Here is a 57,247-nt window from a genome sequence, read left to right as displayed (position 1 = left end):
GCGCCGAGCTGTCCCCGCAGGAGTACGCCGTGCTGCGGCAGGCCGGGACCGAGCGCGCGTGGACGGGCGAGCTGCTCGACGAGAAGCGCGTCGGCGTCTACGCCTGTCGCGCGTGCGGCAACGAGCTGTTCCGCTCCGACACGAAGTTCGACTCGCACTGCGGGTGGCCGAGCTTCTTCAGCCCGCTCGCGGGTGACCGCGTCGAGCTGCTCACCGACCGCAGCCACGGCATGGTGCGCACCGAGGTGCGCTGCGCGCGCTGCGGCTCGCACCTGGGCCACGTGTTCGACGACGCGCCCCAGACCCCGACGGGCGACCGGTTCTGCATGAACTCGGTCAGCCTGACGTTCGAGGCCGGCGCGGAGTAGCCGACCGGGCGCCGACGCCCGCGTCGACCACGCACGCGAGCGCCACGCCCACCAGATAGCAGACCAGGTCCCGCACCGCGAACGTGCTGCCCAGCAGCCACGCCGCGGGCGGGACCGCGTCGTTCACGGCGGCGGCGACGCCCGTCGCCTGGAGCGCCTCGACCGCCCAGCACCACCCCAGCGCGACGGAGCCCGCGACGAGCGGGCGCACGCGCGGCGCCGCGAGGACCACGAGGGCGTAGGTCGCGACGGCGTAGAGCACGTCGCCGCCGACGTCGCCCCACGGGTCGGGGACGCGCGTCGCGACGACGAGGCCCGCCACCACGATCAGCGCGAGGACGAGCGCGACGACGGGCCGTCGTCGGACCCGGGCCGCCCCGCGACCGCGCGGGGCGAGGTGGGGCGGGCGGGCGCCGTCGGGCACGGTCATGCTGCGCCGGGGGCCAGGGTCACCGGTTGGCGGCCCAGCGCACGACGTCCTCGGAGTACCGGTGCAGGAGCGTCGCGAGCGTCGCGACGTCGCGTTGGTCCCAGCCCTCCAGCGCCTCGGTGATCGACGTGACCCGCCCGCTGTGCGCGGCGTGGAGCCGCGCCTCGCCGTCGGGCGTCAGGGTGATGAGCTGGCCGCGCGAGTCGTCGGGGTCGACCTCGCGCGCGACGAGGCCGAGGTCGTGCAGGCGGCTGAGCTGGCGCGAGATCGTCGCGCGCCCCACGCCGAACTGCGCCGCGAGCTCCGAGCCGCGGACCCCGGGGTGGTCGGCGATGTGGGCGAGCAGCGGGTACGCGCTCGCCTCGAGGTCGGGATGGATCCGGCGGGCCATGCCCGTGGCGACCGCGCCGGCGCGGCGCAGCAGGATCCGCAGCTCGCGTTCGAGGTCGACGTACGCGTCGTCGTCGACGTGCGCGGTGTCGGGAGCGGGGCGGGCCGGAGCGGTCTCGGGGGGCACAGGGCCATCATGGCGCGAAGGGCACGGCCCGGTCACCTTCCTCCCCGGAACCTCACCCGCACAGGGCGACGGGAGCTCCCCGCGCACGACCGAGGGGGTGGTCCCGGACGGTCCGGGACCACCCCCTCGGGGTGTGTCGGCGGTGCCCCGTGCGGCGGGGACGCCGACCTCAGCGCGACCGGCGCGCGGTCGCCTCGTCGTCGACCACGCCCGCGGGCTCGTAGGCGCCGAGCAGCGTGGACTCCGTCTCCTCCGCGAGGGTCACGCGACCGGGGGTGGCGTCGACCGGGGCGTCCGTGCCGAGCAGGGCCGCCTCCTTCTCGAGGCGCTCCTGGAGGCCGGTCTTGGTGCCGAGCGGCACCTCCTTGAGGAACGACACGGCGATGAGCGCGACGAGCGCGAGCGGCACCGCGACGAGGAAGATCTCGGCGATCCCGTCGCCGTAGGACTTCTCCACGAGGTCCTTGATCGGCGCGGGCAGGGTCGAGACGTCGGGCACGGCGTTGCCGCCGCCCATCGAGCCGGCCGGGACGCCGAGCTGCGTGAGGCCGTCCTGGATCGACGTCGTGACCTTGTTCGCGAGCACCGCGCCGAGCACGGACACGCCGATCGCGCCGCCGAGGCTGCGGAAGAACGCGACGGTCGAGGTCCCGGCGCCCATCTCCTCCACGGCGAGCGTGTTCTGCACGGCGAGCACGAGGTTCTGCATGAGCATGCCCATGCTCACGCCGAGGAAGAACAGGTAGACGCTGATCAGCGTGAAGCTCGTGTGGTAGTCGATCGTCGACAGCGCGAAGAGCGACGCGACGAGGACCGCGCCACCGGTGACCATGAAGGCCTTGTAGCGGCCGTAGCGCGTGATGAGCTGGCCGAACAGGGTCGACGCGACGAACGTGCCGACGATCATCGGGATCGTGAGGAGGCCGGACTCGGTCGGCGTCTTGCCGCGCGCGACCTGCATGTACTGGCTGAGGAACACGGCGGTCCCGAACATCGCGACGCCGACCGCGACGGACGCGACGACCGCGAGGACGAACGTGCGGTTCTTGAACAGGTGCAGCGGGATGAGCGGCTCGGGCGTGACGCGCTCGACGAGCACGGCACCGACGAGCGCGACGACCGCGCCGCCGACCATCGCGAAGGTCTGCCACGAGAGCCACTCGAAGTTCTGCCCGGCGAACGTGACCCACAGCAGGAGCGAGGACACGCCGGCGCTGATGAGGATCGCGCCCCAGTAGTCGATCCGGACGACGCGGCGCGCGACCTTCGGCAGGTGCAGCGTGCGCTGGAGGACGACGATCGCGGCGATGGCGAACGGCAGGCCGACGAAGAAGTTGAGGCGCCAGCTCACGGCGTCGGTGAGGACGCCGCCGAGGAGCGGCCCGCCGATCTGGCTGACGGCCATGATGCCGCCCATGAGGCCCATGAACTTGCCGCGCTCGCGCGGCGAGATGATGTCGGTGATGAGCACCGTGGCGAGCGCCATGAGGCCACCGGCGCCGATGCCCTGGAACGCGCGCAGCGCGATGAGGGTGCCGACGTTCTGCGAGAGCCCCGCGAGCGCGGAGGACACGACCGCGACGACGAGCGCGATCTGGATGAGGACCTTGCGGTTGGTGAGGTCGGCGAGCTTGCCCCAGATGGGGGTCGAGATCGTCATGGCGAGGAGGGTCGAGGTGACGACCCACGTGTACGACGACTGCGAGCCGTCGAGGTCGCTGACGATCTTCGGGAGCGAGCTCGAGACGATCGAGCTCGCGAGGATCGCCACGAACATGCCGAGGAGGATCCCGGAGAGGGACTCCATGACCTCGCGGCGGGTCATCGGTGCGGGGGCGCTTGCGCTGCCGGGCGGTGCGGTGCGTTCTGCGGGGGTGGTGGTCATCAGGCGCTGGGTTCCTTGCTCACGAGGCCGGGGCGGGGCGCACGCGTCGGGGGGCGGTGTCAGGTGGTCGGAGGCCGGTCCGCGGTGCGGCCGGTGGTCGGGGCGCGTGCCCGACGGCGCAGGGCCGCCGGGCGCCGTCGGTCACCCGGTGGTGCGGGGGGAGTCGTGGACCGCGACGACCGCCGCGGCGACGCGCTCGATGTGGCGCGTGGCCTCGACGATCTCCTCGTCGCCCCAGTCCGCGAACGTCGTCGCGGCGAGGACGTCGATGTGCTCGTACGCCCGCACCAGGAGTGCGCGGCCCGCCTCGGTGAGCTCGACGGTCCGGGCCCGCCGGTCGTCGTCGTCCACCGTGCGGCGCACGAGGCCCGCGTCGACCAGGTGGCTCACCTGGCGGCTCGCGACGGAGAGGTCGACCCGGAGCTTCGCCGCGACGTCCCCGAGCTGGACGGGGCCGCAGTGCTGGAGCATCCGGAGCAGGCCGAACGACGCCCGCGGCATGTCGAGGTCGCGGGCGATCCGGACGGCGGACTCCCGCTGGGCGCGCGCGAGGTCGTCGAGCGCGCGGACGAGACCCGCCGCGGGTGACGGGTCGGGGGTGAGTCCGGGGTCCGCGACGTCGGTCGCGGGAAGGGCGGTCACAGGCACAGGCACTCCTTGGTTGCTGCAGGCAAGCATACTCCGCGAAGTTGCTTTCAGCAACCATTGTGTGGGGCAAGGAATTCCCGGCCCGGCAGAGCCGGTGGCGGGAACGACGGAGCCCGGGCCCGTCCCCGCCGTCGCAGCGGCGTGGGAGGACCCGGGCTCGGCGCGGACCCGGAGGGGGGATCAGCGCCCGGAGCGGCTCTTGGCCTGGTCGCCCATGTCCTCCAGCTCGACACCCTTCGTCTCCGGCACCTTGCTCAGGACGAAGACGAACGAGAGCGCCGCGAAGATCGCGTACATCAGGTAGGGGATCGAGGCGCCGAAGGCGGCGAGCATCGGCGGGAACGTCAGGGTGATGGCGAAGTTCGCCAGCCACTGCGCCATGGCCGCCACGCCCAGGGCGGCGGCCCGGATCCGGTTCGGGAACATCTCGCCCAGGAGGACCCAGACGAGCGGGCCCCACGACGCCCCGAAGAACACGACGAACGCGTTCGCGGCCACGAGGGCGATCGGGCCCCACGGGTCCGGCAGGCTGATGTTGTCCCCGCTCCCGCTGGCCTGTGTGAAGGCGAGCGCCATGATCCCGAGCGAGAGCGTCATCCCGGCGGAGCCGATGAGCAGGATCGGGCGTCGCCCCACCTTGTCGACGAGCGCGATCGCGATGAACGTCACCGCGACGTTCGTCACGGACGTGATCGTCGAGACGAGGAACGACTGGCTCTCGTCGAAGCCGACGGCCTGCCACAGCGTCGTCGAGTAGTAGAAGATCACGTTGATCCCGACGAACTGCTGGAACACCGAGAGCAGGATGCCGACCCACACGATCGGCTTGAGGCCCAGCGCCGAGCCCTTGAGCGTGCCCTCCTGCGCGTTCTTCTCGTCGACGGCGATCGAGCGGTGGATCTGCGCGATGCGGTCGTCGACGTCCTCGTCCGGGCCGAGCACGGACTCGAGCACGGCGCGCGCGTCGTCGTCCCGGCCCTTCGCCACCAGGTACCGGGGCGACTCGGGGATGCGCAGGGCGAGGATGCCGTAGACCGCCGCGGGGACGACGCAGACGAGGAACATCCAGCGCCACGCCTCCCACCCGAGCCACAGCTCGTTGGACGCCCCGCCCGCCGTCTCCGCGAGGAGCTGGTCGGAGAGCAGCGCGGCGAAGATGCCGATCGTGATGGCGAGCTGCTGGAGCGAGCCCATGCGGCCGCGCAGCCGGGCCGGCGCGATCTCCGCGATGTACGCGGGCGCGATGACCGACGCGATACCGATGCCGACACCCGCCATGAACCGCCAGATCGCCAGGTCGAAGGCCGACCACGCGATCGCCGAGAGGATCGAGGAGACGAAGAACAGGACGGCGCCGAACACCATGACGCGCGTGCGGCCCCACCGGTCGGCGAGGCGGCCGCCCGACCACGCGCCGAGCGCGCACCCGAGGAGAGCGATCGCGACGACGAGGCCCGTCACCGCGGAGTCGAGGTCGAACTGGCCCTCGATCGCCGCGACGGCGCCGTTGATGACCGAGCTGTCGAACCCGAAGAGGAAGCCGCCGACCGCGGCCGCGACGGCGAGGCCGATCGCCTTCCGGTGGGCGCTCCGCTCGCTCACGGTCCTCTGACCTGCTGCGCCGCTGCTCGACATCTCGCCCTCCGCTCCGTCCCGGAGCCGGTGGCAGCTCCTGTCGTCCCTCTGTCGTCACTGTAGGGCGGGGTGCTGACCGTGGCGCGGCGAACGAGGTCCGGCCCCGAGCACCCCCCGGAGGCTGCGCGCGTCGCGGGCCCGGGTGGAGACTGGGCGGGTGCCAGACGACGTCCCCACCCCCGGAGCCCGGCCCGACCCTGGTCGGTCCGACCGCACGCAGCGACCCCGCCGCCCCGCCATGCTCGACCCGCGCGACGCCGACGAGCTGCCCGGCGAGCTCGACCCCGCGCTCCGCGACCGGGTCGCGCACACCACCGCGCACGCGATCGTGCACCGCGCCCGCGACACCGAGGACCCGGAGGTCGTCGAGCGGCTCGTCCACCTCGTCGAGACCGAGGGCCTCGACGTCGTGGCCGGCCTGTGGTCCGACGCCGCCCCCAACTCCCTGCCGGGGGCACTCTGGCGGCTCTACGTGCTGCGCGAGTGGGTGCGTCGCGACCCGCAGACCGTCACCCTCCGCTACCGGCTCGGCGTCGACGCGGCGCCCGTCCACGAGGCCATCGCGGGCGTGCCCCGGCCGCCGGGGCCGCAGGACGTGCGCGACCTCGCCGACGCGGTGCTGTCCGGCGTCTTCACGGGCGACCTCGCGGTCGCGCTCGAGCGCGCGGGGTCGTTCTGCCGCATCCTCGCCACCGGCGCCGCGTTCGACGCCGACGCGCGCGAGGTCGCCGACCCCGACGGCGCCCTGCGCACGACCCGGGGCGCGGGCTCGCTGCTGCGGACCGCCCAGGAGCTCGAGCACGCCGCCGAGCTCTGGCGCGCCGACCGCCTCGACTGAGCGCGCGTCCCTCCCCGCCGCGGAGGCCCCGGTCGTCGCCGAGCAGGCGAACCTGGCGCGTCCGTGCCACCTGACGCGCCCGGACCGCCTGCTCGACCGACCGGGACCACCTGGTCGGGCCCGTCGGGAGCCCGCGGGCGCGGAGGGTGCGGGATCGGTGGCGCGCCCGCACGGCGGGCGAAGGCGGTCTCGCGGAGCGCGAACACGGGTACCCCGAGCGGGGTGCGGCACGTACGATGGATCTCGACGCCGGGCCGCGGTAGCCCCGGGCTCCACACTCAGCCGCTACGAGCGGCCACGCGCCGAGAGGCGCTCCCGGTCCGGCGTCACTAACTTCCCCCTCGCGCCCACCGCGCACCGCCTCTCGTGCGGTGCGCGGGCGCGGTGGTCGCACCGGCGACGAGGCCGGGCGCAGGCTGTGGGCGTCCTGAGCATCCGGGACCTTGGGCCCGACGATTCCAGCATCGCTCCGCGCGTCGGCTACATTTGACGAGAGTTCGACGTGCGTTCACCGAGAGATCATCCGACCAGAGATCGTGACCACCCCGGCCGTCCGGTCCTCCCGGCGGTCGAGCGGCCCCCGCGGCCGACGCCAGCTCAGACCCCTACCCCGCGTCCCTTCCGGAGCCCCCCGTGCGCCTGCGCCTGACACCGCGCGACACCTCGTTCTTCGACCTCCTCGCCGCCTCGGCGCAGCACCTGGTCACAGGGTCCACGCTCCTCGCGGAGCTGCTGGGGGCGGACCGCCCCACGCGCAAGCAGCTCGCGAAGCAGCTGAGCGAGACCGAGCACCTCGCGGACGACGCGACGCACTCGATCATGCGACGCCTCAACCAGACGTTCGTCACGCCGTTCGACCGGGACGACATCTACGCCCTCGCGTCGGCGCTCGACGACTGCATGGACTACATGGAGGAGGCGGCCGACCTCATCGTCCTCTACAAGGTCGACGAGCTCCCGGCCCGCGTGTCCGAGCAGGTCCAGGTGCTCCAGCGGGCGTCGGAGCTCACGGCCGAGGCGATGCCGCGCCTGCGCTCGATGGACGACCTCCCCGAGTACTGGGTCGAGGTCAACCGCCTGGAGAACCAGGCGGACAAGGTCCACCGCAAGCTGCTCGCCGAGCTCTTCGACGACGTGTCCGACCCGGTCCTCCTCATGAAGCTCAAGGAGATCGTGGAGGTCCTCGAGCAGGCGGCCGACGCCTTCGAGAAGGTCGCCAACACGGTCGAGACCATCGCCCTCAAGGAGTCCTGAGCCCCGTGGAGGCAGTGCTCGTCGTCGTCGTCGTGGCCTTCGCCCTGGCGTTCGACTACACGAACGGGTTCCACGACGCCGCGAACGCCATCGCGACCTCGGTGTCGACCCGGGCCCTCACACCGCGCGCGGCGCTCCTCATGGCGGCGGTGTTCAACCTCATCGGCGCGCTGCTCGGCACGGCCGTGGCGCAGACCATCGCGGAGGACATCGTCGCCGTCGGCGACGTGCCACCCCACCAGGGTCTCGTCATCGTCCTGTGCGGGCTGGTCGGCGCGATCACGTGGAACCTCATCACGTGGTGGCTGGGCCTGCCGTCGTCGTCGACGCACGCGATCATCGGCGGCCTCGCGGGCGTCGGCCTCGCGTCCGGGATCACGGTGCACTGGGACGCGATCCTCGACAAGGTCGTGCTCCCCATGATCTTCTCGCCGCTGATCGGCTTCGGCCTCGCGTTCGCGCTCATGGTCCTGCTGCTGTGGGTGTTCCGGAACGCGGCGCCCGCCCGGGCGTTCCGCCGGTTCCGGATCGCGCAGACGGCCTCCGCCGCCGCGATGGCGCTGGGCCACGGTCTGCAGGACGCGCAGAAGACGATGGGCGTCATCGTGCTCGCCCTCGTGGCGGGCGGGTTCCAGGACGACAACACGATCCCGCTGTGGGTCAAGCTGTCGGCCGCGACGGCGATCTCGCTCGGCACCTACGCGGGCGGCTGGCGCATCATGCGCACGCTCGGCCGCAAGATCATCGAGCTCGACCCGGCGCGCGGCTTCGTCGCCGAGTCGGTGTCCGCCGTCGTGCTCTACGCCAACGCGTTCATCTTCCACGCGCCCGTCTCGACGACCCACACCATCACCTCGGCGATCATGGGTGTCGGCGCGACCAAGCGCCTGTCCGCGGTGCGCTGGGGCGTCGCCAAGAACATCGGCGCCGCGTGGGTGCTGACGATCCCCGCCGCCGCGCTCGTCGCGGCCGTCGTCTACTGGATCCTCAGCCCCATCCTGCTCTGACCCCAGGCACCGGCGCCGCCGGTCCCCCCCGCACGACGACGGCGCCCCGTCGGAGGCCTCGCGGCCGCCGGCGGGGCGTCGTCGTGCGACCGGACGTCGCCCGCTGGGGGACGCCGGCGCGCGGGTCTCAGTGCAGCGGCGGGGCGACCTTCTCCGCCGCGACGACGCGCGGGCCCTTGGGCGTGCGTGCCACGTGGGCCACGATCATCTCGCCGGGCTCGAGGAACGGGTCGTGCGCGGGCAGGGCGTTCGCGACCGGCCGCCGCGAGTGCTGGCCGAGGACGTCGAGCACCGTGGGCAGCACGGGCCGGTGCGTGCACAGCACCGACGACCGCTCGGCCTCGAGCAGCTCCCGGACCGTCCGCGCGACGCGCGCGGGCGAGCGCTCGTGCTGCGCCTCGGTGAGGTGGTCGATGCTGACCGTGGCGAGCCCGGAGGCGGTCGCGTACGGCGCGATCGTCTGGGCGCAGCGGTCCCACCGGCTCGTGACGATCGTCTCGACGCCGTAGGCCGCGAGCACCGGCACGAGCGCGACCCCTTGGGCGTGGCCCGCGGGCGTGAGCGGGCGGTCCTGCTCGTCGCCGTGCCACGCCGACCGCGCCACGGCCTTGCCGTGGCGCGCGATGACGACGACGTGCGTCGCGAGCCGGCCCTCGTCGCGCTCGCGCACGAGCGCCTCGAGCGGCGCCCGGTCGGCCTGCCGCGTGAGGCGCCGCGCGGCGTCGTCCGTGGAGAGCCACGCGGCGCGATCGATCTCCTGGGGCGACACCGGTGGGACGGGGGCGCGCGCGGCGAGCGCGCCGGCGTCGGACCGGCTCGACGCCCGGCGGGCGGCCCAGTAGTGCACGCGCTTCACGCGGCCCTCGGGCGTGAGGTACTGCAGCCCAGGGAGCGGGACGCCCAGCACGACCGGCTTGCCCGTCTCCTCGGCGACCTCGCGCGCCGCGGCCGCCTGGAACGTCTCGCCCGGGTCGAGCTTGCCCTTGGGCCACGACCAGTCGTCGTAGCGCGGCCGGTGGACGAGGCGCACCTGCAGCTCGTCGTCGCGCACGCGCCACACGAGGGCACCGGCCGACTCGATGACGGGCGCGTGCGACACGTGCGTCGGGCCGAGCGTGTCCACGAGCGGCACGCCGCCGCGGAGCGCGGAGGACGGCACTCCCATCCGCTACCGCCTCCCGACGAGTCGGCGGCGCTGTCGCTGGACGAGGCTGGCCTGGAGGTCGACGAGCGGGGAGCCGTCGGGCGCGGTGTCGGGGCGGTGCCACGTGCCGTCGGCGTCGAGGTGCCACGACGCGGTGCGCTCGGACATCGACGCGTCGAGCAGGTCGAGCAGCTCCATGACCTGGTCGGGGTCGGTGATGCGCACGAGGGCCTCGACGCGGCGGTCGAGGTTGCGGTGCATGAGGTCGGCCGACCCGATGAACACCTCCGGGCCGCTCTCCGGCCCCTCGCCGATGGCGGGGCCGGCGGAGTTGGCGAACGCGTAGATGCGCGAGTGCTCGAGGAAGCGCCCGAGGATCGACCGCACGCGGATGTTCTCGCTCAGCCCGGGCACGCCCGGGCGGACGGCGCAGATGCCGCGCACCACGAGGTCGACCTTCACGCCGGCCTGCGACGCCCGGTAGAGCGCGTCGAGCGTCGTCTCGTCGACGACGGAGTTGACCTTGATCTTGACCCACGCCTCGTGGCCCTCGCGCGCGGCGACCGCCTCGCGGTCGATCCGCTCGACGAGGCCCGAGCGGACGGTGCGGGGCGCGACGAGCAGCCGGTGGAACCGCGACTGCGGCGCGTACCCGGAGAGCTGGTTGAACAGGCGCGTGAGGTCCTGCCCGACGTCGGGGTCGCACGTGAGCAGGCCGTGGTCGGTGTAGAGGCGCGCCGTCTTCGGGTGGTAGTTCCCGGTGCCGACGTGGCAGTAGCGGCGCAGGCCGTCCGACTCCTGGCGCACGACGAGCGAGAGCTTGCAGTGCGTCTTGAGCCCGACGATCCCGTACACGACGTGCACCCCCGCCTGCTCGAGCTTGCGTGCCCACGAGATGTTGGCCTGCTCGTCGAACCGGGCCTTGATCTCGACGAGCGCGAGCACCTGCTTGCCCGCCTCGGCCGCGTCGATGAGCGCGTCGACGATCGGCGAGTCGCCCGACGTCCGGTACAGCGTCTGCTTGATCGCGAGCACCGCCGGGTCGGCCGCCGCCTGCTCGAGGAAGGTCTGCACCGACGTCGAGAACGAGTCGTACGGGTGGTGCAGCAGGACGTCGCGCTCGCGGATCGCGGCGAACACGTCCGTCGGTGACGAGCTCTCCACCTCGGCGAGGAGGCGGTGCGTCGTCGGGACGAACGGCGGGAAGTGCAGGTCGGCGCGGTCGAGGTCGGCGATGACGTTGAGCCCGGTGAGGTCGAGCGGCTCCGGGATCTCGTACACCTCCTCCTCGACGACGCCGAGCTCGCGCACGAGCAGCGCGCGGATGCGCGGGCTGATGCCCGGCGTGAGCTCGAGGCGCACGGGCGGGCCGAACCGGCGGCGCAACAGCTCCTTCTCCATCGCCTGGAGCAGGTTCTCCGCGTCGTCCTCCTCGACCTCGACGTCCTCGTTGCGCGTGACGCGGAACAGGTGGTGCTCGCGCACCTCCATGCCGGGGAAGAGGTGGTCGAGGTGCTGGGCGATGACCTCCTCGATCGGCACGAACGACGTCGGCCCGCGGTCGGGCGACGCCGTCTGCGACGTCGGCGCGCTCGGGCGTCCTCGCGCGTCCACGGCGATGAACCGCGGCAGCAGCGGCGGCACCTTGACGCGCGCGAAGTGCTCCTTGCCGGTCGTCGGGTTCGCCACCACGACCGCGAGGTTGAGCGAGAGCCCCGAGATGTACGGGAACGGGTGCGCCGGGTCGACGGCGAGCGGCGTGAGCACGGGGAAGATCTGCTTGCGGAAGAACTTGTGCAGGCGCTCCTGCTCGCGCGTCTCCAGCTCGTCCCAGTGGACGAGCGTGATGCCCTCGGCGGCGAGCGCCGGCTGGACGTCGTCGGCGAAGACCCGCGCGTGCCGCGCCATGAGCTCGTGCGCGCGCTCGCTGATCGCGTCGAGCACCTGGCGCGGCGACAGTCCGGAGGCGGCCGTGACCGCGATGCCCGTCGCCATGCGGCGCTTGAGGCCGGCGACGCGGACCATGAAGAACTCGTCCAGGTTCGACGCGAAGATCGCGAGGAACCGCACGCGCTCCAGGAGCGGCTGGCTCGGGTCCTCCGCGAGCTCGAGCACGCGCTGGTTGAACGCGAGCCAGCTGAGCTCGCGGTCGGCGAACCGGTCGTCGGGCAGCGGACCGAGGTCGAGCTCCGCACCGACCGGTTCGATCTCGGGTTCCTCGGCGATGTGCTCCGCGATGTGCGCGGCGAGGTCCGGGTCGAGGGTGCGCTGCGTGGACGTGTCGGTCATGGGTTCATGGTGGCACCAGTTGATGAACGGTGCGTGACGCGGGTCACCGTTCGGCCGGTGCGGGGGTCAGCGGGCAGGTCGGGCGTACTGCACGTGCACGGCGCGCCGCACGAACCCCGCCCGCTCGTAGGTCCGCACCGCCGGCACGTTGTCGCCGTCCACGTACAGCACCGCCGTGCGTGCCCCGCGCGCTGCGAGGTGCGCGAGCCCGACGGCGGTCAGCAGCCGCCCGAGCCCCTCGCCCTGGGCGGACGGGACCACCCCGACGACGTAGATCTCGCCCTCGCGCGCGGCGTCCGGCTGGCCCGTCGGGATCTTGGTCCAGACGAACCCGACGAGCTCGGGCACACCGTCGCCGGGCGCCGGGTCGCGCTCGAGGAGCAGGAGACCGGCGGCGTCGAACCAGTCCTCGCGCATCCGCGCGCGCAGGTCGTCGACCGTGAGCCGCCCCTGCTCCGGGTGGTGCGCGAACGCGAGCGCGTTCGCCCGGACCCACGCCGCGTCGTCGTCCCCGGGCACGAACGCGCGCAGCCGCAGACCCGCCGGGACGGCGGGGCGCGGGTGCTCCGCCGGGCCGCCCAGCGGGCGCTCGAGCACGAGCAGCTCGCGCACGACGCCGTACCCCGCCCGCGCGGCGAGGGCCTGCGCCGCGGGCAGGTCGCCGTGGGCCCACACGCGCAGCGGCGGGACGTCCCTGCCGGGGGAGGGCGCGCCGTCCGTCGCGGCCCCGTCCGGGCCGTGCTGGTCCGTGGTGCGCTCGGACGGGCGCGGCTCGACGGCACGGTCCGCGGCGCTGCCCAGGAGGTGGAACCCGAGGCCGTGGCCGCGGTGCGCCGGGCGCACGACGAGCTCCGCGCTCGGCGCGTCGCCGCGCTTGTCCACCTGGGCGTAGCCCGCGAGCTCGCCCCCGCGCCACGTGAGGAGGTGCACGACGTCGTCGGTCGCCTCGCGCAGGTTGAGCAGCGGCTGCTCCGAGAGGGGAGCCACGCCGTCCTCCCGCTCCGCCGCCGCGGCGAGGTCGTGGACCTGCGCGATCTCGACGTCGTCGATGAGCGGCCCGGTGTGCCAGAGGATCGCGGTCTCCACCGGTCCATCTTGCCCCCGGCGCCCGCGCACGACCGAACGCGCGCCGCCGGCGCCCGCGGGACGCCGTCCTCGTGGCGGGAAGGTTCGGAACCGAGTGACGGTTGTCACGTCCGTGAGCGAGCGGCCGTGAGGCGCGGGACCCGGGGGGCCGCGTCGGCCTGCCCGCCCCGCCGACCTCCGGCCGGTCGGACGGCAGCGAGGGGCGGAGAGGCAGGGCGGCATGGGCGCGTGCGCGGTCGAGGAGGCGGCGGAGGCCGCAGCAGGGCGGGTCCCCGTCCCGGTGACGGTCCCGGCCCGGCCGGTCGGGGAACCGACGGAGCCGGCCGTCTGGTCGCGGGACTTCCGGTACTACTTCACCGCGCGCAGCGCGGGGCTGCTCAGCTGGGCGATGCTCCCGGTCGCGGTCTCGGCCGGGCTGCTCGCGTCGGGCTACGGGCTCGCGGTCGCGGGGTACGCGATGGCGTTCCTCGTCGCGCCGTTCGCGGGGCTCGTGCTCTTCGGCGGCGTGCTCGCCGACCGGTTCACCGCCCGCCGGATGATGATCGTCGCCGACCTCGCGAACCTCGCCGCGCACGTGCTCCTCGCGGTGCTGTTCGTGCGGGGGATCGACCACCTCTGGCACCTCTACGCCCTCCTCGCGGTCGCCGGCACGGCCAACGCGCTGTTCCAGCCCGGCGCCGCGTCGACCGTGCCGCTCGTCGCGCGCGACGTCCAGGGGGCCAACGGCGTCCTGCGGACCTCCGAGGCGATCACCGGGCTCGGCGGCCCGGCGCTCGCGGGCGTCCTCGTCGGGTTCGGGTCGACCGGCGGGGTGATGATCCTCTCCGCCGTCGCCTACGCGACGAGCGCGCTGTGCCTGCTCGCGCTCCGGCTCGGCGTCGTGCCGGCGCCCCCGGCGGGCGCGGGCCTGTGGCGCAGCCTGGCCGTCGGGTGGCACGAGTTCCGCTCCCGCACGTGGCTGTGGGGCGTCGTCGTCATCTGGATGGTCTACGCGGTGCTCGCCTGGGGGCCGCAGCTCCCCCTGGCGGCGAGCGTCGTCGTGCCGACGCACGGGGCGACCGCGTTCGGCGTGCTCAACAGCGCGCTCGGGGTCGGGACCGTGGTCGGCGGGCTGCTCGCGATCCGCTACCGGCCGCGGCGGCCGCTCGCCGCGGGCGCCGTGGCGCTCGTGGCCTACCCGCTCTACCCGCTCGGCCTCGTGCTGGGCTGGCCCGTCTGGGCGCTCGCCGTCGCGCAGGTGCTCGTGGGCGTCGGGGTCGGGGTGTGGGGCGTCATGTGGGCGACGAGCGTCCAGACGCAGGTGCCGGGCGACGTGCTCAACCGGGTCCACGCCTACGAGGTCGCGGGGTCGGTCGGGATGTACCCGATCGGGGCCGCGCTGGCCGGTCCCGCCGTCGCCGCGTTCGGGACGGACCGGGTGCTCCTGGTGGGCGCGGTCGTGGGGACGCTCACGGTCGTGGCGCTCCTCGCCGTCCGACCGATCCGCACGCTCCGGCGGGTCCCGGACCTCCTCTGAGCGCGGCCGCACGCGCGGCGGCGCGAAGCCGAGCACGGGGTTGCCCGCCGTCGACCACGGGGTTGTCGTCGTGAAGAGTGCGATGACGACGGCAACCCCGTGTTCGGCACCTCACCTCGGGCCGGGGAAGGTTCTGTCGGGGCGGGTCGTTGTGGTCGGCGTGAGCGAGCGGAACCAGGGGCGAGAGACGGCGGCACCGGGCACGGCGGGCGCGGACCTGCTCGGCCCGGGCGGGGCTGTGCACGACGTCGTGGTCGTCGGTGCGGGCCAGGCCGGGCTGTCGGCGGCGTACCACCTGCGGCGCGCCGGGCTCGACCCGCTCGTGCTCGACGGCGGTCGCGGCCCGGGCGGCGCGTGGCAGGACCGCTGGGACTCGCTGACCATGGCCGAGACGCACGCGGTGCACGACCTCCCGGGCGTCCCGCTCCCGGCCGGCGACCCCGGCGAGCGCGCCAACGTCGCCGTCCCGCGCTACTACGCCGCGTACGAGCGGGAGAACGACCTGCGCGTGGTGCGGCCCGTCACGGTGCACGACGTGCGCGACGACCCCGACGACCCCGCGCTCCTGCTGGTCCGCGCCACGGTCGGCGCCGGGCCGGACGCGCGCGACGTCGTCGTCCGCACGCGCACGCTCGTCAACGCGACCGGCACGTGGACCCGCCCGTTCTGGCCGCGCTACCCCGGGATGGAGACGTTCCGCGGGCGCCAGCTCCACACGCACGACTTCCGCGCCGCCGAGGACTTCGCGGGGCAGCACGTGGTGGTCGTCGGCGGCGGGGCGTCCGCGACGCAGCTCCTGCTCCAGATCGCGCCGCACGCGTCGGGCACGACGTGGGTGACGCGCCGCGAGCCGGTGTGGGTCGAGGAGGAGTTCTCGCCCGAGCTGGGCCGGGCCGCCGTCGCGCGCGTCGCGGAGCGCACGGCCGCGGGGCTGCCGCCCGGGAGCGTCGTCTCGGTCACGGGCCTGCCGCTCACGCCCCGCTACCGCGCGGGGATCGCGAGCGGGGTGCTGCGGCGTCGGCCGATGTTCGAACGCGTCACGGCGACCGGCGTCGAGTGGGCACCCGGCGCGAACGACGACGGGCTCCTGCACCAGCCCGCCGACGTCCTCCTCTGGGCCACCGGGTTCCGGGCCGCGCTCGACCACCTCGCACCCCTCGGCCTGCGCGCGCCCGGCGGCGGGATCGTGCTCGACGGCACGACCGCGGCGAGCGACCCGCGCGTCCAGCTCGTCGGCTACGGGCCGAGCGCCTCGACGATCGGGGCCAACCGGGCGGGACGCGAGGCGGCGCGCGGCGTGCTGCGGGCGCTCGGCCGACAGCCCGGTCGCAGCCCTGCGGCAGGATCTCGGCGGCCGGTGGCGGTGTGAGGGCTCGTCAGCGCCCGCCGCGGAGCCCTAGCGTGCACCCGTGAGCACCGAGTCCTCCCCGGCCCCCGACCCGCACCCCGCCCGCGGGCCCGCCCCGACCGCCGTCGACGCGCCCGCCCTCCCGACGCAGCGCCGCACCCTGACGACCCTCGCCGCGACCCAGGTGCTGTCCGGCGTCGGGGTCGCGAGCGGCATCGCCGTCGCACCGCTCGTGGCGTCGGCGCTGTCCGGGTCCGACGCCATCGCGGGGCTCACCTCGACCTCGGGCGTCGTCGGCGCGGCGCTCGTCGCGCTGCCGCTCGCCCAGGTCGCGGGCCGGCGCGGCCGGCGGCCGTCGCTCCTGCTCGGCTTCGGCCTCGCGACGGGCGGCGCGGTGCTCGCGACGGTCGCCGTCCTGCTGGGCTCGTGGCCGCTGCTCGTCGTGGCGATGCTGCTGTTCGGCTCCGGCACGGCTGCCGGTCTCGCCTCCCGCTTCGCCGCGACGGACCTCGCGACGCCGCAGCGCCGGGCCCGCGACCTGTCCGTCGTGGTCTGGGCGACGACCGTCGGGTCCGTCGTCGGGCCGACGCTCGCGGGCGTCGCCGACCGGGTCGCCGGGCCCGCCCTGCGCCTCGGGGACGCGCACGCCGAGCACGGGAGCGCTGCGGGGAGCACCGCCCCGAGCGCGGCCCCGTTCGTGCTCGCGACGCTCGCGTTCGCCCTCGCGGCGACCGTCGTCGCGGTGTGGCTGCGCCCGGACCCGCTGCTCGCGTCGCGCGCACCGTCGGGGGCGGGTGCGGCGGGGTCCGTCGCGGAGGGGTCCGGCGCGGCGGTATCTGGTGCGGCTGGCTCCGGTGCGGCCGGTGGCGACGGGGGTGCGCCGGGTGCGGGCGGTGCGCCGGGCCCGGCGTCGTGGCGCGACGGCCTGCGCGCCGGCTGGGCCGTCGTCGCGGCCAGCCCGACGGCGCGCCTCGCGCTCGGCGCGATCGTGCTGAGCCACCTCGTCATGGTCGGTCTCATGTCCATGACCCCGGTCCACATGAACCACGGTGGCGCGACGCTCCAGGTCGTGGGGCTCGTGATCAGCGCCCACATCGCGGGCATGTACGCGCTGAGCCCCGTCGTCGGGTGGCTCGCGGACCGGCTCGGGCACGCGCGCGTGCTGTACGCCGGGGGCGCGCTGCTCCTCGCGGCGGCGGTCGTCGTGGCGGGCGCGCCGGGCGAGGACTCCGCGCGCCTCACGGTCGGCCTGGTGCTGCTGGGGCTCGGGTGGTCGTGCGGGCTCGTCGCCGGGTCGGCGCTGCTCGTCGACGCGACGCCCGGGCCGTCGCGCACCGCCGTGCAGGGCCTGTCGGACCTCGCGATGAACACGGGCGGCGCCGTCGGCGGCATCCTCGCCGGGGCGATCATCGGGTTCTCGTCCTACGGCGCGCTCGCGTGGGGAGCGGCGGCGCTCGTCGTCGTGTGCGCGGTCGTGGCGGCCCCGCTCGCGCGGCGGGCCGCGCTCCGCTGACGACCGCCGCCGAGATCGGCACCCTGAGGTGGGATCGGCGGTCGCGACTGCCGATCCGGTCTCCCGGTGCCGATCTCGCGGGTGCGCGGCCGCGGGATGTGTCAGGCGAGCACGGCCGGGAGCGCCGTGCGCTCGTCCCGGCGGACGGCGCCGACCTGCGCCGGGGTGAGGAACAGCGCCCGGGAGAGGTCGGTGCCGCGGGCGTCGGCGCCCCGCAGGTCGGCGCCGAGCAGGTCGACGGCGTCGAGCCGGGCCCCGCGCAGGTCGGCACCGAGGAGCAGCGCGCCCCGCAGGTCCGACGCCGTGAGGTCCAGCCCGCGGAGGTCCGCGCCGACGAGGTCCGCCCCCGGCCGCAGCCGACGACGCACACCCGCGCTCGGAGCCCGGAGTGCCGTCGGGGCGTCGGACCGGGCGGTGCCGTGCGGCGACGCGGCGCCGCGGCGGCCGTCCCGGTGCCGCCCGTCGCGTGCCTGTCGACCGTCGCGCGCCGCGTCGCGCACGAGCGCGCTCGCCCGGTCGACCAGCGGGCCGACGGCGCGACGGACGGCGCCGACGTCGAGCGCGAGCAGGTCCGCCGCGGCGAGGTCGGCCAGGGGTGCGGTGCGGTCGAGCGCCTGCCGGGCGTCGTCGTGCGCGGCGGCGGCCGCGGGGAGCGCGAGCACCTCCGCGAGGTACCAGAGCAGCTCCTGGAGCTGCGTGACGACGGGCAGGGCGGCGAACGCGTCGCGCGCGGCGGCGGGGTCGTCGCGCCAGGTCGCGCCGTCGTGCGCCGCCCGGACGGCGGCCGTCACGCGCTGGCCCGCGCCCAGGCAGTCGTAGGCGACGCAGCCGGGGAAGCCGGACTCGGGCAGCCGGGCGTGGATGCCGCAGCCGAAGTCCGTGCGCAGGTTCGGGCAGGGCGTGCCGGCGGGCTTGTCGATCGCGAAGTCGGCGGACCGCACGAGGTGCAGGCCCACGCAGCACAGGCCCGTGCAGCGGGAGCAGTCGCTGCGCAGGTCGAGCTGCTCGACGAGGAGGGCGCGGCCGTCGGCCGCGGGGACGCGGGGCACGCCTCGACGCTACGCCGTCGCGGGGATGCCGGGCACGGGCATATCGCCGTGCGCAGCGGCCGGGCGGTCGGCGCACGAGAACGGGGCCGGTGCCGTCATCGCGCGGACGACGGCACCGACCCCGTGGTCGGCGAGCGGCGCGTCAGTCGTCCGACGACGACGGCTTCTGCAGGCCCGCCGAGATGAGCTCCATCACGGACGAGTCCGCGAGGGTCGTGGCGTCGCCCACCGTCCGGTTCTCCGCGACGTCCCGCAGGAGGCGGCGCATGATCTTGCCGGACCGCGTCTTCGGGAGCTCGGGCACCACGAGGATGCGCTTCGGCTTGGCGATCGGGCCGATCTCCTTCGCGACGTGGTTGCGCAGCTCGGTCTGCACGGCCGCCGCGCCGTCGGCGTCGGACGCCCGGCCGGCGTGCTCGCCGCGCAGGATGACGAACGCGACGACGGCCTGGCCCGTGAGGTCGTCGCTCGCGCCGACGACCGCGGCCTCCGCGACGATCTCGTGCGAGACGAGCGCCGACTCGATCTCCGTGGTGGACAGGCGGTGGCCCGAGACGTTCATGACGTCGTCGACCCGGCCGAGCAGCCAGATGTCGCCGTCCTCGTCCTTCTTGGCGCCGTCGCCCGCGAAGTAGATGCCCGGGAAGCGCGACCAGTACGTGTCCTTGAAGCGCTCGAGGTCGCCCCAGATGCCGCGCAGCATCGACGGCCACGGCTCGGACAGCACGAGGTACCCGCCGCCCCCGTTCGGCACGGAGCGCGCCTCGTCGTCGACGACGTCCGCCACGATGCCCGGCAGCGGCACCTGGGCGGAGCCCGGCTTGGCCGCCGTGACGCCCGGCAGCGGCGAGATCATGATCGCGCCCGTCTCCGTCTGCCACCACGTGTCGACGATGGGCGTGCGGTCGCCGCCGATGACGCGGCGGTACCACATCCAGGCCTCGGGGTTGATGGGCTCGCCCACCGACCCGAGCACGCGCAGCGACGACAGGTCGAACTTCGCCGGGATCTCCTCGCCCCACTTCATGCACGCGCGGATCGCCGTCGGCGCGGTGTAGAGGATCGAGACCTTGTACTTCTCGACGATCTCCCACCAGCGGCCCTGGTGCGGCGAGTCCGGGGTGCCCTCGTAGATCACCTGCGTCGCGCCGTTGAGCAGCGGGCCGTAGACGACGTACGAGTGGCCCGTGACCCAGCCGATGTCGGCGGTGCACCAGTAGACGTCGGTGTCGGCCTTGAGGTCGAACACGTTGCGGTGCGTGTACGCGGCCTGCGTGAGGTAGCCGCCCGTGGTGTGGAGGATGCCCTTGGGCTTCCCCGTGGTGCCGGACGTGTAGAGGATGAACAGCGGGTGCTCCGCCTCGACCCACACCGGCGTGTGCGTCGTGTCGGCGGCCTCGAGCGCGTCGTGCCACCACACGTCGCGGCCCTCGGTCCACGCGGTGTCCTGGCCGGTGCGGCGCACGACGAGGACGTGCTCGACCGTCGTCGGCTCGGCGCCCTCCTTCGGCGCGAGCGCCTCGTCGACCGCGGGCTTGAGCGCGGAGGCCGCGCCGCGGCGGTAGCCGCCGTCGGCCGTGATGACGAGCTTCGCCTCGGCGTCGGCGATGCGGCTGCGCAGCGCGTCGGCGGAGAACCCGCCGAACACGACCGAGTGCGGGGCGCCGATGCGCGCGCACGCGAGCATCGCCACGACGGCCTCGACGACCATCGGCAGGTAGATGACGACGCGGTCGCCGGTCTCGACGCCGAGGGCCGCAAGCGCGTTGGCCGCGCGCGAGACGTCGCGCTGCAGCTCGGCGTACGTGACGGTGCGCGTGTCGCCCGGCTCGCCCTCGAAGTGGATCGCGACCCGGTCGCCCAGACCCGCCTCGACGTGGCGGTCCACCGCGTTGTACGCGGCGTTGAGCGTGCCGTCGGCGAACCAGCGCGCGACGGGCGCCTGCGACCAGTCGAGGGTCTCGGTGAACGGGGTCTGCCACGTGACGAGGTCGTTCGCCTGCCGCGCCCAGAACGCGAGCCGGTCGGCCCGCGCCTCCTCGTACAGCTCGGGCTGCGCGTTCGCCTGCGCGGCGAACTCGGGGCTCGGGGGGAAGCTCCGGGTCTCGTGGAGGAGGTTCTCCAGGCTGGACGTGGTAGCCGCTGCTGCGGCCTCGGGCTCGTTCTCTGGCACGCTGACCTCCGGTGCGCATCGACTCTGGTGCGGTCCCGCCGACCGCGGCGGCCGCCCGGGGGCGGCGTGACGGTACGACGGTACGACGGGGCGGACGGCCGCACGACCGGGGCCCCGACCTGGCGAGTGTAGACCTCCTGCGGTGAGCGCGGTCACATCCGTCCGGGATTCGGCGAGAGTGCTCGCAAAGGAGCGGGCGAGCGCCCCGGACGGCGGGGGAGCGCGCCGTCGGGCGACCCGCCGGGCACCCCGGCGCGCTGTTGCCGCGCACGGGGTGGTGACCCACCATGGGCTCACGTTCCTCGCGGAGCGTGCGGCCTCACGGCGAGGCACAGGGGGCGGGTTGGCGTACGCGGCGGTGCGGGGCGCGCGGTCGCGCCCTGCCGCGCCCGCACGCCGGGACGACGGTGTCGACGTCGCGTCCCGGGACCGCGTGCTCGCCGTCGCCGTGGCCGCCGGGCTGCGCGCCGTCGGCCGCTGCGGGGCGCGCACGGTCCCCGAGGACGCCCTCCGGCCGGGGTCCGGCGGCCGCCGCGGGCTCGTGCTCGTGGCCGACGACGCCGGGTCCCTCCCCGGCCCGCCGCTGCTCGCGGTCCTGCGGCGCCCGGGCCCGGTCGTGGTCGTGGGCGGCGCGGTGGCGGCGGACCGGCTGCTCGTCGCCGCGCGCGCCGGCGCGCTGGTCGTCGCCGCGGAGCGGCCGTTCGGCGACCAGGTGCGGACTGTCGCCCGCATGCTCGCGGGGGACGTGCGCGCGGGCGACGCGCTGCTGGTGGACCAGCTCGTGGGGGTCGTGCGCGACCGCCGGGCGGTGGCGTCGCTCACGGGACGGGAGACCGAGGTGCTGGAGCACCTCGCGGGCGGACGGTCGGTGGCCGAGATCGCGGCTGCCCTCGTGCTGTCGGTCGCGACCGTGCGCGCCCACGTCCGCTCGATCCTCGGCAAGCTCGGCGTCTCGTCGCAGCTCGCGGCCTCCGCCGCCCTGGCGCGGGCACGGGGCGGCCGTCCCGTCCGCGGATAGTCAGAACTGACGATGTGGGGCGGTCGGCGCCCGGCGGATCCTGGCGACGGACCCGGACGAAGGCACCGGGCCGACGGCGGGGCGACGCAGCCCCGCCGACGCACGAGAGGGGGCACGACATGCTGGTGGTCTGCACACAGGACGACGACATCCGCGAGGCCGTCGAGGAGCACGGTTCCGGGGCGGACGCGTGGGGCGAGGTGGTCCTGCTTCCGAAGGGCTCACGGGCCGCGGCGGAACGGGCGCTCGTCGCGGCGCTCGCGACGGCGCGGGGCCCGGTCTGCCTGTCCGCGCACGGCAACGACGAGGAGATCGGCGACGAGGGGAACGGCGCCGACGACTGGGGGTGGAACCGGCGGCAGGTCGCACGGCTCCTCGCCCGGGCGTCCGGGCCGGTCGGCCCGGTGCTCGTGCACGCGTGCGCCGAGAACGTCTCCAACTTCTCGGCGGGGCTCGCCCTCGCGCTCGAGGAGGAGCGGGCGCTCGAGGGCGTCTGGGTCTACGGCTACAACCGGCCCGTCCCGGCGGACGCCCGCTACCCGCGGCCGGACGCGCTGAGCAGGCAGGTCGACCTGCAGGGCACGCAGGTCGTCTTCTGACCTCGCGCCACGGGGGCGGGGCGGTCGCCGCGCTCCGACACCGCACCACACGTCATCGGAGGAAGTCATGTCGCTCGTGAGAGACATCGTCAAGCAGTTCGACAACAGCGACGAGCTCGCGCAGACGCAGCGCGAGGTCGTGGAGTCGCTCGCCCGGCTCGGCGAGACGAAGGCCGAGCTGTTCGAGGCGAAGATCCAGGAGTCGCTCCGCGGGGCCGGGGGCACGAACTCGACCGTGCCCATCACGTCCATCCTCGCGTCCAAGAAGGAGGTGCACGCCTTCACGTCCACGTCGACTGAGCACCTCGCCGACACCGTGAAGTCGTCGCTCAAGTCGTTCGTCTCGGGGACGGCGGACAGCATCATCGACGGGGTGGGCGGCCTCATCTCCGAGGCCCTCACCGTGTTCCTCGGCGGCGCGTCGGCGTCGACCGGCACGATGGAGGAGTACTACGTCGTGACCGAGGGCCTGTCCATCGTCCGGGTCGACCTCAAGGCGTGGTACCTCAACGTCTCGGCCCGCGGCATCTACGAGAAGATGGAGCGCATCAGCGCGTTCGTCGCGGTCAAGTCCACGGTGGACCTGACGAAGATCGACTTCAACACGTTCCTGTACCTCTACCAGAACCAGCTGACCGCGGCTCACCTCGACAAGAACCAGGTCAAGCAGGCGCTGCAGGAGGCGAAGGAGATCTACCAGGAGTTCAACGGGGCCGGCCTGCGCACGCAGGCGGTGCACCACATCACCCGGGCCCCGGGCAGCACGGCGCCGCGCTCGTCCTGACGCGGGGACGACGGCGGGTGCGGCGCCCCCCGGGACGCCGCACCCGCCGTCGGGCGTGCGCCGACCGCCGCCGTGCGTGCCGTCAGCGCGCCCGGCGCTGGCGCACGGCCTCGTACAGCACGACCGTCGTCGCGCTCGCGGCGTTGAGCGAGCTCGCCGAGCCGAGCATGGGGATGCTCACCATGACGTCGCACGCCTCGCGCCAGCCCGCGCTGAGCCCGGTGGTCTCGTTGCCCGTGACGACGAGCGTCGGTCCGGTGAGGTCGTGGTCGGCGAGCTCGACGTCGCCGTGCTCGTCGGTCCCGAGCAGGGTCAGCGGGACCCCGGAGGAGCGCTGCGCGGCGACCCAGTCGAGGACGTCGCGCCCCGCGGGGACGCGGACGGTCGGGACGGAGAAGATCGAGCCGGTGCTCGCGCGCACGGCGCGCGGGTCGTACGGGTCGGCCGCGTGCCCGGCGACGACGAGCCCGCTCCCGCCGAACGCGTCGAGCGACCGCGCGACGGTCCCCACGTTGCCCGGGCTCGTGGGTCGGTCGAGCACGACGCCGAGGAAGTCGGCGTCCACGGTGCCGCCGCCGATCCGGCCCAGGTCGTCGGGCGGCGTCGCGACGACGGCGAGGAGCTCGGGCGTCTCGTCCTCCTTGCCGCCGAGCTCGCGCAGGAGCGCGGACGACACGGCGAACCGCTGCGCGCGGATCCGGTCGAGCATCGCGTGGGCCCACGACGACAGCGACCGGTCGGCGTCGACGAGCCACGTCCGCACGGTCCACCCGGACTCGACGGCGAGCGTGATGGGCCGGACCCCCTGGACGACCATCTCGCCCGCCCGGTGCCGCTTCGTGCGGTTGGTGAGCAGGGCCTCCCACTGCTGGAACGCCGCGTTGCGGGTCGTGACGCGCTGCACGCTCAGGCCTCCGGGGCAGTGGTCGGGGCGGACGTCGTGGTCGCGACGCGCGGGAGGCCGCCGGTCAGCGCGGGAGGCTCGGCGACGCCGTCCTCGCGCGCGGCGCGCTCGACCGCCGCGGCGACGAGCGTCGTCACCTCCGGGTTGAACACGCTCGGGATGATGTAGGTCGGGTTGAGCTGGTCCTCGTGGATCGCGGACGCGAGCGCGCGGGCGGCGGCGAGCAGCATCGCGTCGGTGATCCGGTGCGACCGCGCGTCGAGCAGGCCGCGGAACACGCCCGGGAACGCGAGCACGTTGTTGATCTGGTTCGCGAAGTCGGAGCGCCCGGTGCCGACGATGGCCGCGTGCTCCGCCGCCTCGACCGGGTCGACCTCGGGCCGCGGGTTCGCCATCGCGAAGACGATGGCGTCGGGGGCCATGCGCGCGACGTCGTCGCCCGTCAGGACGTCGGGGGCGGAGACGCCGATGAACACGTCCGCGTCGACGACGGCCTCGCGCAGCGTGCCGGTGACGCGCCGCGGGTTCGTGTTGACCGCGGTCCACGCGAGGGACGGGGACAGGCCCGGGCGGCCCGGGTGCACCACGCCCTCGATGTCCGCGACGACGACGTCGTGCGCGCCCGCCGCGAGGAGCAGCTTGAGCACCGCGGTCCCGGCCGCACCCGCGCCCGAGAGGACGATGCGCACGTCGGGCAGCTGCTTGCCCACGACCTTGAGCGCGTTGGTCAGCGCGGCGAGCGCCACGATGGCCGTGCCGTGCTGGTCGTCGTGGAACACGGGGATGTCGAGCTCGGCCCGCAGCCGCGCCTCGATCTCGAAGCACCGGGGGGCCGAGATGTCCTCGAGGTTGATGCCCGCGAACACGGGCGCGATCGCCTTGACCGTCCGCACGATCTCGTCGACGTCGGTCGTGTCGAGCGCGATGGGGAACGCGTCGATGTCCGCGAACCGCTTGAACAGGGCCGCCTTGCCCTCCATGACGGGCAGTGACGCGAGCGGGCCGATGTCGCCCAGCCCGAGCACGGCCGACCCGTCGGTGACCACCGCGATGGTGTTGCGCTTGATCGTCAGGCGGCGGGCGTCGTCGGGCTTGGCGGCGATGGCCTCGCACACGCGCGCGACGCCGGGCGTGTAGATCATCGACAGGTCGTCGCGGTTGCGGATCGGCACCTTCGACTCGATCTTCAGCTTGCCGCCCAGGTGCAGCAGGAACGTGCGGTCGGAGACGCGGTCCACGACGACGCCCGGGAGCGCGCGCAGCGCCTCGACGATCTGCCCGGCATGCTCCTCGCCGCGCGTCGCGACGGTGACGTCGACGGTGATGCGCTCGTGGCCCGACGCCGTCACGTCCAGGGCGGTGACGATGCCCCCGGTGTGCTCGATCGCCGTCGTCAGCTCGCTCACGGCGGTGGGGCGGGCCTCGACCTGGAGGCGGGCGGTGATGGAGGAGGAGACACTCGGCGCTGACGTCATGGGCCCCAGTATCGCCCGGCCGGCGGGCCGCGACGCGGGAACGGGGCGCGTGAGGCCGGACACGACGACGGCGCCCTCGCGGACGCCGTGGTCGCCAGCGGCGACGGTGAACAGGCGCGCTCGCTCCAAGTCGCTGCAACGGGTCGGGGGCCGTCGTGGCCTGGTCCGCCCCGGTCAGCGCGTCCTTCGGTGGACTGCCCTGCGCGTGGGTACCGCCGCGGTGCTGTTGTCCTTCCATCACAGCCCGCCGGGGCGGCGGGCGCAAGCGCTCCGGGGGTTCTTCCACACCGTGTTCTACCAGGGTTCGAACACGCCGGTGCGGTTGGTCCGGGAGGTCCGGATCGGGCCCTTCGGCGGTCGTCCGCGGGGGCCGGACGGGCGGGTCAGCCGCGCGGGCAGCGACGCTGAAGAGGGTCAGCCGCGCGAGCGGCGGCGCCACGCGCGCCAGACGAGCCACCCGACGACGCCGAGCCCGACGAGGCCCGCGGCGGCGAGCACCGGCGTCGGCGCGGCGAGCTGGGAGCGCAGGGCGACGGGCCGCGAGAACGTCAGCGCGCCCCACCCGTGCTCGGCGGCGAGACGACGCAGCGTCCGGTCGGGGTTGACGACGAACGCGTGGCCGACGGCGCCCAGCATCGGCGCGTCGGTCACGGAGTCCGAGTACGCGTAGCTCGCCGCCAGGTCGTAGCCCTCGCGCTCCGCGAGCTCGCGCAGGGCGACGGCCTTGTTCTCGCCGTACGCGTAGAAGTCGATCGCGCCGGTGTAGCGCCCGCCCTCGACGGCCATCCGGGACGAGATGGCGTGGTCGGCCCCGAGCACCGCGGCGATGGGCTCCACCACCTCGCTCCCCGAGGCGGAGACGATGACGACGTCGTGCCCGTGCTCGTGGTGCGACTCGATGAGCTCGACCGCCTCCGCGTACACGACCGGGTCGATGTGCTCGTGGAGCGTCTCCTCGACGATGCGAGAGACGGTCGCGACGTCCCAGCCGGTCACGAGGTTCGACAGGTGCGCGCGCATGCGCTCCGTCTGGTCCGCGTCGGCCCCGCCCACCATGAACAGGAAGTGCGCGTACGCGCTGCGCAGCACGTCCCCGCGGTTGATGAGCCCACCCGCGAAGAACGGCCGCGAGAACGCCGCGGCCGACGACGTCGCGATGATCGTCTTGTCCAGGTCGAAGAACGCGGCGACCCGGCCGGCGCGCGGCGGGTCCGTCGGGTCCGGGAGCGGGGTCACGGTCGCGAGCCTAGCGGCGGAACGTGGCCGTCCCCAGGAGCGCTCGCCGACCGGCCCGTCCCCAGGGCGGGTCGGGGGCCGACGGCGGCCCTCGCCCAGAGGGCACGGTGGTCCCCGGTCGACGGAGGGCGGGGGAGCGCGATGGACGGAGCGGTCGTGGCGGTGGTCGGTGCGCGCGGCGGGGCGGGGGCGAGCGTCGTCGCCGCGTCGTTGGCCCGGGCGGTCGCGCGGCGGCGCGCGCCGACGTGCCTGGTCGACCTCTCCCTCGTGGGCGGGGGCCTCGACGTCCTGCTCGGTGTCGAGCAGGACCCGGGCGTGCGCTGGCCGGACCTCGCCGACGCGCGGGGCCGGCTCGACGGCGACGACCTCCTTGCGCGCCTGCCCCGCTGGGGCACCGTGCCGGTCGTCAGCACCGAGCGCGGCGGAGGCCCGGAGCAGGCGGCGCTCGCCGACGTCGTCGCCGCGCTCGCCGAGGCCACGGCGGCGAGGTCCGGGGTGCTCGTGCTCGACGCCGACCGCGCGGCCCTCGGGGTGGGTGCGGCCGGGGCGTCGCTGCTCGAGGCGTGCGACGAGGTGCTCCTCGTGACCCCGCTCGACGTCGCCGGGGTCGCGGGCGCCGCTGCGGTGCGCGACCGTCTGCCGGGCCGGGCCGCCCTCGTCGCGCGCGGCCCCGCACCCGGTCGGCTCTCGCCGCCCGAGGTGGCCGCCGCCGTCGGGCTCGACGTCGCCGCCACCGCCGGGTGGGACCGTGCGCTCGCCGGCGCGGTCGAGCGGGGGCACGGACCGTGCGTCGGGCGCGGGCCGGTCGTCCGGGCCGGTCGCGAGCTCGCCGCGCGCTACCTCGGGCCCGCCCGGTGAGCGCGCGGGAGGCGCGTGCACCGCGCGGCGGGCGTGGTCGTGACGGGGGTGCCACGGACGCGGCGCAGCGCCGTGGGGAGGTGCCGCCGCGTGCCGAGCGCGGCCGGGTCGCCCTGCTCGACGGGGTCCGGGACCGCCTCGTGCGGTCGGGCGACGAGCCGGGCGGCGCCACCGAGGCGCTCGGCGACGCGGCCGTCGCGGACGCGCTGCGGGCGTCGGGCCGGGTGCTCGGCACGACCGCGCTGCGCGAGCTGACCCGGACCGCCCACGCGGAGATCTTCGGGGCCGGGCCGCTCCAGCGGTACCTCGACGAGCCCGGCGTGACGGACGTGCTCGTCAACGGGCCCGACGACGTGTGGGTCGACCGCGGCGCCGGGCTCGAACGGGTCGAGGTCGCGCTCGGCGGCCCCGAGGCCGTGCGGGCGCTCGCGGTGCGCCTCGCCGCGGCGGGCGGGCAGCGGCTCGACGACGCGTCGCCCGTCGTCGACGCCCGCCTTCCGGACGGGACCCGGTTGCACGCCGTCGTCGCGCCCGTGTGCGCGACGGGGGCCGTCGTCTCGCTGCGCGTCCTGCGGACCCGGACGTTCCGGCTCGACGACCTCGTGGCGGGCGGCACCGTCCCGCACGCGTGGGAGCCGGTGCTGCGCGGCCTCGTCGCGCGGCGCGCGAACGTCCTCGTCTCCGGCGGCACCGGCACCGGCAAGACGACGCTCCTCGCCGCCCTCCTCGCGCTCGTCCCGCCCGACGAGCGGGTCGTCTGCGTCGAGGAGGCGCGCGAGCTCGACCCGGACCACCCCCACGTCGTCCCGCTCACCGCGAGGCGTCCCAACGTCGAGGGCGCGGGCGGCGTGGACCTCGCCGACCTCGTGCGCGCCGCGCTGCGCATGCGGCCCGACCGCATCGTGCTCGGCGAGTGCCGCGGGCCGGAGGTCCGCGAGGTGCTCATGGCGCTCAACACGGGCCACGACGGCGGCCTCGCGACGATCCACGCCAACGACGTCGGGGTGGTCCCCGCCCGGCTGGAGGCGCTCGCGGCGCTCGCCGGGATGGACCGGGCCGCCGTCGCCGCGCAGGCCGCGGGCGGGCTCGACGTCGTGCTGCACCTGCGCCGCGTCCGCACGGCGGGCACGACCCGGCGCGTCCTCGCGCAGCTCGGCGTCGTGCGGCAGGACGAGCGCGGCGCCCTGCGCGTGGACGTCGCGGGGTCGTGGGACGGGACCGTCGTGCCGCCGGGCGCTGGGTCGCCGCGCGGCGGGTCGCCGGGCCTTGGGTCGACGGCAGGCGGGTCGCCGGGAGGCGGGTCGCCGGGCGGCGGGTCGCCGGGCGCGGCGGGGCCGGTCGCGGGACCGGCGTGGGACGAGCTCGTGGGGCGGTGGTCCGCATGACGCGATGGCGTGCCGGGGGCCTCGGCATCGGTGCGGCGCGGACGGTGCGCGGTAGGGGAGTACGCGCATGACGGTCGTCGTGGGTCTCCTCGTCGGTGCCGCGGTCTGGTGCGCCACGGCCCGGGGCGGCCGGTCGGCGCGCCAGGTCGTCGGACGGTCGGCGTCGCGGTCCGTGCGGTGGCCGGTCCTGCGCCGCCCCTCCCGACCCCAGGCGGTACCCGAGCTCGTGCGCGTCGTCGTGACGCAGGTCGGGGCGCTCCTGCGGTCCGGAGCCGCGCCGGGCGTCGCGTGGGGTCGTGCGGTCGGCGTCCGGGTCGACGGCGGGGGTGTCCCGCGGGTCGCGGACCTCGCGCCGCACGTCGGCGGCCCGGCGACGGCGCGTGCCCTCGTCGTGGCGTGCCGGCTGGCCGCGGAGCTCGGTGCGCCGCTCGCGACCGTGCTCGACGAGGTCGCCGCGTCCGTGGCCGCGGACGCCGAGGCGCGGGCCGAGCGGGAGGCGGCGCTCGCCGGACCGCGCGCGACCGCCCGCGTGCTGCTCTGGCTCCCTGTCGTCGGGGTCCTGCTCGGCTACGTGCTGGGCGCCGACCCGCTCGGCACGGCGACCGACGGCGGCCTCGGGACGGCAGGCGTGCTCCTCGGGGTCCTGCTGCTCGTCGCGGGCCGCACGTGGTCAGCTCGGCTCGTCGAGCGGGCGCGCACCGCGGGGGACGACCGGTGACCGCCCGGGGTGTGGCGCGGCCCGCCCGGGGAGGAGGTAGCCGATGACCCTCGTCCTCGTGGCGCTCTGCGTCCTGGCGGGCGTGGCGCCGTGGTGGTCCGCGCGCACGGAGGCCGGACGGCGCGCCGTCGCCGTCGGGCGGGCAGCGCCCGAGCCCGACGATCCCGCCGACGGCCCGGGCGGCCGACGGCGCCGGGGCGACGACCGCGAACCCTGCATCGAGACCGGGGTGCTCCTCGAGCTGCTCGCGGCCGCCGTCGGGTCGGGTGCGGCGATCCCGCGAGCGCTCGACGTCGTCGGGTCGTGCGTCGGGGGCCGCGACGGTGCGGGGTTGCGCGCCGCCGGCGCGGCGCTCCTCCTCGGGGCGTCGTGGGATGGCGCCTGGGCGGGTGCACCGCCGCGGCTCGGGGTCGTGCAGCGCGCGTTGCGGCCCGCGTGGCTGCACGGCGCTGCTCCGGCGTCGTCGCTGCGGGCGGCGGCCGGGGCGTCGCGCCAGGACCGGACCGGAGCGGCCAAGGCTGCCGCGGCGCGGCTCGCCGTGCACCTCGTGCTCCCGCTCGGTGCCTGCTTCCTGCCCGCGTTCGTGCTCGTCGGGCTGCTGCCCGTCCTCGTCTCCCTCGGGGCGGGTCTGCTCTCCGGATAGGCGTCGGAGGTCCGGAGGCAGAGGCGGGCGTCGGTGTTGTCTTCGGGCCGGGGCCGGGGCCGGGGCCGGTGTCGAGTCGGGTCGCTACGGTGGCCGCATGGACCCGTCCCCTGTCTCCGATGTGCCTGCTGCGCTCCGGGACGACGCCTGGCGGGACGTCGGGAGCGGCGAGTCCTCGGCCCGCGTGCTCGTCAGCGCGGACGGCGCACGGCACGCCAAGGTCGTGGGCCCGGACCAGGCGGCCGACCTGGCGGACGAGCGGGACCGAGCGCTCTGGGCGGCTGCCCACGGGATCGCCGTCCCCGAGGTGCTGGCGTGGGAGGACACCGGGGAGCAGGCCGTCCTCGTGACGCGCACGGTGCCGGGCGTGCCCGCCGACACGGTCCGCCCCGACGAGGTCGACCGCGCCTGGACGAGCGTCCTCGCGGCGGCGCGGACCCTCCACGACCTCCCCGTGGTCGACTGCCCGTTCGACCGGAGCCTCGACGCCATGGTCGCCCTCGCCCGCGACGTGGTCGACGGCGGCCGCGTGCACCCGGAGTTCCTGCGGCCGGAGCAGGAGACCCGGGACCCCGCGGACCTCCTCGCGGAGCTCATCGCCGAGCTGCCGTGGCGGCAGGAGCAGCAGGCGACGGACCTCGTGGTCTGCCACGGCGACCTGTGCCTGCCCAACGTCCTGCTCGACCCCGAGACGCTGGAGCTCCGCGGGTTCGTCGACGTCGGGCGGCTCGGGGTCGCCGACCGGCACGCGGACCTCTCCCTCCTCCTGGCGAACGCCCAGGACACCTGGCCGGAGCACGCGCGTGCCCTGGAGGAGTCGCTCGCGCCGCGCTACGGGTCCCCGGTCGACCCGGGCAGGCTCCGCTTCCACCTCGAGCTCGACCCGCTCACCTGGGGCTGACCGCGCCCCGGTTGGCTGGGGCTGGTCTATCGACCCGTCGCCGGGGGGTGCTGCTCGCGCGACCTGACGACGGGTGCTGATCGTGCGACGGGTTGCCGGTGGCTCGACCTTTCGACTGGGTGCTGATCGTGCGACGGAGTGCTGGTGGCTCGGCCCGTCGACGCGGGCGGAGGGCGCGCTGCCGTGCACAGGTCGTCGTCTTGAGAGCCCCGTCCACTGACGCCCCGCGGTGGGGTGCGTCAGGTCTGCAGGTCCCGGCAGGGTCTCCCCGACCGCCCGCACGACGCGGGCCACACGAGGGGAGCCGGAGATGACACGACAGCCGCGGCGCGCGCTCGCGCGCCTGACGGGGACGAGCACGGGGCAGGACGGCGAGGCGGGACTCGCGACGGCGGAGTACGCCATCGCGACGGTCGCGGCGGCGGGTTTCGCCGGGCTGCTCATCGTCGTGCTGAAGAGCGGCGAGGTGCGCGAGATGCTGCTCGGCATCGTGCGCAGCGCGCTCTCGCTGGGCTGAGCCCGTGCGACGGGACGCCGGGGCGGAGAGCCGCCGGCCGAGGGGTCGGGTCCGTGAGGGCGGCGAGCGCGGTGCGGTCACGGCCGAGCTCGCGGTCGCCCTGCCGGCGGTCGTCCTGGTTCTCGTCGTGGTCCTCACCCTCGCCGCGGCGGCGGGCGCCCAGATGCGCTCCGCCGACGCGGCGAGGGCCGCCGCCCGCGCGGTGGCCATCGGTGAGGACGACGCGACCGTGCGCGCGACCGCGCTCCGGGTCGCCGGAGCCGGCGCGACGGTCGGCGTGCAGCGCGGCGACCCGTGGGTCGAGGTGCACGTCACGACGCCCGTCGTGGGCGGGTGGCTCGCCGGGTCGCCGTTGCGCGCGAGCGGCGCGGCCGTCGCATGGGCCGAGCCGTGATCGCGGCGCGGCCTCCGGAGGGACGGTGCACCGAGACCGAGACCGAGACCGAGACCGAGACCGGGACCGGGACCGACGGACGACCGGGTGCGAGGCCGGCGGCGGCTGACCATCTCGACGTCGAGCACGGAGCAGGCACGGTGCTCGTGCTCGGGGTCGTCGCGGCGGCCCTCGTGCTGGCGCTCGCGCTCGCCGGGCTCGCGCAGGCGCAGGCGGCGCGTGGCACCGCTCAGACCGGAGCCGACCTCGCGGCGCTCGCGGCGGCGACGGCAGTCCGCGACGGGTGGGAACCCTGCGGCCGGGCGCGCGAGGCCGCGGCGCGCAACCGGGCCGTGGTCGTCGCGTGCACGGAGCAGGGCGCCGGGGTCGTCCGGGTGGACGTCGAGTCGAGAGCCGGCGTGACGTTCCTCGGCGCCACGCTCGGCCGCGCGACCGCCGCCGCACGGGCCGGCCCGGCGAGCGCGCGATGAACGGTCGCCACCGTCTGCTCCGGCTCGGCACACGCGAGAGGCCGGCGCTCCTGACACGGGCCGGCGAGGGCGCGACGAGGGTCCGCGACCGGCACGGTCAGCGGTCCGCCGGGTCGTGCGAGCGGAGCGTGACCTGGGGAGATCGGCCCTTCGCGCGGCGGGAGCGACCGGACGGCACCAGGCCTCGACCTTGCGGAGGTGCCGTGCCCTATCGCGGGAGACCTGCGGTCCGCCCCGCGGCATCGGCGTCGGTGTCGGCCTCGGTCGCGGCGGCCGGGGCATACGCCAGCACGGCGTCGAGCAGCCGGACGGCGGCGGCCTTCTCGAGCGGGGCGTTGTACGACCCGCACTTGGGCGACTGCACGCACGCCGGGCAGCCGTCGTGGCACGGGCAGCGGGCGATGGCGTCGCGCGTCGCGCGGAGCCAGGTCGCGCCGAGCTCGAACCCGCGCTCGGCGAAGCCGGCCCCGCCGGGGTAGGCGTCGTGGACGAACACGGTGGCCTCGCCGGTGTCGGCGTGCAGCGCGGTGGACACGCCGCCGAGGTCCCAGCGGTCGCACGTCGCGAGGAGGGGGAGCAGGCCGATCGACGCGTGCTCGGCGGCGTGCAGCGCACCGGGCAGCTCGTCGGCGTCGACGCCCGCCTCCTCGATCACGGAGGTGGGGACCGTCCACCAGACGGCCATCGTCGGCAGCGTGCGCTCGGGAAGATCGAGGGTCTCCGTGCCGAGGACCTGCATGTCGAGGAGGCGGCGGCGCTGGAAGCTCACCACCTGGGAGCACACGTCGACCGGGCCGTAGCCCCAGCCGACCGGACCCCAGCTGCGCTCGACGACCTCGCGGCCCGTCGCGACGTCCCCGTCCGTGGGCTCGTCGACGATCGTGATGGACGTGGTCGACCGGGACCACGTGCCGTGGTCGACGTCCTGCCGACGCACGAGCGCGACGTGGTCCGCGAGGTCGAGGTGCTCGACGACGTAGGTGCGGCCCTGGTGGACGTACACCGCGCCGTCGTGCACGGAGCCGTCCGCGGAGGCGGCGTCGACGGTCCCGAGCAGCCGCCCGGTGCGCGCCTCGGCGACCCGGACGGGCGCGCCGCCGGAGCCGCGCAGGTCGGTCATGCCCGACGCGGGCTGTGCATGCGTCCAGTACCAGCCGGACGCCCGGCGGCGCAGGGCGCCGCGCGCGACGAGCACGTCGAGGAGGCCGCGCACGACGTCGGGCGTGCCGAACGCGGCGAGGTCCTCGGACCGCAGCGGCACCTCCGCCGCCGCCGCGCACAGGTGCGGCGCGAGGACGTAGGGGTTCGCGGGGTCGAACACGGTCGCCTCGAGCGGTGCGTCGAACACCGCCTCGGGGTGGTGCACGAGGAACGTGTCGAGTGGGTCCTCGCGTGCCACGAACGCGACGAGGCCGTCGGCGCCCGCCCTCCCGGCGCGGCCCGCCTGCTGCCAGACCGACATGCGGGTGCCGGGCCAGCCGGCGATGAGGACGGCGTCGAGCCCCGAGATGTCGACGCCCAGCTCAAGCGCGTTGGTCGTCGCGAGGCCGAGCACGTCGCCGGTGCGCACCGCGTCCTCGAGCTCGCGCCGCTCCTCGGGCAGGTAGCCGCCGCGGTAGGCGGCGACGCGGCGCACGAGCCGGGGGTCGACGACGCGCACGCTGTCCTGCGTCTGGACCGCGACGGACTCCGCGCCGCGGCGCGAGCGCGTGAACGCGAGCGTGCGGGCGCCCGCGATGACGAGGTCGGCGAGCAGGTCGGCCGTCTCGGCGGTGGCGCTGCGGCGCGGGTGCTCCGGCCCCTCGGCGGGCGTCGCGACCGCCGGGTCGTCGTCGTGACCCTCCGCGGGGCCGTCGTCCGCGGACGCCTCGAAGCCCACCACGACGGGCGGCTCCCACAGGGCGAACGTCTTGCGCCCCGCGGGGGAGGTGTCGCGCGCGACGGTCACGACGTCGTCGGGCTCGACGCCGACGAGCCGTGCCGCGCTCGTCGCCGGGTCGGCGGTCGTCGCCGACGCGACGACGAACGTCGGAGGCGGGTCGCCCTCGCGCGCGTAGTGCGCCGCGAGCCGGCGCAGGCGCCGCAGGACGAGGGAGACGTGCGCGCCGAACACCCCCCGGTAGGCGTGCCCCTCGTCCACGACGACGTACCGCAGGTCCCGCAGCAGCCGCGTCCAGCCGCGGTGGTGCGGCAGGAGCGCGAAGTGCAGGAAGTCCGGGTTGGTGAGCACGACGTCGGCGTGCTCGCGCACCCACCGGCGCTCGTCCTGCCCGGTGTCGCCGTCGCACGTCGCGACCCGCACGTCGCGCGTCCCGGCGGCGTCGAGGAGGCGCTGGAGCCCGGAGAGCTGGTCGGCCGCGAGCGCCTTCGTGGGCGAGAGGTAGAGCACGGCGCCGCGCCGTGCGACCGACTCGATGCGGCCGGGGTCGAGCACGCGCGTCGCGGCGTCGGCGCGCACGGCCGTGAGCGCCGGGAGCCAGAACGCGAGCGACTTGCCCGAGCCCGTGGAGGTCGCGAGCGCGACGTGCCGGCCCGACCACGCGGCGTCGGCCGCCTCGACCTGGTGCTCCCAGGGGCGCTCCACGCCGAGCGCGCGGTACCCGGCGACGAGCGACGCGTCGGCCCACGCGGGCCACTCGCCCTGGGTGCCGGGGCGCGCGGGCAGCTCGCGCACGTGCCGCAGCCGCTCGTCGCGCCGTCCGCCCGCGCGCAGCACGTCGAGCAGCGTCGCGCTCGTCGGTCGCGGGGAGGTGGTGGGGGCGTGCAGCACGTCTCCGAGTGTCCCACCTCGGGCCCACGGTTCGGCCGAGGGCCGTGCTCGGGACCTCCGGCCCTCGCGCGGGGAGGGGCGTACGGCCGACGATCGACGCATGGCAGCGTGGCGTGGGATCCGGGTCCTGACGACGACGGCGCTCGCCGCCGGGGCGCTCCTGCTCACCCGGCGCATGACCCAGACGTGGGGCACCTGGGAGGGCGAGCACGAGTGCGTGCTCCCCGGCGACGACCTCGTCCCCGACGCGCGCGCCGTCGTCGCGACGCGGGCCGTGACGGTCGGCGCGCCGCCGGCCGACGTCTGGCCGTGGCTCGTCCAGCTCGGTCAGGGGCGCGGCGGCTTCTACTCCTACGACGCGCTCGAGAACCTGGTCGGCCTGGGCATCCGCAGCGCGGAGTCGATCGAGGAGCGCTGGCAGGGCCTCGCCGTGGGCGACGACGTCCACCTGGCCGACGAGGCCGTCCTCCGGGTCGCGGCGCTCGAGCCGGGCTCTCACCTCGTGCTGCTCGGTGCGCCGGGGCCAGGGCAGCCGGACACCATGCCGTTCCGGTTCTCGTGGGCGTTCGTCGTGCGACCGCTGCCGCCGGGGTCGGACGGCACCCCGCGGTCGCGCCTGCTCGTCCGCGAGCGGTATCTGCCGCTGGGCGCCGCGGGCCGCGCGGTCGTCGAGGCGGTGCAGCCGGTGAGCTTCCTCATGACGCAGAAGATGCTGCGGGGCGTCCGCGCCCGCGCGGAGCGCCCCTGACTGGTCCCGACCAGGCGATCGCGGCTGCCCGACCAGGCGGTCTTGGTCCGTCCCGCGCCCAGGACGAACCAGAACCGCCTGCTCGGCCGGTGGGGTGGGCCCGGACCTCAGCCTTGGAAGATCTTGAGCACCGCACGCGAGAGGTACCACGGGTCCACGACGGCGGTGAGCTCGCGCGCGGAGTGCATCGAGAGGATGGGGACCCCGACGTCGACCGTGCGGATGCCGAGGCGGGTCGCGGTGAGCGGCCCGATGGTCGAACCGCAGGGCACGGTGTTCTTCGAGACGAACTCCTGGCTCGGCACCCCGGCCCGGGCGCAGGCGCGCGCCCACGCCGCGGCGCCGTGCGCGTCGGTCGTGTAGCGCTGGTTCGCGTTGATCTTGAGGATCGGCCCGCCACCGGCGAGGGGACGGTTCGCGGGGTCGTGCCGCTCCGGGTAGTTGGGGTGCACCGAGTGGCCGACGTCGCTGGACACGCACAGCGACCCCGCGAGCTGGCGGTGCCGCTCCTCGTCCGTCGCGCCGAGGCCGGCCGCGACCCGGGCGAGCACGTCCGCGAGGAACGGGCCGGACGCGCCGGAGCGCGACTCCGACCCGATCTCCTCGTGGTCGAACGCGGCGAGTACGGGGATCGCAGCGCCCTCGACGGGCCGGTCGGGCGTGCCCGCGACCTCGAGCAGCGCGACGAGACCGGCGTGCACCGACAGCAGGTTGTCGAGCCGCCCGGACGCGAGGAACGCGTCGTGCGCGCCGAACACGCGGGGCGACTGGGTGTCGGCGACCACGACGTCGTACCCGGCGACCTCGCTCGCCCGCACGCCCGCGTGGTGCGCGAGCTCGGCGAGCACGTCCCCGCCGCTCGTCCCGTGCGGCGCGCCCGCGACGTCGGACCCGGCCGGACCCGACGCCGACGCGAGGCCCCACACGGGCTGCGTGTGCTGCTGCTTGTCGAGCGTGAGCCCGTCGTTCGCGGCGCGGTCGAGGTGGATCGCGAGCTGCGGGATGCGCAGCAGGGGGCCCGTGCGCACGAGGTGCTCCTCGCCGTCGGCCGTGACGAGGCGACCGGCGAGCTCGAGCTCGCGGTCGAGCCACGAGTTGAGCAGCGGGCCGCCGTAGATCTCCACGCCCGCCTGCCACCAGCCCTCGCGGCCGACGCTCGGGCGCGGCTTGAGCTTGAAGCCGGGCGAGTCGGTGTGGGCGCCGAGGATCGCGAACGGCGTGGTCGCCGTCGCGCCCGCGGGCACGGCCCAGGCGATCACCGCGCCGTCGCGCACGACGACGTACCGCCCGCCCGCGGGCCCGTCGCCCTCGGTCACCGACGGCCAGGCCGCGGTCTCGTCCAGGCGCTCGAAGCCGACGGCCTCGAGCCGGCGCGCGACCTCGTGCGCCGCGTGGTACGACGACGGGGACGCCTCGACGAACGTCGCGAGATCGTGCGCGTGGGCGAGGGCGCGGTCGTGGAGGGTCGGGTCGGTCACGGGGGTGCTGGGCGTCGACACAGGCTCCACCCTACGCACGCCCAGGAGCGCTCCGTAGGGTGGTCGCGCACCGCGAGAGAGGGAGTCCGCATGACCTGGGTCGTCCTGCCGGGCCTGGCGCTCACGCCCGAGGACTTCGCCCCGCTCGCGCGCGCCCTCGGCACCGCGTCCGGCACCGACGACGTCCGCGTCCTCGACGCGTGGCGCGTGCCCGTGACGGGACCGGTCGACGTGGTGCGGGAGGGCCTGGGCGTCGACGGGTCGCGGCCCGTGGACCTCGTGGGGCACTCCGTCGGCGGACTCACCGCGATCGAGTGGGCGCTGCGGCACCCGGACGAGGTCCGCCGGCTCGTGCTCCTCGACCCGACGAGCCCGTGGGAGGCCCATCTCCCGGCCCTGCACACGGGACGGGTCACGGCCCGGGCCGGCACCGCGGCGGCGGGCGTGCTCGCGACCGGGCTCGCCGTGACGGGCGCGACCCTGCGCCGCGTGGGCGTCCGGGTCGTCACACGCGCCCCGGACCGCCTCCCGCACGACGTCGCGCACGCCCGCTACGGCTCGCGCGAGGCGTGGACTCTGCTCGCCCACCAGTGGTTCGCGAGCTGGGAGCAGGCGCCGCGCGTGCGCGACCTGCTCGACGACGGCCGCCGTCTGCCCGCGGGCGCCGAGCTGCTGCTCGTCACCGGGCTGCGGGCGAGCGCCCGGTTCCTGCGCGCGCAGCGCGAGCTGTCGGACCGGCTCGGGGTCCCGCGGGTCGGGCTCGCGGGGGAAGGCCACCTCTACCCGCTCACCCGGCCCGACGCCGTCGCGCGCCTCGCAGTGGACGCCGACGCGCGCCGTCCGTGAGGCCGGACGGCCGCGCCGTCGCGCCCGAACGGCGACGGAGCGGGCGACCCCGCTCCGTCGCCGGACGCCCGTCGCCGACCATGGGGACGAGTCGGGCCGCCGGTTCTCACCGGACGACGAACGTCGCCTGCTCCGACACCAGCCAGCCCTGGAAGAGCGGTGCACCTCCGGCCGTCTGCGTGGCGCCCCACGAGCCGTCCTTCTGGAGCAGGCTGTACGACGTGATGGTCCAGGGCAGGAGCCCCTGATAGGTGTACGTGCCGGGAGTCAGCATCTGACCCGTGGCGGCGCCGTCGCCACAGTGGATCTCGGCGGAGTACTCGAACGGCACCGGCGTCTCGGTCCCGTCGACCATCGTCCGGAGGTCGGCCGCCATGCGCGAGCTCGACCTCGTGGAGCTGACGATCGTCCCGTCGCGCAGCACGACGTAGGCGTTCGCCGCGGCCGGGAAGGTGGCTTCGGCCCGGGCGAGAGAGTCCCCGTAGAGCATCGAACCCGTGCTCCGGGGACTGGTCGTCCCGACCTCGATGTTGCCGGGCAGCGCGAGGTACGCCAGGAGCGAGGTGGACGGCGCGGGCGCGGGCATACCGCACTCCAGGTCGGCGGAGGTGGGGCCGGCCGGGAACGCCCTGGTCGGCCCGTCGGCCGCGTGCTCGAGGCCGTCGGGACCCTCGGGCTCCGTCTCCTCCTCGCCCGCGGGTTCGACGACGAACGGCACGGTCGCGGAGACCAGCCAGCCGTCGAACAGCGGGTCGACGCCCGCCGCGCCCGGCGTCTCGGCGCCCGGCTCCGTCGTCGCGGAGGACACCGTCCAGGGCACGATGACGGCGAGCTCGTACTCGCCCGGCAGGAGCGAGGGGGACTCGACCGTGCCCAGCGGGGGGCAGGCCGCGAGCGAGTCGACGGCGATGGTGAGCGGCACCTCCGACCCGCTCGTCAGGCTCGTCGGCACGCGGTCGTCCGGGACGCGGGGCAGCGCCGAGGTGCTGGAGACGACGATCCCGTCCTGGACGAGGACGTACCCGGCGCGCGCTGCGGGATCGAGCACGGTCACGTCCGCCCCGTCCGTGACCCGAAGCGTCGCAGCGACGTCCACGAGCATGGTCGAGCGGACCGTGGGACGGGAGGTCTCGACGGAGACGGTGGCGAGCAGGTCGGGACCCGTCGCGGCCGGTGCCGGGTTCCCGCACCGGAGCTGCTCCGTCGTCACGGGCGCGGGGAGCTCGATCGAGGGCGTCGGAGCGGGGTCCGTCGGCGTCGGCGTCCCTGTCGGGTCGGGGCTCGGGGCGGGCGCGGGCATGAGGGGCTCCGGGCTGCGGTCCCACGCCGCCGTGACACCGACGCCGCCGAGGACCAGCACGAGAGCGGCGGCAGTACCGACGAGCCCGGCGCGGCGGCGGCGGACACGCCGTACCGCGCTGTGCAGGCGCTGACCGGCGACCGCGTCGTCGGTCGTGGGCTGCACCGCGTCCGCGGCGGAGCGCAGCGCCCGCTCGAGGTCGAAGGGCTCGTCGGTGATGGGCCGGTTCATCGCGCACCTCGCAGGTTCTTCACGGTCAGGTCGTCGTCGTCGGTCGCTCGGACCGGCCCGAGCCGGGCCGCGAGCTTGGTGGTCGCGTCGCTGAGGTACCGCTTGGCGGTCCCTTCGGTGATCCCGAGCTGCGCGGCGACGTCGCGGACGGGCAGGTCGCTGAAGTACCGCAGGACGACGCACGCGCGCTCCCGCGGCGAGAGCGTGGTCAGCGCCTCCAGGATGTCGAGGCGCACCTCGGGAAGGGCCGGCCCGTCCACCTCGGGGCGCGGGCCGAGGAGGTGGCGCACGCCGTCCCACCGCTTGCGACGGCGGGTCCCGTCGACGTATGCCGTGAGGATCGTCCGGCGGACGTAGCTCTCGGCGAGCTGGAAGTCCGTCGCCGCCCGCCCGCGGCGAAAGGTCCGGAACAGAGCTTCCTGGACGAGGTCCTCCGCCTCTGCGGCGTGCCCCGTGAGCAGGAAGGCGTACCCCACGAGCGCCCTCCGCCGGGTGCGGACGATCTCGTCCAGCACCGTTTCCCAACGCGCCATCGCGCATGCCTCCTGCCTGTCGTGAACACCGTCGCCCCTCTCAACGCCCGCCGCGAGAGTTCGGTTGGGGCCACATCCTGACTTTCACCCGACCGCTCGCCGGAGTCGGGCGAAAGACGCGCTCGTGACGTCCTGCACGAGTGGTCGTGACGTACGACACACGTGCGTAGACTCACCCCCATCGCTCCGGCAGGGGACCGGCGCGACGGTCGCGCGGTTCGTCAAGGAGGACGGATGCTCACGCTCGGTACGGAAAGTCTCACCATCGTCGCGGTCATCGCGGCGATCGCCCTCGTGGCCCTCGCCTTCGCGGTCATCCTGCGCAGACAGGTCCTCGCCGCGGACGAGGGCACGGCGAAGATGCAGGACATCGCCCAGGCCGTGCAGGAGGGCGCCGGCGCGTACCTGAGCCGCCAGTTCCGCACGCTCGCGCTGTTCGCGGCGATCGTCTTCGGCCTCCTGTTCCTGCTGCCGGGCGACGGCGGCATCCGCGTGGGGCGCTCGGTCGCGTTCCTCGTGGGCGCCGGGTTCTCGGCCGCGATCGGCTACCTCGGGATGTGGCTCGCGGTGCGCGCGAACGTGCGCGTCGCGTCGGCCGCGACCCGGCCGGGCGGACGCTCGGAGGGCGCGCGCATCGCGTTCCGGACGGGCGGCGTCGTCGGCATGTCGGTCGTCGGCCTCGGCCTGCTCGGCGCCGCGGGCGTCGTGCTCGTCTACAAGGGCGACGCCCCGGCGGTGCTCGAGGGCTTCGGGTTCGGCGCCGCGCTGCTCGCGATGTTCATGCGCGTCGGCGGCGGCATCTTCACCAAGGCGGCGGACGTCGGCGCGGACCTCGTCGGCAAGGTCGAGCAGGGCATCCCCGAGGACGACCCGCGCAACGCCGCGACCATCGCGGACAACGTGGGCGACAACGTCGGCGACTGCGCGGGCATGGCGGCCGACCTGTTCGAGTCGTACGCGGTGACGCTCGTGGCGGCGCTCATCCTCGGCAAGGCGGCGATGGGCGAGGAGGGCCTCGTGTTCCCGCTCGTCGTGACGGCCCTGGGCGCGCTCGTCGCGGTGCTCGGCGTGTTCATCACGCGCGTGCGCGGGCAGGAGAACGGCCTCAGGGCCATCTACCGCGGGTTCTACCTCTCGGCGCTCATCGGCGCGGTGCTCGCCGCCGTCGCCGCGTTCGTCTACCTGCCGTCGTCGTTCGCCGCGCTCGACGGCACGGCCGACCTCGGCGACCTGTCCGGGATCGCGGCCGACCCGCGCGTCGTCGCGAGCCTCGCCGTCGTCATCGGGATCGTCCTCGCGGGCATCATCCTGTGGATCACGGGCTACTTCACCGGCACGACGTCGAAGCCCACCCTGCACGTGGCGGCCACCTCGCGCACGGGCGCGGCGACGGTCGTGCTGTCGGGCATCGGGGTCGGGTTCGAGTCGGCCGTGTACACGGCGGGCGTGATCGCCGCGGCGATCTGCGGCCTGTTCCTCCTCGCAGGCGGGTCGGTGTGGCTCGCGCTGTTCCTCGTCGCCCTCGCCGGGTGCGGGCTGCTGACGACGGTCGGCGTCATCGTCGCGATGGACACGTTCGGTCCCGTCTCCGACAACGCCCAGGGGATCTACGAGATGTCGGTCGGCGAGTCGGGCGACGGCGACGCGGAGGCCGCGCAGATCCTCACGGACCTCGACGCGGTGGGCAACACGACGAAGGCGATCACCAAGGGCATCGCGATCACGACGGCCGTCCTCGCGGCGACCGCCCTGTTCGGGTCGTACGCCGACGCCGTGAGCCACGCGCTCGCGGACGTGCAGGGCGTCGGGAGCGGTCTCGTCACGGCGATGCTCGACTACCAGATCATCTCGCCCATCACGCTCGTGGGCGTGATCCTCGGTGCCGCGACGGTCTTCCTCTTCTCGGGTCTCGCGATCGACGCGGTGACGCGCGCGGCGGGGGCGATCGTGTTCGAGGTGCGCCGCCAGTTCCGCGAGCACCCCGGGATCATGACGTTCCAGGAGCGCCCCGAGTACGGCCGGGTCGTCGACATCTGCACGCGCGACTCGCTGCGCGAGCTCGCGACCCCCGGCCTGCTCGCGGCGTTCGCGCCCATCGCCGTCGGCTTCGGCCTGGGCGTCGGGCCGCTGGCCGGCTTCCTCGCGGGCGCGATCGGCGCGGGCGTGCTCATGGCCGTGTTCCTCGCCAACTCGGGCGGGGCGTGGGACAACGCGAAGAAGATCGTCGAGGACGGCGCGTACGGGGGCAAGGGCTCGGAGGCGCACGCCGCGACCGTCATCGGCGACACGGTCGGCGACCCGTTCAAGGACACCGCCGGCCCGGCGATCAACCCGCTCATCAAGGTGATGAACCTCGTGTCGGTGCTCATCGCGCCCGCGGTCGTGCTCATGAGCGTGCCCGAGGACGCCAACCACGTCCTGCGCATCGCGATCGCGGTCGTCGCGGCCGCCATCGCGTTCGGCGCGGTGATCATGTCGCGGCTGCGTGCGGCGCGCGTCGACCGCGAGGAGTCCGCCGTCGAGCGGGAGCGCGTCGCGACGGGCGCCTGAGGCCCGGCCGCCGCAGACGACGGAGGGCGCCCGGGTCGACCCGGGTGCCCTCCGTCGTGCGCGGGACTAGCCCGCGACGGTGAACGACGCGCGCAGGAGCGCGTCCTCGCGCGACGACGGCCCGACGCGCAGCTCGAACGCGCCCGGCTCGACGACGCGGCGCCCGCGCGCGTCGACGAGCGTGCAGTCCGCCACGGGCACCTCGAGGCCGACGGTCGCCGACTCGCCCGGCGCGAGGTCCACCTTGCGGTAGGCCTTGAGCTCCTTCTCGGCCCACGTCACCGACGTGACGGTGTCGCTCACGTAGACCTGGACGGTCTCGCGCACCGGGCGCGACCCGGTATTCGTCAGCGTGACCTCGGCGCGCACGACGTCGTCGGGCCCGTGCTCGGTGCCGAGCACCCGCAGGTCGGCGTACTCGACGGTGGTGTAGCTCAGGCCCTCGCCGAACGCGAACGCGGGGCTCTGCGTGAGGTCGGCGTAGCGGACGCCGTGCTGGCCGCGCACCACGTTGTAGTAGGTGGGCTGCTGGCCGGCGTGGCGTGCGAACGAGATCGGGAGCCGGCCCTCGGGCTCGATCAGCCCGAGCACGAGCTCGGCGACGGCCTGGCCGCCGCGCATCCCGGGGTTGGCCGCCCAGACGACCGCCGCCGCCGCGTGCGCCGACGGCGGCAGGACGAGCGGCTTCGACGCGACGACGACCACGACCACGGGGGTGCCGGTGGCGACGAGGGCGTCGAGCAGCGCGACCTGGCCGCCGACGAGCTCGAGCGTCGCGGTCGAGCGCCCCTCGCCCACGAGCTCGATGCGGTCGCCCACGACGGCGACGGCGAGGTCGGCGTCGCGCGCGGCGGCGACGGCCTCGGCGATCAGTGCGTCGTCGGGCGCGGCCGGGACGACGACCTGCGGCCGCGGCTGCCCGTCGGGGAACAGCTCGCCCTCGGGGTCGGGCGCGAGCGTGAGGATGTCGGCGCCGCGCGCGTGGGTCACGGCCCAGCCCTCCGGGGCGAGCGCGCGGAAGCCGTCGAGCACGGTCGTCGTCATCTCGCGCGGGTGGCCGTCGGGCAGCCAGTCGGCCTGGCCCGACGCGCCCGCCCAGTCGCCGAGCTGCGTGTGGTCGTCGTCCGCGTTCGGGCCGACGACGGCGATCCTCCGGGCGGGCGCCCCGGCCGGGGCGAGGGCCCGGCCGTCGGGCGTCCCGGCGTCGTGGTCGAGCCCGCCCGCGAACGGGAGGGTGCCGTCGTTGGCGAGGAGCACGAGGGAGCGGCGCGCGACCTCGAGGTTCACTGCGGCGTGCTCGGCCGACGCGATGACCGCCTGCTGGCGCGCGACGTCCGGGCGACGCGGGTCCTCGAACAGGCCGAGGCGGAACTTGAGCGTGAGGATGCGCCTGACGGCGGCGTCGATCGCCGCCTCCTCGACGAGGCCGCGGTCCACCGCCTCGAGCGCGCCCTCGAAGAAGCGCGGAGTCGTCATGACCATGTCGTTGCCGGCGCGCACGGCCGCGGCGGACGCGTGCACGTAGTCGGGCTGGATGTGCTGCTCCCAGACCATGCGGCCCACGTTGTCCCAGTCGGTGACGAGCGTGCCGGTGTACCCCCACTCGCCGCGCAGGACGTCGTCGAGCAGCCAGCCGTTCACGGTGACGGGCACGCCGTCCATGGACTGGTAGCCGAGCATGAACGTGGCGCAGCCCTCGCGCGCGACCCGCTCGAACGGGGGCAGGAACCAGGACCGGAGCTTGCGCTGCGAGATGTCGGCCTCGCTCGCGTCGCGCCCGCCCTGCGTCTCGGAGTAGCCCGCGAAGTGCTTCGCCGTAGCGAGGACGCCCGTCGGGTCGGACAGCCCGTCGCCCTGGTAGCCGCGGACCATCGCGGACGCGAGCTCGCCGATGAGGAACGGGTCCTCGCCGAACGTCTCGTCGACGCGGCCCCAGCGCAGGTCGCGGGCGATGCAGAGCACGGGGGAGAAGGTCCAGTGGACGCCGGTCGCGGCGACCTCGACCGCGGTCGCGCGCGCGACCTGCTCCACGAGCGCGGGGTCCCACGTCGCGGCCATGCCGAGCTGCGTGGGGAAGATCGTCGCGCCGACCCAGAACGAGTGGCCGTGGATGCAGTCCTCGGCGATCAGCAGGGGGATGCGCAGCCGCGTCCGCCCGGTGAGCTCGTGCGCGGCGAGGACGTTCTCCGGCGACGTGTGCAGCAGCGAGCCCGCGTGCCTCGCCAGCACCGCGGGGCCGACGCCGTCGCGCGCGTCGAGCTGGAGCATCTGTCCGACCTTCTCGGGCAGCGTCATGCGGGCGAGGAGGTCCTCGACGCGGTCGGCCACGGGCACGGCGGGGTCGAGGTAGGGCAGGGTGCTCAAGGACGGTCCTTCCACGGCGGCGGCGACGGCACCCGGCGGCGCCGCGGGTGCGGGCACGGCGTCGGCGGACCGGGCGCCGTCACTCTACCGGAAACCAAGTAACTGGTCAGTAAGTTTGCGCGTCAGTGCCAGTGGTCGAGGAAGCGGGCGACGGTCCGCGTCGCGTGGTCGAGCACGTGGCCGTCCTCCGCGGCGGCCCCCGAGAGCAGCGCCGCGTCCACGACGTGCGCGACGAGGTCGGTGTCCGTCACGTGCCCGTGGCCCGACGCGTCGAGCACCGTCCGCGCGGCCGCCAGCAGGCGCGGGCGCGACGCCCGCATGATCGGCCGCAGCGCCGGGTCCCGCATGGCCGTGAGCATGGGGTCGAGGCGCACGTCGACCACCGAGTCGTCCACGTGCGGGGCGTACAGCGTCTCGATGAGCTCGCGCGCCGTCGCGGTGCTCGAGCGGCGCCGGTGGGCGAGGGCGTCGGCGTGCTCCTGCGCGGCCGTCGCGCGCACGTCCTCCGCGGCCTCGACGGCGGCGGCGACGAGCGAGGCGCTCGTCGGGAAGTAGTACGACGCCGACCCCTGCGGCACGCCCGCGGCGCGGGCGACCTGCCGGTGGGTCACGGCGGCGAAGCCCTGGTCGATGAGCAGGTGCGCGGCGGCGTCGACCATCGCGCGCTGCCGCTCCGCGCTGCGCCCCTGCACCGTGGTGCGCGCGCCCCGCGCGCCGCTCGTCGCCGACCGGTCCCGGGCACCCGCAGCGTCGTCCACGCGGCCATCGTAGTGAGGAATAACCTATACGTGCGTATGGTTATCGCCCTCGGACCGCGAGCGCGGCCCGTGGAACGAACGAGGAGTGGAGAAGGATGGTCGCCGCCGAGGGGCTCGTCATCGACTGGGCACAGATGCCCACCTACAACACCGTGATGTCCGTCGCCGTCGGCGCCGGGCTGATCCTGCTGGTCATGCTCGGCCGCGAGCTGCTGCGGGCGCCCGGGAAGATCGTCGTGGAGGGCTGGTCGCTCGCGTTCGGCGTGCTGGGCACGATCCTCACGGCGACCGGGCTGCACATGACGCTCACGTGGCCGCTCGCCGCGGGCGGCTTCCCGTTCGACAACATCATCTTCGGCGAGACGAGCCTCGCGTTCGGCGTGCTGCTCCTCGCCGCCGCGTTCTACCTCTGGACGCGCGGCCGCGCCGCGCTCGAGCGGGCCGACGCCACCGAGCACCTGCAGGCCGTCGCGCGCCCCGTGTCGGTGTTCGTGCTCGGCATGGGCCTCGGTCTCGTCGCCATCGCGATCGCCGGCGTGACGTACCAGCTCTTCGCCGCGCCGCCGGAGGAGCCGATCTCCGGCGCGTTCGCCGCCTACCCGCTCGTCGAGGCGATCTTCATGTCCGGGCTCATCGCGCTCGTGGGCGTCGGCGCGATCCTCTTCCCGTTCGCGGTCCGCTCCGGGCGGCGCGTCGTGCGGGTCGTCATCGGGTGGGCCTGGGGCCTGTCCGGCGTCGCGTTCCTGCTGTTCGGCGCGATGAACTTCTTCACCCACATCGGCCTCATCGTCAACACGATGGGCTGACGCCGCGGCGACCCGAGGACCCCGCCGGCCGACCAGGCCCGCGGGGTTCTTCGCGCCCGCGGGAGGCGTCATCATAGGGGCCATGCAATCACCGGTGCGCGCCGTGGCCCACGCCGCGGTCCTCGCCGTCGTCGCCGGGCTGTGCCTCGCCGTCGTCGCGAGCGGGGCGTTCGACGTCGTTGCCCTCCCGGGTGCAGCACCCGCCGCCGCACCGCCCCCGCCCGCCGCACCCGCGGCGTCGTCCCCGGGTGCCGGGGACGGCGCGGACGACGGCGCGGCACCCGCCGACGGCACGGACCCCGACACGTCGGACCCCACCGCGCCCGACGACGGCACGGACCCGGGGGCGGGCGCCGTCGACCCGGCGTGCCGGGAGGCGGAGGTCGCGTGGGGCGCGGCGGCCAAGGCGCAGGTCAACCTCACGGTCGACCACCCCGAGGCCCTCGTCGAGGGGTTCACCACCGCCCGCGACACGCTCGCCGGGGCCACCCCGCCCGTGGCGGTCGCGCGCGACTGGGCCGTCGTCACGACCTACCTCACGATGATCGCGGACGAGGTCGAGGCCACCGGCACGCGGGACACGGGCGAGCTGTCGCGGGCGATCGACCGTGTGGGGCGCCGGATCGACACGGCGGCGCTCACGTCGTCGTCCCGGGCGGTCACCGAGTACTTCCGGGCCGGCTGCGCGCGCTGACCGGCACGCGCCGGAACTTCACCCCGTGGCGATGGCCACATGGGGAGCGGTCCCCACTTCGACGTTTTGAGGGCGCGCGACGCGCGTCCGTGGGAAACCATGGGCGTCATGCGCACCCGACTGACGATCACCAAGACCACGACCGCCCTCGCGACGAGCGCCCTCCTCGTGCTCGGCCTGGCCGCCTGCGGTGGCTCCGGCGACGACGCGAGCACCGACTCGGAGACCACGCCGGCGGAGGAGACCAGCACGTCGGCCGAGGAGGAGACCACCCCGTCCGAGGAGCCCACCGAGGAGGAGTCCGGCGACACCGAGGCGTCGGGCGACTTCTGCACCGCCTACGACGCCCTGCTCGACGCCCAGACGACCCTGAGCTCGATCGACACGAGCGACCCGGCCGCCGCCGTGACGCAGTTCGAGACGTTCACGGCGTCGCTCGAGGCAGCCGAGGCCCCGGCCGAGATCAGCACCGACTGGGACAACGTCACGGGCGTCTTCCGCCAGCTCACGGACACGCTCGAGACCGCGGTCGCCGACCCGGCGAACGCGGACATCTCCTCGATCACGTCGCTCATGACGGACGAGACCTTCCAGACCTCGGCGCAGAACGTCGCGGTCTACGGCACGCAGAACTGCTGACGACGACCTCCCCCACGGACCCTCGGCACGCCTCGGCGAGCCGGGGGTCCGTCGCGTCCGGGGCGGCGCGGGCCCTCGGCAGCCGCGCGCGGATCGGTGAGGATGGAGCCATGCCTCCCGCCTCCAGCACCCCGAGCCCGTCGTCGCGCACCGTCGCGGACGGGCCCGGCCCCGTCCCGCCCGGTGCCGGCCTCGCCCCCGCCGACCTCGCGGCCGCCGCGGCGACGCTGCGCGAGGACCTCGCGGCGGCGGACTTCACGGTCGACGGCGTCGAGCGCGTGCTCGGTCCCGTCGCGTCCGCCGCGCTGCACCGCGAGCAGGCCGTCCCGGCGCGGCGCGCGCTGCGCGACCGCGGTGGGGAGGAGGCCGACCCCACGGCCGCTCTCGCCGCCCTCTTCCTCCTCGGCGACGACGTGCCCCGGCGCGCCCTCGACGCGGCGCTCGGGCGGACGGGGGTCGACGGCGCACGGCGGCTGGGCCTCGTCGAGACGGCGGGCGCGGGCGACGACGACGCGGTGCGCGCGCTCGTCGACCTGCGGCCGTACGCGGCGACCGACGCCGCGGGCCCCGTCACGTGGTGGCTGTCGTCGGACCTGGGCGAGCTCGCGACGGGCCGCCGGCTCGCCCCGGACCACGTGCTCGGCGCGGGCGGCGCGTCCCTGACGCTCGCCCAGGTGACGGTCCGGACGCCGGTCGGGCGCGTGCTGGACCTCGGGACGGGTTGCGGCATCCAGGCCCTGCACGCCGCGCGGCACGCGCGCGCCGTCGTCGGCACGGACATCTCGCGCCGGGCGCTCGGCTTCGCCGCGTTCAACGCCGCCTTCAACGCCGCCTTCAACGCCGCGTTCGACGAGGACTCCGGGGACTCCCGGGCGGCCGGGCCCGGAGGCGCCGCACCGGCCGGGCGGGTCGAGCTGCGCGAGGGCTCGATGCTGGAGCCGGTCGCGGGCGAGCGGTTCGACCTCGTCGTGTCGAACCCGCCGTTCGTCATCACGCCGCGCGCCGCCGGGGGCGCGCTCCCGGACTACGAGTACCGCGACGGCGGCCGGTCGGGCGACGACCTCGTGCGCGACCTCGTGACCGGGGTCGGCGCCGTGCTCGAGCCCGGCGGCGTGGCACAGCTCCTCGGCAACTGGGAGCACCGCCGGGGCGTGCCGTGGGACGAGCGCGTCGGCGCGTGGCTCGACGAGGCCGGCCTCGACGGCTGGGTGGTCCAGCGCGAGGTGCTCGACCCCGCGGAGTACGCCGAGACCTGGATCCGCGACGGCGGCACGACCCCCGAGCGCGAGCCCGCGGCGTGGGCGGCTGCGTACGGCGCGTGGCTCGACGACTTCGCCGCGCGCGACGTGGAGGCCGTCGGCTTCGGCATCGTCACGCTGCGCCGTCCGCTCGCGGGCGCCCGCCCGACGCTGCGGCGGCTCGAGGAGCACACCGGGTCGGTGCGCCAGCCGCTCGGCGCGCACCTCGCGGCGTCGCTCGCGGCGCACGACTGGCTCGCGGCGCGCGACGACGCGGCCCTCGCGAGCGAGCGGCTCGCCGTCGCGCCCGACGTCACGGAGGAGCGGTTCCACACGCCCGGCGCGCCGGACCCCACGGTCGTCCTGCTGCGCCAGGGCGACGGTCTGGGCCGCGCCGTGCGGGCGACGACGGGGCTCGCCGCGCTCGTCGGCGCGAGCGACGGCGAGCTGACGGTCGGCCAGCTCGTGGGAGCGATCGCCGCGCTGTTCGAGGTCGGCGCCGAGGACCTCGCGGGCGAGCTCCTGCCCGACGTGCGCGGGCTCGTGCGCGACGGCTTCCTCGCACCCGTGGGCTGACGCGCGCGACACGCCCCGGCCGCACCGATACGTTGGGGCGGCATGGACCTCGAGGTGCGGCACCTCCGCATGATCGTGACGGTGGCCGAGACGGGCAGCGTGACCAAGGCGGCGGCGTCGCTGGGCCTCGCGCAGCCCGCCCTCACCGCCCAGCTCAACCGGATCGACCGTACGCTCGGCGGGTGCGTCTTCACGCGCGACCGGCAGGGCGCGCGCCCCACGGAGCTCGGCGAGCTCGTGCTGCGGCACGCGCGCGTCGTGCTGCCCGCCATGTCCGCGCTGGTCGACGACGCCCGGCGGCTCACGAGCGAGCACGGCACGGTCGGCCGCGTGCACGTGGGGACGGTGAGCTCCGCGATCGGCGGCCTGTTCGCGAGCCGGCTGCACACCGCGCTGCCCGGAGCGCTGGGGGTCGACGACCTGCTCGTCACGACGGCGACGTCGTGGTCCGTCGAGGAGACCGCGGACCGGCTCGCGAGCGGCACGCTCGACGTCGCGCTCGTCGGGATGTGCGGCGACGCGTCCCCGCCCGCCGCCGGGGGCCTGGTGTGGACGGCGGTGTCCACCGACCCGGTGTTCGTGCTCGTCGACGAGTACCACCCCGTCGCCGGGCGCGACGCCGTCGGGCTGGGCGAGCTCGCCGACGCGCTGTGGCTCACGGCACCCGGGAGCGGGTGCTTCGAGCGCTGCTTCGTGGGGGCGTGCGCGCGGGCGGGCTTCACGCCGCGCGCGATGGGGGAGTCGGACCGCACGTCGTGCATCGACCAGGTGCGCGGCGGGCACGCCGTCGCGCTCGTCCAGCCCGTGCTCCTCGACGCCCCCGGCGTGCGGACCGTTGCGCTCGAGGGCGCCCCGCTGCGCTGGACGCACCACGTGGGGTGGCGGCGCGACGCCGTCGACCGCCTCCCGGTCGACGCGGTCCTGCGGGCCGCGACGGGCGCGCACCGCGACGCCGTGCAGCGCTCGCCCCGCTACCGGCGGTGGCGCGCCGAGCACCCGGTGGAGACCGCGTAGGGGCGAGCCCGCACATAGCGCCCGCGTATGACCTGATCGTGATCTGGGCGCGCCCTGGACGCATCCCTAGCGTGGCCTCGACCGGGCCACCCGGGCCCGGCGAAGGGAATGGACGACATGACACGACCACTCCGCAGGAGGCTCGCCGCGGTCACCGCCGCGGCGACGCTCCTGGCGGGCGGGGCCGCGACGCACGCCGTCGCCGCCACGCCCGCACCCGACGACCAGCGCGCGACGGTGCGCGCGGTCCCCAAGACGGTCCCCGGCCTGGAGCGCGCGCTGGAGCGCGACCTGGGCCTCAGCGCGCGGGACGCACGGACGCGCCTCGCCTTCCAGTCCGACGCGGCGGGCACCGAGGCCGCGCTCGAGCAGCGCCTCGGCGCCGACTACGCGGGCGCGTGGGTCGACGACGCCGCGAACGTCCTCTACGTCGGCGTCACCGACGCCGCCGACGCGCGCACGGTGCGCGCCGAGGGCGCCACCGCGGTCGACGTCGACCACACGCTCGCCGACCTCGAGACCTGGCGCGCGACGCTCGACGGCGCGCTCGCCGACGACCCGGCGGCGCTGCCGGGCTGGTACGTCGACGTGACGCGCAACCGCGTCGTCGTCTCGGTGCGCGAGGGCGGCCAGGCCGACGTCGCCGCCCAGGTCGCCGCCGCGGGCGTGCCCGCCGACGCGGTCGCGTACGAGGAGACGACGGAGTCCCCGCGGCCGCTGATCGACGTCGTGGGCGGCAACGCGTACACGATCGGCGGCGGCAGCCGGTGCTCGGTCGGGTTCGCGGTCCAGGGCGGGTTCGTCACCGCCGGGCACTGCGGCTCGACCGGTGCGCGCACGTCCGGGCCGGCGGGCACGTTCCGCGGGTCGAGCTTCCCGGGCAACGACTACGCGTGGGTCCAGGTCGACGCGGGCAACACGCCCGTCGGCGCGGTGAACAACTACGCCGGGGGCCGCGTCGCGGTCGCGGGCGCGACGCAGGCGCCGGTCGGGGCCTCCGTCTGCCGCTCGGGCTCGACCACCGGCTGGCACTGCGGCACCGTCCAGGCGTACAACGCGTCCGTCACCTACCCGCAGGGGACCGTCACGGGCCTCATCCGCACGACGGTGTGCGCCGAGCCCGGCGACTCGGGCGGCTCGCTCCTCGCGGGCAACCAGGCGCAGGGCGTCACGTCCGGCGGGTCCGGGAACTGCAGCTCCGGCGGGACGACGTACTTCCAGCCGGTGGGCGAGATCCTCTCGGCGTACGGCCTGACGCTCCTCACGAGCGACGGCGGGGGCGGCACGCCGCAGCCGCCGACGGGCTGCAGCGGCTACGCCCGCACGTACTCCGGGTCGCTCGCCGCGGGCACGACGGCGGTCCAGCCCGACGGGTCGTACTACACGGCCGGGGCCGCCGGGACGCACCGCGCGTGCGTGAGCGGTCCGAGCGGTGCCGACTTCGACCTCTTCCTCCAGCGCTGGAACGGGTCGACGTGGACGACGGTCGCGCAGTCGACCTCTCCGGGCGCGAACGAGTCCGTCTCCTACTCGGGGGCCGCGGGCTACTACCGGTTCGTCGTCCAGGCGTACTCCGGCTCGGGCGCCTACACGCTGGGGGCGACGACGCCCTGACCCGCCCGCCGCGCGCCGAGCACGAGGTTGCTGTCGTTCCCGTCCGCTTCCCGGGAGCAGCCTCGTGCTCGGCCGCGTGGGCCGTCAGGCCAGCAGCGCCGGGCCGTACTTGAGCAGCACGAGGGCGGCGAGGCCCACGAGCCACGCCGCGACGAGGTAGCCGTACGCGCCCGACCGCACGAACCCGAGCAGGCGCGCCTGGGCGCCGCGCGGCAGGTAGAGGTTGTCCTCCAGGACGTTCCAGTGCAGGAGCGACGCGAACACGAGCGTCGTGGAGACCGTGATGAGCAGGCACCACGGGCACAGCGCCCCGATGACGAACATCGACTGGTAGAAGAGCCAGTACGCGAACACGACCCCGAGCAGGTAGACGCACTGCGCGGCGAAGAGGAACCACCGGGGGAAGCGGGTCCCGCCGAGCGCCGCGACCGCCGTCGTGATGACGATCGGCTCCGCGATCAGCCCGAGGAACGCGTTGGGGAAGCCGAACACCTGCGCCTGCCACGACTGCGCGACCGTCCCGCACGACAGCACGGTGCTGACGTCGCACGACAGCACCGCGCCGGGGTCCCCGGCGAGGAGGACCGCGTCGTACGACAGCACGAACGCCGCGGTGAGGCTCAGCAGCCCGAACAGCAGCATCTCGCCGAAGAGCACGCCACGGGAGTGGGTCCAGCCGGTGGGCCGGGCGAAGGGGTCGAAGCCCGCGTCCGGCGTCGGGCCCGACGCCGTCGGGCCGGGCGAGCGGGCGTCGTCCGCGAGCGCGGTGGTCGTTCCGGTCACGGGCGGTCCTCGGGTCCGCGGGGCCCCGCCGGAGAGGTCCGGCGGGCGGGGCAGAAGGTGGCGCCGGCCGGCAGGGTGGGCGCGCTGCCGGCCCGGCGCCGCACCCAGCGTACGAACGTGCGCCGCGGGGCCGACAGGGACCATGGTCCCGGATCCGGGGCGCTTCTCGGGCGGTCCGGGCGACCGGTCGGACGCCCGCCGAGCCCGTCGGGAGGGCAGCCTCGCGGTGGGTCGTGGGGGGCGGTGCGGGCGGTCCGCCCTAAGATCTGGGGGCGCCCCCTCGCGTGGCGCGCCCTGGCCGCCGCGCCGGGCACCGACCCGCCCCGCCCGAGAGGACCTGCGTGCAGCACGACGACGTCGACTCCCTGCGACGGTCGAGCGTGGCGTGGCGGCTCCTGCGCGCGGACACGGCGCCGCTCGTGCTCTCGTTCCTCGGCACGCTGTTCGTCGAGGACAACGTGCGCGCCATCCCGGAGAGCGAGCTCGTCGCGCGCCTCGACGACCACCTGTGGGCCGTCGACGGCCGGGCCGCGCGCGCCTCCGGCACGGAGCCGCGGTACCCGCGCGCCCCGCAGGCGTACGTGGACCACTGGACGCACCCGGACCAGGGCTGGCTGCGCGCCTGGTACCCGCCCGGCTCGGCGGAGCCGCACTACGACGCGACGCCCGCCGTCGAGCAGGCCGTGCGCTGGGTCGCGTCGCTGCGCGGGCGCGGGTTCGTCGGCACCGAGTCGCGGCTCAACACCGTCTTCGAGCTGCTGCGCCAGCTCGCCGTCGGCACGCAGACCGACCCGGCGGAGCGTCTGCGCGAGCTCGAGGAGCGCCGCGCCGCGATCGACGACGAGATCGCCCAGGTCCGCGCGGGGCGCGTCGCCGTCCTCGACGCGGCGGCGCAGCGCGACCGCTACCAGCAGCTCACCCAGACGGCGGCCGACCTGCTCTCCGACTTCCGCGAGGTCGAGGCGAACTTCCGCTCCCTCGACCGGGAGCTGCGCGAGCGCATCACGGGCTGGGACGGCGCGAAGGGCGAGCTGCTCGAGGAGGTCGTGCGGTCGCGCACGGCCATCGCGGAGTCGGACCAGGGGCGGTCGTTCCACGCGTTCTACGACTTCCTCCTCGACCGGCGTCGCCAGGAGGAGTTCGCCGCGCTCGTCGAGCGCGTGCAGTCCCTCGACGCGATCGCGCCCGACGTCGTCCGGCCGGCCCCCGGGACGCCCGGCCCGGTCGTGGACGCCGCCGCGCAGGCCGCGGCCCGGGAGCAGGAGCACCGCCGCCTGCGCCGCGTCCACTACGACTGGCTCGACGCCGGCGAGCGCACCCAGGCGACCGTGCGGACCCTCTCCGAGCAGCTCCGCCGCTTCCTCGACGACCAGGTCTGGCTCGAGAACCGGCGGGTCATGGACATCCTGCGCGGCGTCGAGGCGAAGGCGCTCGCCGCGCGCGACGTCGCCCGCGCGGCAGGCCGCGCCGGCGCCCCGCCGGGGATGCCGGTCGACGCCGTCGCCCCCGAGGTCGTGCTGCCGACGGAGCGGCCGCTCTTCACGCCGCGGCCCACGGCCCGCCTGGACTCCGACCACGTCGAGGTCGGCGACGACGACTTCGAGGTCGACGCGCTGTACGACCAGGTGCACGTCGACCCGGAGCGCCTCGCGCGCACGGTCCGCGCGACGCTCTCGCGGCCCGGCGGCCCGGGGGAGGTCGCGCTCGCGGACCTGCTCGCCGACGCGCCGCTCGAGCACGGGCTGGCCGAGCTCGTGACGTACCTGTCGCTCGAGGACCCGCGGTTCGTCGTCGTGCACGACGACGAGCGCAGCGACGAGGTGCGCTGGGAGGGCGAGGCCCCGGCGGGGCCCGTCGCCGAGGACGGCGCACCCGAGCCGGTGGTGCGCGTCGCGCGCCTGCCCCGCGTCACGTACGCGCGGCGGACGAGCGGCTCCCCGCCCGGCGGGCCCCCCGCCCCGCACTCCGCCGTGCTCGACGCACGACCCGACGCACGACCCGACGCCGTCCCGGAGGAGACCCCGTGAGCACGACCCGCACCGCGCGCGACCCGGAGCTGTCCGTCGTCGTGACGTCGCTGCTCAAGGGCGTCGTCTACCGCGAGTCCGGCGAGGCGCTGTGGCGCGACCTGCTCGCGCGCGAGGCGCAGGTGCGCGACGCCGTCGCGATGCTCGGGCTGCAGGTCGTCGTCGACGAGGGCGACGGCTACGCCTACCTGCGCTCCCAGCCCGAGCACGAGCGCGACGAGCGCGTGCCGCGGCTGATCCCGCGCCGCGAGCTGCCGTTCGACGTCAGCCTGCTGCTCGCCCTGCTGCGCAAGCGGCTCGCGCAGGCGGACTCGGAGGGCGGCGAGACGCGCCTCGTGCTCACGCGCTCGGAGATCGTCGACCTGCTGCGGGTCTTCCTCACCCAGGACGCGGGCGCTGCGGCGAACGAGGCGCGGCTCGTGGACCGGGTGGACGCGCTCGTGCGGCGCGTCGTGGAGCTCGGCTTCCTGCGCCCGGCGGGGCGCCCGGACCCGGACGGGCCCGACGCCGCCGCGGCGGGGGACCCCGGTGACCCGGCCGACGCGGAGGCTCGGCGGTACGAGGTGCGCCGCATCCTCAAGGCGTTCGTCGACGCGCAGTGGCTCGCGGACTTCGACGCGCGCCTCGCGCAGTACCTGGAGCTCGCCGCCGAGGGCGGTGGCCCGGGGGCGGGGACGCGCACGGGGGCGGCGGGCGCGGGGACAGGCCTGGCGACGGGTACGGCGACGACGACGAGGACGGTGGCGTGATGGAGGGCCTGTTCAGCGCGGTCGAGCTGCACGACCCGGCGGCCGACCTCGACGCGCGCGCCGGGTTCCGGCTCGAACGGCTCGAGGTGCTCAACTGGGGCACGTTCGACCAGCGCGTGTGGGCGTTCGACCTCGACGGCCGCAACGCGCTGCTGACCGGCGACATCGGCTCGGGCAAGTCGACCATCGTCGACGCGGTGACGACGCTGCTCGTGCCGTCGCACCGGATCTCGTACAACAAGGCCGCCGGGGCGGGGGCGCGCGAACGGTCGCTGCGGTCGTACGTCGCGGGGCACTACAAGTCCGAGCGCGACGAGGCGACGGGCACGACGCGCCACGTGGGCCTGCGCGAGCGCGGCACGTACTCGGTCGTGCTGGGGCGGTTCTCGAACCGCGGGTTCGACCAGGAGGTCACGCTCGCGCAGGTGTTCTGGCTCGCCCCGGGCCAGGCGGGCCAGCCGGACCGCTTCTTCGTCACGGCGGACCGCCCGCTGACGATCACCGAGGACTTCGCGGGCTTCGGCGGCGACGTCACGGCGCTGCGCCGCCGCCTGCGCGAGTCCGGCGCGCAGGTGCGCGACCACTTCCCCGACTACGGGCGGGACTTCCGCCGCCTGCTCGGCATCCCGTCGGAGCAGGCGATGGACCTGTTCCACCAGACGGTGTCGATGAAGTCGGTCGGCGACCTCGGCGAGTTCGTGCGCGAGCACATGCTCGAGCCGTTCGACGCCGACCGCTGGACGGACCGGCTCGTCGCGCACTTCGACGACCTGACGAGCGCCCACGACGCCGTCGTGCGGGCGACCGCGCAGATCGAGCGGCTCGCGCCCCTGCTCGCGGACTGCGACGCGCACGACGCGCTCGGGGAGCGGGCCGAGGCGCTCGTCGCGCGCCGCGACGCCCTGCGCGCGTTCACCGCGTCGCGCC

The 57,247-nt window shown here is 75.5% G+C and carries 50 protein-coding genes (2 of these 50 running past the window's edge); 30 read left to right on the top strand and 20 right to left on the bottom strand.

What is annotated here, in order from left to right; genetic code table 11:
• Positions 1 to 368 carry the 3' portion of a peptide-methionine (R)-S-oxide reductase MsrB gene (gene msrB, locus BXA05_RS01420; RefSeq protein WP_034652513.1) on the top strand. Its footprint begins 61 nt before the window's first position, so the window shows 368 of its 429 coding nt (coding positions 62-429); its start codon lies beyond the left edge, outside the window; it ends in the stop codon at positions 366 to 368.
• Here msrB and BXA05_RS01415 read toward each other — a convergent pair.
• The 5 genes from BXA05_RS01415 to BXA05_RS01395 all read right to left on the bottom strand — a co-directional run bounded on the left by BXA05_RS01415 (position 337) and on the right by BXA05_RS01395 (position 5,483).
• Complete coding sequence (locus BXA05_RS01415; protein WP_083711232.1) at positions 337 to 798, bottom strand: ribosomal maturation YjgA family protein; 462 nt, start codon at positions 796 to 798, stop codon at positions 337 to 339. The two genes, msrB and BXA05_RS01415, sit on opposite strands and share 32 nt — an antisense overlap.
• 19 nt (positions 799 to 817) lie before the next feature.
• Positions 818 to 1,315, bottom strand: a complete 498-nt coding sequence (locus tag BXA05_RS01410; protein ID WP_034652516.1) for a MarR family winged helix-turn-helix transcriptional regulator — start codon at positions 1,313 to 1,315, stop codon at positions 818 to 820.
• A gap of 169 nt (positions 1,316 to 1,484) precedes the next feature.
• Positions 1,485 to 3,200 carry an MDR family MFS transporter gene (locus tag BXA05_RS01405; protein ID WP_083711230.1) on the bottom strand — a complete coding sequence of 572 codons (1,716 nt, stop codon included), beginning with the start codon at positions 3,198 to 3,200 and terminating at the stop codon, positions 1,485 to 1,487.
• A 141-nt stretch (positions 3,201 to 3,341) separates the two neighbouring features.
• Positions 3,342 to 3,842: a MarR family winged helix-turn-helix transcriptional regulator gene (locus tag BXA05_RS01400; RefSeq protein WP_021482815.1), complete on the bottom strand. Its 501-nt coding sequence runs from the start codon at positions 3,840 to 3,842 to the stop codon at positions 3,342 to 3,344.
• 186 nt (positions 3,843 to 4,028) lie between these two features.
• A complete protein-coding gene (locus tag BXA05_RS01395) occupies positions 4,029 to 5,483 on the bottom strand; it encodes a sugar porter family MFS transporter (RefSeq protein WP_076403463.1) in 1,455 nt (484 codons plus the stop codon).
• 238 nt (positions 5,484 to 5,721) lie between these two features.
• Here BXA05_RS01395 and BXA05_RS01390 point away from each other — a divergent pair, with 238 nt between their 5' ends.
• The 3 genes from BXA05_RS01390 (at position 5,722) to BXA05_RS01380 (ending at position 8,582) form a co-directional block, all read left to right on the top strand.
• Entirely contained in the window at positions 5,722 to 6,321 is a 600-nt protein-coding gene (locus BXA05_RS01390; protein ID WP_043655142.1) for a hypothetical protein, read from the top strand.
• Between the two features lie 633 nt (positions 6,322 to 6,954).
• Complete coding sequence (locus tag BXA05_RS01385; protein WP_021482999.1) at positions 6,955 to 7,575, top strand: DUF47 domain-containing protein; 621 nt, start codon at positions 6,955 to 6,957, stop codon at positions 7,573 to 7,575.
• Between the two features lie 5 nt (positions 7,576 to 7,580).
• Positions 7,581 to 8,582, top strand: coding sequence for an inorganic phosphate transporter (locus BXA05_RS01380; RefSeq protein ID WP_021482998.1), 1,002 nt, complete (start codon positions 7,581 to 7,583; stop codon positions 8,580 to 8,582).
• Between the two features lie 127 nt (positions 8,583 to 8,709).
• Here the strand turns inward: BXA05_RS01380 and BXA05_RS01375 are convergent, their stop codons facing one another.
• The 3 genes from BXA05_RS01375 to mshD all read right to left on the bottom strand — a co-directional run bounded on the left by BXA05_RS01375 (position 8,710) and on the right by mshD (position 13,101).
• Positions 8,710 to 9,747: an NUDIX hydrolase gene (locus tag BXA05_RS01375; protein ID WP_083711228.1), complete on the bottom strand. Its 1,038-nt coding sequence runs from the start codon at positions 9,745 to 9,747 to the stop codon at positions 8,710 to 8,712.
• Positions 9,748 to 9,750: 3 nt separating this feature from the next.
• Entirely contained in the window at positions 9,751 to 12,015 is a 2,265-nt protein-coding gene (locus BXA05_RS01370; RefSeq protein WP_076403461.1) for an RNA degradosome polyphosphate kinase, read from the bottom strand.
• 66 nt (positions 12,016 to 12,081) lie between these two features.
• Positions 12,082 to 13,101 carry a mycothiol synthase gene (gene mshD / locus BXA05_RS01365; RefSeq protein WP_244550358.1) on the bottom strand — a complete coding sequence of 340 codons (1,020 nt, stop codon included), beginning with the start codon at positions 13,099 to 13,101 and terminating at the stop codon, positions 12,082 to 12,084.
• A gap of 220 nt (positions 13,102 to 13,321) precedes the next feature.
• On the opposite strand from mshD, the gene BXA05_RS01360 reads away from it, so the two are divergent.
• From BXA05_RS01360 to BXA05_RS01350, 3 genes are all read left to right on the top strand, one after another.
• On the top strand, positions 13,322 to 14,617 hold the full coding sequence (locus BXA05_RS01360) for an MFS transporter (RefSeq protein WP_076403459.1): 1,296 nt from the start codon (positions 13,322 to 13,324) through the stop codon (positions 14,615 to 14,617).
• Positions 14,618 to 14,777: 160 nt separating this feature from the next.
• A complete protein-coding gene (locus tag BXA05_RS01355) occupies positions 14,778 to 15,986 on the top strand; it encodes an FAD-dependent oxidoreductase (protein ID WP_342065085.1) in 1,209 nt (402 codons plus the stop codon).
• A 40-nt stretch (positions 15,987 to 16,026) separates the two neighbouring features.
• Positions 16,027 to 17,478, top strand: a complete 1,452-nt coding sequence (locus BXA05_RS01350) for an MFS transporter (RefSeq protein ID WP_083711224.1) — start codon at positions 16,027 to 16,029, stop codon at positions 17,476 to 17,478.
• A 101-nt stretch (positions 17,479 to 17,579) separates the two neighbouring features.
• On the opposite strand, the gene BXA05_RS01345 is transcribed toward BXA05_RS01350, so the two are convergent.
• Both BXA05_RS01345 and acs read right to left on the bottom strand, forming a co-directional pair.
• On the bottom strand, positions 17,580 to 18,527 hold the full coding sequence (locus tag BXA05_RS01345; RefSeq protein WP_076403457.1) for a pentapeptide repeat-containing protein: 948 nt from the start codon (positions 18,525 to 18,527) through the stop codon (positions 17,580 to 17,582).
• Between the two features lie 142 nt (positions 18,528 to 18,669).
• A complete protein-coding gene (acs, locus tag BXA05_RS01340; RefSeq protein ID WP_076403456.1) occupies positions 18,670 to 20,700 on the bottom strand; it encodes an acetate--CoA ligase in 2,031 nt (676 codons plus the stop codon).
• 343 nt (positions 20,701 to 21,043) lie between these two features.
• On the opposite strand from acs, the gene BXA05_RS01335 reads away from it, so the two are divergent.
• The 3 genes from BXA05_RS01335 (at position 21,044) to BXA05_RS01325 (ending at position 23,101) form a co-directional block, all read left to right on the top strand.
• Positions 21,044 to 21,718, top strand: coding sequence for a response regulator transcription factor (locus tag BXA05_RS01335; RefSeq protein WP_076403455.1), 675 nt, complete (start codon positions 21,044 to 21,046; stop codon positions 21,716 to 21,718).
• Positions 21,719 to 21,843: 125 nt separating this feature from the next.
• Positions 21,844 to 22,317: a hypothetical protein gene (locus BXA05_RS01330; protein WP_076403454.1), complete on the top strand. Its 474-nt coding sequence runs from the start codon at positions 21,844 to 21,846 to the stop codon at positions 22,315 to 22,317.
• Positions 22,318 to 22,384: 67 nt separating this feature from the next.
• Positions 22,385 to 23,101, top strand: a complete 717-nt coding sequence (locus tag BXA05_RS01325; protein WP_021483279.1) for a hypothetical protein — start codon at positions 22,385 to 22,387, stop codon at positions 23,099 to 23,101.
• Positions 23,102 to 23,183: 82 nt separating this feature from the next.
• On the opposite strand, the gene BXA05_RS01320 is transcribed toward BXA05_RS01325, so the two are convergent.
• The 3 genes from BXA05_RS01320 to BXA05_RS01310 all read right to left on the bottom strand — a co-directional run bounded on the left by BXA05_RS01320 (position 23,184) and on the right by BXA05_RS01310 (position 26,716).
• Positions 23,184 to 24,005 (bottom strand): RNA methyltransferase, encoded by an 822-nt coding sequence (locus BXA05_RS01320; protein ID WP_342065084.1) that lies wholly within the window; start codon positions 24,003 to 24,005, stop codon positions 23,184 to 23,186.
• A gap of 2 nt (positions 24,006 to 24,007) precedes the next feature.
• Complete coding sequence (locus tag BXA05_RS01315) at positions 24,008 to 25,480, bottom strand: NAD-dependent malic enzyme (protein WP_082774168.1); 1,473 nt, start codon at positions 25,478 to 25,480, stop codon at positions 24,008 to 24,010.
• A 414-nt stretch (positions 25,481 to 25,894) separates the two neighbouring features.
• Positions 25,895 to 26,716 (bottom strand): HAD family hydrolase, encoded by an 822-nt coding sequence (locus BXA05_RS01310; RefSeq protein WP_076403453.1) that lies wholly within the window; start codon positions 26,714 to 26,716, stop codon positions 25,895 to 25,897.
• A 141-nt stretch (positions 26,717 to 26,857) separates the two neighbouring features.
• Here BXA05_RS01310 and BXA05_RS01305 point away from each other — a divergent pair, with 141 nt between their 5' ends.
• The 8 genes from BXA05_RS01305 to BXA05_RS01270 all read left to right on the top strand — a co-directional run bounded on the left by BXA05_RS01305 (position 26,858) and on the right by BXA05_RS01270 (position 32,602).
• Entirely contained in the window at positions 26,858 to 27,574 is a 717-nt protein-coding gene (locus BXA05_RS01305; protein WP_076403452.1) for a CpaE-like family protein, read from the top strand.
• Positions 27,575 to 27,654: 80 nt separating this feature from the next.
• Complete coding sequence (locus BXA05_RS01300; protein WP_083711222.1) at positions 27,655 to 28,959, top strand: TadA family conjugal transfer-associated ATPase; 1,305 nt, start codon at positions 27,655 to 27,657, stop codon at positions 28,957 to 28,959.
• 67 nt (positions 28,960 to 29,026) lie between these two features.
• On the top strand, positions 29,027 to 29,677 hold the full coding sequence (locus tag BXA05_RS01295; protein WP_076403451.1) for a hypothetical protein: 651 nt from the start codon (positions 29,027 to 29,029) through the stop codon (positions 29,675 to 29,677).
• 43 nt (positions 29,678 to 29,720) lie between these two features.
• Positions 29,721 to 30,320, top strand: coding sequence for a type II secretion system F family protein (locus tag BXA05_RS01290; protein WP_009864158.1), 600 nt, complete (start codon positions 29,721 to 29,723; stop codon positions 30,318 to 30,320).
• A 97-nt stretch (positions 30,321 to 30,417) separates the two neighbouring features.
• Positions 30,418 to 31,221: an aminoglycoside 3'-phosphotransferase gene (locus BXA05_RS01285; RefSeq protein ID WP_076403450.1), complete on the top strand. Its 804-nt coding sequence runs from the start codon at positions 30,418 to 30,420 to the stop codon at positions 31,219 to 31,221.
• 310 nt (positions 31,222 to 31,531) lie between these two features.
• A complete protein-coding gene (locus tag BXA05_RS01280) occupies positions 31,532 to 31,738 on the top strand; it encodes a DUF4244 domain-containing protein (protein ID WP_021483237.1) in 207 nt (68 codons plus the stop codon).
• A gap of 4 nt (positions 31,739 to 31,742) precedes the next feature.
• Complete coding sequence (locus BXA05_RS01275; RefSeq protein ID WP_076403449.1) at positions 31,743 to 32,132, top strand: TadE family type IV pilus minor pilin; 390 nt, start codon at positions 31,743 to 31,745, stop codon at positions 32,130 to 32,132.
• A complete protein-coding gene (locus tag BXA05_RS01270) occupies positions 32,117 to 32,602 on the top strand; it encodes an Rv3654c family TadE-like protein (protein ID WP_083711220.1) in 486 nt (161 codons plus the stop codon). Before BXA05_RS01275 ends, BXA05_RS01270 begins: the two co-directional genes overlap by 16 nt.
• Positions 32,603 to 32,810: 208 nt before the next feature.
• Here BXA05_RS01270 and BXA05_RS01265 read toward each other — a convergent pair whose 3' ends face one another.
• Positions 32,811 to 35,372 carry a DNA 3'-5' helicase SftH gene (locus tag BXA05_RS01265; RefSeq protein ID WP_244550357.1) on the bottom strand — a complete coding sequence of 854 codons (2,562 nt, stop codon included), beginning with the start codon at positions 35,370 to 35,372 and terminating at the stop codon, positions 32,811 to 32,813.
• A 100-nt stretch (positions 35,373 to 35,472) separates the two neighbouring features.
• Here BXA05_RS01265 and BXA05_RS01260 point away from each other — a divergent pair, with 100 nt between their 5' ends.
• Positions 35,473 to 36,120: a hypothetical protein gene (locus BXA05_RS01260; protein ID WP_076403448.1), complete on the top strand. Its 648-nt coding sequence runs from the start codon at positions 35,473 to 35,475 to the stop codon at positions 36,118 to 36,120.
• A gap of 107 nt (positions 36,121 to 36,227) precedes the next feature.
• Here BXA05_RS01260 and BXA05_RS01255 read toward each other — a convergent pair whose 3' ends face one another.
• Complete coding sequence (locus BXA05_RS01255) at positions 36,228 to 37,619, bottom strand: M18 family aminopeptidase (protein WP_425291907.1); 1,392 nt, start codon at positions 37,617 to 37,619, stop codon at positions 36,228 to 36,230.
• A 69-nt stretch (positions 37,620 to 37,688) separates the two neighbouring features.
• Between BXA05_RS01255 and BXA05_RS20200 the strand changes: the two genes are divergently transcribed.
• Positions 37,689 to 38,444, top strand: a complete 756-nt coding sequence (locus BXA05_RS20200; RefSeq protein WP_076403444.1) for an alpha/beta fold hydrolase — start codon at positions 37,689 to 37,691, stop codon at positions 38,442 to 38,444.
• 106 nt (positions 38,445 to 38,550) lie between these two features.
• On the opposite strand, the gene BXA05_RS01245 is transcribed toward BXA05_RS20200, so the two are convergent.
• The gene (locus BXA05_RS01245; RefSeq protein WP_076403442.1) at positions 38,551 to 39,975 is read right to left on the bottom strand and encodes a hypothetical protein; all 1,425 of its coding nucleotides are present in this window, start codon (positions 39,973 to 39,975) and stop codon (positions 38,551 to 38,553) included.
• Positions 39,972 to 40,508: a sigma-70 family RNA polymerase sigma factor gene (locus tag BXA05_RS01240; RefSeq protein ID WP_061266586.1), complete on the bottom strand. Its 537-nt coding sequence runs from the start codon at positions 40,506 to 40,508 to the stop codon at positions 39,972 to 39,974. Before BXA05_RS01240 ends, BXA05_RS01245 begins: the two co-directional genes overlap by 4 nt.
• Positions 40,509 to 40,742: 234 nt before the next feature.
• On the opposite strand from BXA05_RS01240, the gene BXA05_RS01235 reads away from it, so the two are divergent.
• Complete coding sequence (locus BXA05_RS01235; protein ID WP_076403440.1) at positions 40,743 to 43,058, top strand: sodium-translocating pyrophosphatase; 2,316 nt, start codon at positions 40,743 to 40,745, stop codon at positions 43,056 to 43,058.
• Positions 43,059 to 43,124: 66 nt separating this feature from the next.
• Here BXA05_RS01235 and BXA05_RS01230 read toward each other — a convergent pair whose 3' ends face one another.
• Both BXA05_RS01230 and BXA05_RS01225 read right to left on the bottom strand, forming a co-directional pair.
• On the bottom strand, positions 43,125 to 45,422 hold the full coding sequence (locus BXA05_RS01230) for an exo-beta-d-1,3/1,6-glucosidase (protein ID WP_244550356.1): 2,298 nt from the start codon (positions 45,420 to 45,422) through the stop codon (positions 43,125 to 43,127).
• Positions 45,423 to 45,544: 122 nt separating this feature from the next.
• Positions 45,545 to 46,180 (bottom strand): TetR/AcrR family transcriptional regulator, encoded by a 636-nt coding sequence (locus BXA05_RS01225; RefSeq protein ID WP_061266588.1) that lies wholly within the window; start codon positions 46,178 to 46,180, stop codon positions 45,545 to 45,547.
• Between the two features lie 95 nt (positions 46,181 to 46,275).
• Here BXA05_RS01225 and BXA05_RS01220 point away from each other — a divergent pair, with 95 nt between their 5' ends.
• From BXA05_RS01220 to BXA05_RS01195, 6 genes are all read left to right on the top strand, one after another.
• A complete protein-coding gene (locus BXA05_RS01220; RefSeq protein ID WP_021482095.1) occupies positions 46,276 to 46,986 on the top strand; it encodes a DUF981 family protein in 711 nt (236 codons plus the stop codon).
• 82 nt (positions 46,987 to 47,068) lie between these two features.
• Complete coding sequence (locus tag BXA05_RS01215) at positions 47,069 to 47,680, top strand: hypothetical protein (RefSeq protein ID WP_128957561.1); 612 nt, start codon at positions 47,069 to 47,071, stop codon at positions 47,678 to 47,680.
• Between the two features lie 108 nt (positions 47,681 to 47,788).
• Positions 47,789 to 48,319 carry a hypothetical protein gene (locus BXA05_RS01210; RefSeq protein ID WP_143310993.1) on the top strand — a complete coding sequence of 177 codons (531 nt, stop codon included), beginning with the start codon at positions 47,789 to 47,791 and terminating at the stop codon, positions 48,317 to 48,319.
• Positions 48,320 to 48,429: 110 nt separating this feature from the next.
• Positions 48,430 to 50,133, top strand: coding sequence for a DUF7059 domain-containing protein (locus BXA05_RS01205; protein WP_083711213.1), 1,704 nt, complete (start codon positions 48,430 to 48,432; stop codon positions 50,131 to 50,133).
• Positions 50,134 to 50,175: 42 nt separating this feature from the next.
• Positions 50,176 to 51,147: a LysR family transcriptional regulator gene (locus BXA05_RS01200; RefSeq protein ID WP_061266591.1), complete on the top strand. Its 972-nt coding sequence runs from the start codon at positions 50,176 to 50,178 to the stop codon at positions 51,145 to 51,147.
• Between the two features lie 117 nt (positions 51,148 to 51,264).
• Positions 51,265 to 52,761 (top strand): S1 family peptidase, encoded by a 1,497-nt coding sequence (locus tag BXA05_RS01195; RefSeq protein ID WP_076404043.1) that lies wholly within the window; start codon positions 51,265 to 51,267, stop codon positions 52,759 to 52,761.
• 84 nt (positions 52,762 to 52,845) lie between these two features.
• On the opposite strand, the gene BXA05_RS01190 is transcribed toward BXA05_RS01195, so the two are convergent.
• Positions 52,846 to 53,544: a vitamin K epoxide reductase family protein gene (locus BXA05_RS01190; RefSeq protein ID WP_241005677.1), complete on the bottom strand. Its 699-nt coding sequence runs from the start codon at positions 53,542 to 53,544 to the stop codon at positions 52,846 to 52,848.
• Positions 53,545 to 53,885: 341 nt separating this feature from the next.
• On the opposite strand from BXA05_RS01190, the gene BXA05_RS19475 reads away from it, so the two are divergent.
• The 3 genes in view from BXA05_RS19475 to BXA05_RS01175 are tightly spaced (each overlapping or abutting the next) and all read left to right on the top strand, a layout consistent with a single transcriptional unit that may run on beyond the window.
• On the top strand, positions 53,886 to 55,571 hold the full coding sequence (locus BXA05_RS19475; RefSeq protein WP_076403436.1) for a DUF3375 domain-containing protein: 1,686 nt from the start codon (positions 53,886 to 53,888) through the stop codon (positions 55,569 to 55,571).
• Positions 55,568 to 56,320 carry a DUF4194 domain-containing protein gene (locus tag BXA05_RS19470; RefSeq protein WP_076403434.1) on the top strand — a complete coding sequence of 251 codons (753 nt, stop codon included), beginning with the start codon at positions 55,568 to 55,570 and terminating at the stop codon, positions 56,318 to 56,320. Before BXA05_RS19475 ends, BXA05_RS19470 begins: the two co-directional genes overlap by 4 nt.
• On the top strand, positions 56,320 to 57,247 hold the beginning of the coding sequence (locus BXA05_RS01175) for an ATP-binding protein (protein ID WP_076403432.1). Its footprint extends 2,717 nt past the window's final position; the window shows 928 of its 3,645 coding nt (coding positions 1-928); the start codon lies at positions 56,320 to 56,322; its stop codon lies beyond the right edge, outside the window. Before BXA05_RS19470 ends, BXA05_RS01175 begins: the two co-directional genes overlap by 1 nt.

Source organism: Cellulosimicrobium funkei (assembly GCF_900155925.1).
Classification (GTDB): domain Bacteria; phylum Actinomycetota; class Actinomycetes; order Actinomycetales; family Cellulomonadaceae; genus Cellulosimicrobium; species Cellulosimicrobium funkei.
Note: the sequence above shows the minus strand (reverse complement) of the source record. Positions and strands in the feature narration are given on the sequence as shown.

Coding starts and splice junctions, on each gene's coding strand:
- BXA05_RS01415 (WP_083711232.1), bottom strand. CDS start 798: ATGACCGTGCCCGACGGCGCCCGCCCGCCCCACCTCGCCCCGCGCGGT.
- BXA05_RS01405 (WP_083711230.1), bottom strand. CDS start 3,200: ATGACCACCACCCCCGCAGAACGCACCGCACCGCCCGGCAGCGCAAGC.
- BXA05_RS01395 (WP_076403463.1), bottom strand. CDS start 5,483: ATGTCGAGCAGCGGCGCAGCAGGTCAGAGGACCGTGAGCGAGCGGAGC.
- BXA05_RS01390 (WP_043655142.1), top strand. CDS start 5,722: ATGCTCGACCCGCGCGACGCCGACGAGCTGCCCGGCGAGCTCGACCCC.
- BXA05_RS01375 (WP_083711228.1), bottom strand. CDS start 9,747: ATGGGAGTGCCGTCCTCCGCGCTCCGCGGCGGCGTGCCGCTCGTGGAC.
- BXA05_RS01370 (WP_076403461.1), bottom strand. CDS start 12,015: ATGACCGACACGTCCACGCAGCGCACCCTCGACCCGGACCTCGCCGCG.
- BXA05_RS01360 (WP_076403459.1), top strand. CDS start 13,322: ATGGGCGCGTGCGCGGTCGAGGAGGCGGCGGAGGCCGCAGCAGGGCGG.
- BXA05_RS01325 (WP_021483279.1), top strand. CDS start 22,385: ATGTCGCTCGTGAGAGACATCGTCAAGCAGTTCGACAACAGCGACGAG.
- BXA05_RS01315 (WP_082774168.1), bottom strand. CDS start 25,480: ATGACGTCAGCGCCGAGTGTCTCCTCCTCCATCACCGCCCGCCTCCAG.
- BXA05_RS01305 (WP_076403452.1), top strand. CDS start 26,858: ATGGACGGAGCGGTCGTGGCGGTGGTCGGTGCGCGCGGCGGGGCGGGG.
- BXA05_RS01295 (WP_076403451.1), top strand. CDS start 29,027: ATGACGGTCGTCGTGGGTCTCCTCGTCGGTGCCGCGGTCTGGTGCGCC.
- BXA05_RS01290 (WP_009864158.1), top strand. CDS start 29,721: ATGACCCTCGTCCTCGTGGCGCTCTGCGTCCTGGCGGGCGTGGCGCCG.
- BXA05_RS01285 (WP_076403450.1), top strand. CDS start 30,418: ATGGACCCGTCCCCTGTCTCCGATGTGCCTGCTGCGCTCCGGGACGAC.
- BXA05_RS01280 (WP_021483237.1), top strand. CDS start 31,532: ATGACACGACAGCCGCGGCGCGCGCTCGCGCGCCTGACGGGGACGAGC.
- BXA05_RS01270 (WP_083711220.1), top strand. CDS start 32,117: ATGGGCCGAGCCGTGATCGCGGCGCGGCCTCCGGAGGGACGGTGCACC.
- BXA05_RS01260 (WP_076403448.1), top strand. CDS start 35,473: ATGGCAGCGTGGCGTGGGATCCGGGTCCTGACGACGACGGCGCTCGCC.
- BXA05_RS20200 (WP_076403444.1), top strand. CDS start 37,689: ATGACCTGGGTCGTCCTGCCGGGCCTGGCGCTCACGCCCGAGGACTTC.
- BXA05_RS01245 (WP_076403442.1), bottom strand. CDS start 39,975: ATGAACCGGCCCATCACCGACGAGCCCTTCGACCTCGAGCGGGCGCTG.
- BXA05_RS01240 (WP_061266586.1), bottom strand. CDS start 40,508: ATGGCGCGTTGGGAAACGGTGCTGGACGAGATCGTCCGCACCCGGCGG.
- BXA05_RS01235 (WP_076403440.1), top strand. CDS start 40,743: ATGCTCACGCTCGGTACGGAAAGTCTCACCATCGTCGCGGTCATCGCG.
- BXA05_RS01220 (WP_021482095.1), top strand. CDS start 46,276: ATGGTCGCCGCCGAGGGGCTCGTCATCGACTGGGCACAGATGCCCACC.
- BXA05_RS01215 (WP_128957561.1), top strand. CDS start 47,069: ATGCAATCACCGGTGCGCGCCGTGGCCCACGCCGCGGTCCTCGCCGTC.
- BXA05_RS01210 (WP_143310993.1), top strand. CDS start 47,789: ATGCGCACCCGACTGACGATCACCAAGACCACGACCGCCCTCGCGACG.
- BXA05_RS01205 (WP_083711213.1), top strand. CDS start 48,430: ATGCCTCCCGCCTCCAGCACCCCGAGCCCGTCGTCGCGCACCGTCGCG.
- BXA05_RS01200 (WP_061266591.1), top strand. CDS start 50,176: ATGGACCTCGAGGTGCGGCACCTCCGCATGATCGTGACGGTGGCCGAG.
- BXA05_RS01195 (WP_076404043.1), top strand. CDS start 51,265: ATGACACGACCACTCCGCAGGAGGCTCGCCGCGGTCACCGCCGCGGCG.